Annotated in this window: 42 protein-coding genes, 3 tRNA genes and 2 pseudogenes (2 of these 47 running past the window's edge); 16 read left to right on the plus strand and 31 right to left on the minus strand. The window is 70.5% G+C overall.

Features of this window, described 5'->3' with window-relative positions; translation table 11 throughout:
* Nucleotides 1-430, plus strand: the 3' portion of a protein-coding gene (locus AC1UKG_RS17145) for an SAM-dependent methyltransferase (RefSeq protein ID WP_026271735.1). Its footprint begins 329 nt before the window's first position; only the last 430 of its 759 coding nucleotides appear in the window; the start codon falls outside the window, past its left edge; the stop codon is at nt 428-430.
* A 57-nt stretch (nt 431-487) separates the two neighbouring features.
* Here AC1UKG_RS17145 and AC1UKG_RS17150 read toward each other — a convergent pair whose 3' ends face one another.
* Complete coding sequence (locus AC1UKG_RS17150; RefSeq protein WP_026325525.1) at nt 488-3,241, minus strand: penicillin acylase family protein; 2,754 nt, start codon at nt 3,239-3,241, stop codon at nt 488-490.
* A gap of 105 nt (nt 3,242-3,346) precedes the next feature.
* Between AC1UKG_RS17150 and AC1UKG_RS17155 the strand changes: the two genes are divergently transcribed.
* Entirely contained in the window at nt 3,347-4,012 is a 666-nt protein-coding gene (locus AC1UKG_RS17155) for a hypothetical protein (RefSeq protein ID WP_482642893.1), read from the plus strand.
* Between the two features lie 21 nt (nt 4,013-4,033).
* Here the strand turns inward: AC1UKG_RS17155 and AC1UKG_RS17160 are convergent, their stop codons facing one another.
* A complete protein-coding gene (locus AC1UKG_RS17160) occupies nt 4,034-6,073 on the minus strand; it encodes an ABC transporter ATP-binding protein (RefSeq protein ID WP_482642860.1) in 2,040 nt (679 codons plus the stop codon).
* 177 nt (nt 6,074-6,250) lie between these two features.
* Between AC1UKG_RS17160 and AC1UKG_RS17165 the strand changes: the two genes are divergently transcribed.
* On the plus strand, nt 6,251-6,784 hold the full coding sequence (locus tag AC1UKG_RS17165) for a helix-turn-helix domain-containing protein (RefSeq protein WP_482642859.1): 534 nt from the start codon (nt 6,251-6,253) through the stop codon (nt 6,782-6,784).
* Here AC1UKG_RS17165 and AC1UKG_RS17170 read toward each other — a convergent pair.
* The 9 genes from AC1UKG_RS17170 to AC1UKG_RS17210 form a co-directional block, all read right to left on the minus strand.
* Entirely contained in the window at nt 6,706-8,457 is a 1,752-nt protein-coding gene (locus AC1UKG_RS17170; protein ID WP_482642858.1) for a galactose-binding domain-containing protein, read from the minus strand. The genes AC1UKG_RS17165 and AC1UKG_RS17170 overlap by 79 nt on opposite strands.
* On the minus strand, nt 8,439-9,584 hold the full coding sequence (locus AC1UKG_RS17175; protein WP_482642857.1) for a methyltransferase: 1,146 nt from the start codon (nt 9,582-9,584) through the stop codon (nt 8,439-8,441). The genes AC1UKG_RS17170 and AC1UKG_RS17175 overlap by 19 nt, the downstream gene beginning before the upstream one ends.
* Nucleotides 9,585-9,596: 12 nt before the next feature.
* Nucleotides 9,597-10,976, minus strand: coding sequence for an MFS transporter (locus tag AC1UKG_RS17180; protein WP_018815400.1), 1,380 nt, complete (start codon nt 10,974-10,976; stop codon nt 9,597-9,599).
* Nucleotides 10,969-15,468 (minus strand): non-ribosomal peptide synthetase, encoded by a 4,500-nt coding sequence (locus AC1UKG_RS17185; protein ID WP_482642856.1) that lies wholly within the window; start codon nt 15,466-15,468, stop codon nt 10,969-10,971. The genes AC1UKG_RS17180 and AC1UKG_RS17185 overlap by 8 nt, the downstream gene beginning before the upstream one ends.
* The gene (locus AC1UKG_RS17190; protein ID WP_482642855.1) at nt 15,465-18,779 is read right to left on the minus strand and encodes an amino acid adenylation domain-containing protein; all 3,315 of its coding nucleotides are present in this window, start codon (nt 18,777-18,779) and stop codon (nt 15,465-15,467) included. Before AC1UKG_RS17190 ends, AC1UKG_RS17185 begins: the two co-directional genes overlap by 4 nt.
* On the minus strand, nt 18,776-19,510 hold the full coding sequence (locus AC1UKG_RS17195; RefSeq protein ID WP_018745851.1) for a DUF6875 domain-containing protein: 735 nt from the start codon (nt 19,508-19,510) through the stop codon (nt 18,776-18,778). Before AC1UKG_RS17195 ends, AC1UKG_RS17190 begins: the two co-directional genes overlap by 4 nt.
* 5 nt (nt 19,511-19,515) lie before the next feature.
* On the minus strand, nt 19,516-20,880 hold the full coding sequence (locus tag AC1UKG_RS17200) for an FAD-dependent oxidoreductase (protein WP_482642854.1): 1,365 nt from the start codon (nt 20,878-20,880) through the stop codon (nt 19,516-19,518).
* Nucleotides 20,877-26,132: an amino acid adenylation domain-containing protein gene (locus AC1UKG_RS17205; RefSeq protein WP_482642853.1), complete on the minus strand. Its 5,256-nt coding sequence runs from the start codon at nt 26,130-26,132 to the stop codon at nt 20,877-20,879. Before AC1UKG_RS17205 ends, AC1UKG_RS17200 begins: the two co-directional genes overlap by 4 nt.
* 350 nt (nt 26,133-26,482) lie before the next feature.
* The gene (locus tag AC1UKG_RS17210) at nt 26,483-26,692 is read right to left on the minus strand and encodes an MbtH family NRPS accessory protein (RefSeq protein WP_026271740.1); all 210 of its coding nucleotides are present in this window, start codon (nt 26,690-26,692) and stop codon (nt 26,483-26,485) included.
* Between the two features lie 513 nt (nt 26,693-27,205).
* On the opposite strand from AC1UKG_RS17210, the gene AC1UKG_RS17215 reads away from it, so the two are divergent.
* Nucleotides 27,206-28,447 carry a phosphodiester glycosidase family protein gene (locus AC1UKG_RS17215; RefSeq protein WP_018745846.1) on the plus strand — a complete coding sequence of 414 codons (1,242 nt, stop codon included), beginning with the start codon at nt 27,206-27,208 and terminating at the stop codon, nt 28,445-28,447.
* A gap of 83 nt (nt 28,448-28,530) precedes the next feature.
* Here the strand turns inward: AC1UKG_RS17215 and AC1UKG_RS17220 are convergent, their stop codons facing one another.
* Complete coding sequence (locus AC1UKG_RS17220; protein WP_482642852.1) at nt 28,531-30,081, minus strand: DUF6297 family protein; 1,551 nt, start codon at nt 30,079-30,081, stop codon at nt 28,531-28,533.
* The gene (locus AC1UKG_RS17225; RefSeq protein WP_018815406.1) at nt 30,078-30,713 is read right to left on the minus strand and encodes an ATP-binding cassette domain-containing protein; all 636 of its coding nucleotides are present in this window, start codon (nt 30,711-30,713) and stop codon (nt 30,078-30,080) included. Before AC1UKG_RS17225 ends, AC1UKG_RS17220 begins: the two co-directional genes overlap by 4 nt.
* Before the next feature lie 242 nt (nt 30,714-30,955).
* Between AC1UKG_RS17225 and AC1UKG_RS17230 the strand changes: the two genes are divergently transcribed.
* Nucleotides 30,956-33,097, plus strand: a complete 2,142-nt coding sequence (locus AC1UKG_RS17230) for a GH12 family glycosyl hydrolase domain-containing protein (RefSeq protein ID WP_475890368.1) — start codon at nt 30,956-30,958, stop codon at nt 33,095-33,097.
* A gap of 187 nt (nt 33,098-33,284) precedes the next feature.
* Here AC1UKG_RS17230 and AC1UKG_RS17235 read toward each other — a convergent pair whose 3' ends face one another.
* From AC1UKG_RS17235 to AC1UKG_RS17260, 6 genes and pseudogenes are all read right to left on the minus strand, one after another.
* Nucleotides 33,285-34,211, minus strand: coding sequence for an alpha/beta fold hydrolase (locus tag AC1UKG_RS17235; protein ID WP_029123984.1), 927 nt, complete (start codon nt 34,209-34,211; stop codon nt 33,285-33,287).
* Nucleotides 34,212-35,033: 822 nt separating this feature from the next.
* Nucleotides 35,034-35,858, minus strand: coding sequence for a helix-turn-helix transcriptional regulator (locus tag AC1UKG_RS17240; RefSeq protein ID WP_029123985.1), 825 nt, complete (start codon nt 35,856-35,858; stop codon nt 35,034-35,036).
* 41 nt (nt 35,859-35,899) lie between these two features.
* Nucleotides 35,900-37,048: a cytochrome P450 family protein gene (locus AC1UKG_RS17245; protein ID WP_482642851.1), complete on the minus strand. Its 1,149-nt coding sequence runs from the start codon at nt 37,046-37,048 to the stop codon at nt 35,900-35,902.
* 162 nt (nt 37,049-37,210) lie between these two features.
* Nucleotides 37,211-37,642: an RNHCP domain-containing protein gene (locus AC1UKG_RS17250; protein WP_026271742.1), complete on the minus strand. Its 432-nt coding sequence runs from the start codon at nt 37,640-37,642 to the stop codon at nt 37,211-37,213.
* Nucleotides 37,643-37,662: 20 nt separating this feature from the next.
* Nucleotides 37,663-38,046, minus strand: a complete 384-nt coding sequence (locus AC1UKG_RS17255) for an RNHCP domain-containing protein (RefSeq protein ID WP_018745839.1) — start codon at nt 38,044-38,046, stop codon at nt 37,663-37,665.
* 356 nt (nt 38,047-38,402) lie between these two features.
* A pseudogene (locus AC1UKG_RS17260) lies at nt 38,403-38,548 on the minus strand (decarboxylase); the annotation flags it as partial.
* On the opposite strand from AC1UKG_RS17260, the pseudogene AC1UKG_RS17265 reads away from it, so the two are divergent.
* Nucleotides 38,542-38,745: pseudogene (locus AC1UKG_RS17265) on the plus strand (MFS transporter); the annotation flags it as partial. The pseudogenes AC1UKG_RS17260 and AC1UKG_RS17265 overlap by 7 nt on opposite strands.
* A gap of 142 nt (nt 38,746-38,887) precedes the next feature.
* Nucleotides 38,888-39,385, plus strand: coding sequence for an ArsI/CadI family heavy metal resistance metalloenzyme (locus tag AC1UKG_RS17270; protein WP_018745837.1), 498 nt, complete (start codon nt 38,888-38,890; stop codon nt 39,383-39,385).
* A gap of 110 nt (nt 39,386-39,495) precedes the next feature.
* Here AC1UKG_RS17270 and AC1UKG_RS17275 read toward each other — a convergent pair whose 3' ends face one another.
* Complete coding sequence (locus tag AC1UKG_RS17275) at nt 39,496-40,068, minus strand: N-acetyltransferase (protein ID WP_018745836.1); 573 nt, start codon at nt 40,066-40,068, stop codon at nt 39,496-39,498.
* Between the two features lie 305 nt (nt 40,069-40,373).
* Here AC1UKG_RS17275 and AC1UKG_RS17280 point away from each other — a divergent pair, with 305 nt between their 5' ends.
* Complete coding sequence (locus AC1UKG_RS17280; RefSeq protein ID WP_482642850.1) at nt 40,374-41,666, plus strand: right-handed parallel beta-helix repeat-containing protein; 1,293 nt, start codon at nt 40,374-40,376, stop codon at nt 41,664-41,666.
* A gap of 163 nt (nt 41,667-41,829) precedes the next feature.
* Here AC1UKG_RS17280 and AC1UKG_RS17285 read toward each other — a convergent pair whose 3' ends face one another.
* Nucleotides 41,830-42,603 (minus strand): hypothetical protein, encoded by a 774-nt coding sequence (locus AC1UKG_RS17285; RefSeq protein ID WP_018815514.1) that lies wholly within the window; start codon nt 42,601-42,603, stop codon nt 41,830-41,832.
* A 133-nt stretch (nt 42,604-42,736) separates the two neighbouring features.
* On the opposite strand from AC1UKG_RS17285, the gene AC1UKG_RS17290 reads away from it, so the two are divergent.
* The 3 genes from AC1UKG_RS17290 (at nt 42,737) to AC1UKG_RS17300 (ending at nt 44,879) form a co-directional block, all read left to right on the plus strand.
* The gene (locus tag AC1UKG_RS17290; RefSeq protein WP_080644753.1) at nt 42,737-42,970 is read left to right on the plus strand and encodes a hypothetical protein; all 234 of its coding nucleotides are present in this window, start codon (nt 42,737-42,739) and stop codon (nt 42,968-42,970) included.
* A 9-nt stretch (nt 42,971-42,979) separates the two neighbouring features.
* Nucleotides 42,980-43,201 (plus strand): hypothetical protein, encoded by a 222-nt coding sequence (locus AC1UKG_RS17295; RefSeq protein WP_026273323.1) that lies wholly within the window; start codon nt 42,980-42,982, stop codon nt 43,199-43,201.
* A 388-nt stretch (nt 43,202-43,589) separates the two neighbouring features.
* Nucleotides 43,590-44,879, plus strand: a complete 1,290-nt coding sequence (locus AC1UKG_RS17300) for an autotransporter outer membrane beta-barrel domain-containing protein (protein ID WP_482642849.1) — start codon at nt 43,590-43,592, stop codon at nt 44,877-44,879.
* 190 nt (nt 44,880-45,069) lie between these two features.
* Here AC1UKG_RS17300 and AC1UKG_RS17305 read toward each other — a convergent pair.
* From AC1UKG_RS17305 to AC1UKG_RS17335, 7 genes are all read right to left on the minus strand, one after another.
* Nucleotides 45,070-45,143, minus strand: a tRNA-Phe gene (locus AC1UKG_RS17305).
* Between the two features lie 102 nt (nt 45,144-45,245).
* Nucleotides 45,246-45,319: transfer RNA gene (locus tag AC1UKG_RS17310), tRNA-Asp, on the minus strand.
* 26 nt (nt 45,320-45,345) lie between these two features.
* Nucleotides 45,346-45,418, minus strand: a tRNA-Glu gene (locus tag AC1UKG_RS17315).
* A 218-nt stretch (nt 45,419-45,636) separates the two neighbouring features.
* Complete coding sequence (locus AC1UKG_RS17320; RefSeq protein ID WP_482642848.1) at nt 45,637-46,581, minus strand: MerR family transcriptional regulator; 945 nt, start codon at nt 46,579-46,581, stop codon at nt 45,637-45,639.
* Nucleotides 46,571-47,185, minus strand: a complete 615-nt coding sequence (gene idi / locus AC1UKG_RS17325; RefSeq protein ID WP_018815512.1) for an isopentenyl-diphosphate Delta-isomerase — start codon at nt 47,183-47,185, stop codon at nt 46,571-46,573. The genes AC1UKG_RS17320 and idi overlap by 11 nt, the downstream gene beginning before the upstream one ends.
* A complete protein-coding gene (gene crtI, locus AC1UKG_RS17330; protein WP_018745830.1) occupies nt 47,182-48,660 on the minus strand; it encodes a phytoene desaturase family protein in 1,479 nt (492 codons plus the stop codon). Before crtI ends, idi begins: the two co-directional genes overlap by 4 nt.
* Nucleotides 48,661-48,689: 29 nt before the next feature.
* Nucleotides 48,690-49,844 (minus strand): polyprenyl synthetase family protein, encoded by a 1,155-nt coding sequence (locus AC1UKG_RS17335; protein WP_018745829.1) that lies wholly within the window; start codon nt 49,842-49,844, stop codon nt 48,690-48,692.
* A gap of 64 nt (nt 49,845-49,908) precedes the next feature.
* On the opposite strand from AC1UKG_RS17335, the gene AC1UKG_RS17340 reads away from it, so the two are divergent.
* From AC1UKG_RS17340 to AC1UKG_RS17350, 3 genes are read left to right on the plus strand one after another with little or no spacing between them, the layout of a single operon-like run.
* Nucleotides 49,909-50,841: a phytoene/squalene synthase family protein gene (locus AC1UKG_RS17340; protein WP_482642847.1), complete on the plus strand. Its 933-nt coding sequence runs from the start codon at nt 49,909-49,911 to the stop codon at nt 50,839-50,841.
* A gap of 9 nt (nt 50,842-50,850) precedes the next feature.
* Nucleotides 50,851-52,281: an FAD-dependent oxidoreductase gene (locus AC1UKG_RS17345; protein ID WP_018745827.1), complete on the plus strand. Its 1,431-nt coding sequence runs from the start codon at nt 50,851-50,853 to the stop codon at nt 52,279-52,281.
* A 28-nt stretch (nt 52,282-52,309) separates the two neighbouring features.
* Nucleotides 52,310-53,764, plus strand: a complete 1,455-nt coding sequence (locus tag AC1UKG_RS17350) for an MmgE/PrpD family protein (protein ID WP_482642846.1) — start codon at nt 52,310-52,312, stop codon at nt 53,762-53,764.
* A 37-nt stretch (nt 53,765-53,801) separates the two neighbouring features.
* On the opposite strand, the gene AC1UKG_RS17355 is transcribed toward AC1UKG_RS17350, so the two are convergent.
* Complete coding sequence (locus tag AC1UKG_RS17355; protein ID WP_018745825.1) at nt 53,802-54,563, minus strand: crotonase/enoyl-CoA hydratase family protein; 762 nt, start codon at nt 54,561-54,563, stop codon at nt 53,802-53,804.
* A gap of 125 nt (nt 54,564-54,688) precedes the next feature.
* Between AC1UKG_RS17355 and bluB the strand changes: the two genes are divergently transcribed.
* The gene (gene bluB, locus AC1UKG_RS17360) at nt 54,689-55,318 is read left to right on the plus strand and encodes a 5,6-dimethylbenzimidazole synthase (RefSeq protein ID WP_018745824.1); all 630 of its coding nucleotides are present in this window, start codon (nt 54,689-54,691) and stop codon (nt 55,316-55,318) included.
* Between the two features lie 26 nt (nt 55,319-55,344).
* Here the strand turns inward: bluB and AC1UKG_RS17365 are convergent, their stop codons facing one another.
* Together AC1UKG_RS17365 and AC1UKG_RS17370 are read right to left on the minus strand one after the other, a co-directional pair.
* On the minus strand, nt 55,345-56,508 hold the full coding sequence (locus AC1UKG_RS17365) for a LysM peptidoglycan-binding domain-containing protein (protein WP_482642845.1): 1,164 nt from the start codon (nt 56,506-56,508) through the stop codon (nt 55,345-55,347).
* 14 nt (nt 56,509-56,522) lie between these two features.
* Nucleotides 56,523-56,972 (minus strand): pilus assembly protein TadG-related protein, encoded by a 450-nt coding sequence (locus AC1UKG_RS17370; protein WP_018815508.1) that lies wholly within the window; start codon nt 56,970-56,972, stop codon nt 56,523-56,525.
* Between the two features lie 42 nt (nt 56,973-57,014).
* Here AC1UKG_RS17370 and AC1UKG_RS17375 point away from each other — a divergent pair, with 42 nt between their 5' ends.
* Nucleotides 57,015-57,671, plus strand: partial view of an MOSC domain-containing protein gene (locus AC1UKG_RS17375; protein WP_018745821.1) — the 5' portion only. Its footprint extends 60 nt past the window's final position; only the first 657 of its 717 coding nucleotides appear in the window; its start codon is at nt 57,015-57,017; its stop codon lies beyond the right edge, outside the window.

Below are 57,671 nucleotides of genomic sequence, written 5' to 3' on the forward strand. Positions count from 1 at the left end.
CGCCACCACGCCGGGGGTGGGATACGCCTACTGCGATGCGACAGATCTCGGCACCCTCGATCAGGAAACGATGGAGCGGGTCCTCGACCCCACCGCACCTATCGGCATAGTGATGACCGGGATAACCGTGTCACTCGACGATGACGCCGCCCAGAAGGCACTTTCCCACATCTTTGACTGGGCATCCCGGGGCAGCTACCTGGCAGTGGATTTCGACGGCGAGGCCCTGGCCACCTTCCCGGTCATCAAGGAGAGAATTCTCGACCAGGCCGACAAGCCACTACACCTACGCGGTCCACACCAGATCCATCCGCTGCTCGGGCGCTGGCGGGTGACCGGCGACGGAGTCGGGCCGGTTGACACCTGGCGCAATCCGGGACCACAGCCAGACAAGGTCTTCATGTACGGCTGTGTGGCCCACAAACCGTGAGGCGGTGGCTCCCGAACATCGTCCCCTCCGGCACGTCGGCACCCCCGCCCCAGGCCGTTACGGCTCCAGGGTGAGCGTCCGCGCCGCCTCAGCCTCAATCGTGGCTCGCTCCCAACGCATCGGCAGGGTCTCCCCGGTACGCCACAGCTCCAACTGGTCGTCGTAGTTGCGGTGGAAGGCATGCCCGGAGTTGCCGGTCAGCTGGATCCACCGGGAGGCGTCCAGGTCGGCCAGGTCAACGATCATCCGCATGGACGGGACGGCTTTGACCTCGTACCCGTCGGCGGCGTCCCAGCCGGTGGCGTTGACGATCGCGCTGCCGCCGGAGACGCCGACCGGGTCCGCGTTGAAGAGCCACTCGATGATCCCCACGCCCGAGGTGCCGAAGGACTGGTTCCGCACGGTCAACGTGTGCATCCGGCCCCAGCGCCAGTCGGCTGGCTCGTCGCCCTGCTCGCGGGAGAGTTCGCTCGCCGCCGCTTCGGCGGCCGCGCGCAGCAGGTCGTCGCGACCCTCGACGGCCTCCGACTCCGGCCGGTCCCACCACGGCGAGTCGGGCTGGCTGAGCAGGCCCCGCACCACCTCGTACGACTGGTCGCTACCGTCAAGCCGATAGTCCGCGGGCAGTTCGTCGAAGGTCTCCAGGAGCAGGTGCCGCCAGACGGCGTTGTAGTACGCCGCCGCGGCGGAACGGCGCCCGTCCTCGGTGCCGGGCTCCCCCTCGGCCGGCTGTTGGTAGTCCCACTCCGTCCACAGCTCGGTGGCGGACCGGACCAGATCCGAGGCATCGCCGGCAACAGCCGCCCGGACCGCCGGGACGAGCGTCGGCGCGAAGCCGTTGCGGTTGTCGAACTGCATGGACTGCACATCAGCGACGGTGATCTCTCCGGCGTCCCGGGCCGAGCTGATCAACTCGTGGATGCGCTGGCTGCGGTAGCCGTGGTGCCAGTCGGTGGTGAGCAGGTGCGGGTACGAGGGGCCGATGACGGCCTCGTTGGCGGTGGCCAGGTAGCCGGCGGGTGGGTTGAGGACACTCGGTAACTCCGCGAAGGGAAGGAAACCCTGCCAGTCGTACGCCGAGTCCCACCCGGGCGCCATCCACCGCCCGTCCCCCGTGCCCCGTACCGGAATCTGGCCGGGGGCCTGATAGCCGATGTTGCCGTCGGTGTCGGCGTAGACCAGGTTCTGCGCGGGCACCTCGAACAGCGCCGCCGCGGCGCGGAAGTCGGTCCAGTTCGTGGCGGTGTTCAGCTTGAAGATGGCGTCGGCGGTCCGGCCCGGCGCGAGCGCGGTCCAGCTCAACGCGATGGCGTAGCCGTCGCGTTGCTCGCCGTCGGTGGGCGCTGACTCGTCGGGGCGCAGCTGCGGGGTGGCGGCGACCGATGCCGGCGAACCCGCCGGATCGACCGGCGGGGTAAGACCGATCTCACGTAGTTCGGCCGACGCGTCGGAGAGCAGAGGACCATGCCCGGAGGCCCGGACGGTGATGGACACGTCCGCGCCGCCGGCGACCCTGATTGTCTCGGCGCGGGTCGCCAACGGCTGCCACTCTCCGTCGACCTGCACCCGGTCACCGTCCACCCGCTCCAGGTAGAGGTCGGTGACGTCGGGGTTCAGGTTGGTGAAGCCCCAGGCGATGTGGGCGTTGTGCCCGATGACCACACCCGGTATGCCGGAGAAGCTGAAACCGGAGACGTTGATGTCGCACGCGCAGTGCAGGCCGTTCTGGTACCAGATGCCGGGCATGCTGGGACCGAGGTGCGGGTCGTTGGCGAGGATCGGCTTTCCGGTGTTGGTCAGGTCGCCGGCGATAACCCACGAGTTGGAGCCGATGCCCCGACCGGTGCCCACCATGGTCGGCAGCCGGGAGAGCCCGCCGGCCAGCGCGGTGACCAGCTCCGTGGCAGCCGCACCAGCGATGGGATCGGTCGGTTCCGCGACAGCGGCTGGTGGGGCAGCGGCTGGTGGGGCTGGGTCTGCGGGGAGCACGCCCCCACCCGTTCCGGCAGTCTCGGTCCCGACGGGTGCGAAGCGGTCCCCCGGGTCCGGGGAGGCCGGAGTGGCTTCCTGGTCGAAGACGCCGTCCACGATGCCACCCTCGACGACGATCGGCTGGTGCCGGTCGAAGGGGTAGCCCGGATACAGCTCCTCGACCTGCTGGCGGGTCAGGCCTGCGGCGAGGAGCGCCGCGCGGGCGAGCTCGTCTCTCATGTTGCCGCGTAGGTCCCACGCCATCGCCTTGAGCCAGGCGAGGCTGTCCACCGGGTGCCACGCCTCGATCTCATAGCCCGAGTTCTGCAGGCCGAGTACGGCGTACTCCAGACTCGCCCGACCCCTGTCGTGCTCGTCGAGCCAGGCGTTCACCCCGTCGGCGTACACCTGCAGGTAGCGCTTGGTTTCCGCCCCGAGGAGGCCCCACTCCTGCTCGGCGACCCGACGCCACCCCATCGTCCGGAGGTAGACGTCGGTCTCCACCTGGCTCTCGCCGAAGAGCTCGGCGAGTCGACCCGCGGTGAGATGGCGGCGGAAGTCCATCTCCCAGAACCGATCCTGCGCGTGGAGATAGCCCTGGGCCCGAAACAGGTCCTCGGCGGTCTCCGCGTACACCTGCGGAATGCCGTGCTCGTCGCGGTGCACGGTGACCGGTGCGGTCAGCCCGGGCAGCCGAAGCGCACCGTCGTGTTGCGGGAACGCTCGCCGTACCGTCCACACGGCGGTGAGGGTGAGCACGAGGGCCAATGCGGTGAGGACCGCCACGGCCCAGAGCGCGATCTTACGTATCCGGGGCGAAAGAATACGTGCAGGATTCACACCGAAATCCTAAAGGTTCAGTCGGCTATTGGGTGATCTTGAAGCTTGGGTATCGTATGCCCGGCAGCGGTGGCCATTGACGCGAACGAGTGGTGGAAGAGGCTGATGATTCCGACGATCGCCCTTCTCCCCAGCGCGCTACTCGGACCCGCCGTCTGGCAGCCGGTGCGGGAACAACTCCGCGCCGCCGGTGGGGACGTCATCGTCGCCGGGGCGCCGGGAGCGAGCGGGACCTCCGTGGACGAAGTCCTGCGGTGGTACCTGGACAGCCTGCCCACCGACCACGACTACGTGCTGGTGCCGCAGAGCAACGCCGGCCTGTACGTCCCGGCTATCACCGCGCAGCGCCCGGTGACCGGGCTTGTCTTCGTGGACGCGATCCTCCCGCCCCAGCAGGGCACCATTCCGGTGGCACCGCAGCGCCTCCGGGAAATGCTGCAGACCCTTGCCGAGCCGGACGGCGAGCTGCCGGTCTGGACCAGTTGGTGGCCACCGGAGGAGGTAGCCGCCCTCTTCCCGTCCGATCAGGTCAGGGCGGAGGTGTCCGCGCAGCAACAGCGCTTTCCGCTCAGCTACTTCGCACAGCGGGTGACCGTCGTCCCCGGCTGGTCCGACCGTCCCGCCGGCTATCTCGCCTTCGGCGACGCGTACCACACCGAACGGGTCACGGCGAAGAGTTGGGGCTGGCGCTCGGCCCGGCTCGACGGCGGACACCTGCACATGCTGAACGCGCCGGACGAGGTCACCGCCGCGCTCGCCCGGCTGCTCTGATCAGCCCCGGCGTCCACCGGGTCACGGCGCGCTCCTGGTGGCGGCAGCGGTCTGGCGGGGTAGCGACACGGGAGTGTCGTAGCCGGCGGCTTGCAGGGTGAACAACTCGGCGTACCGACCGCCGGCCGCGAGCAGGTCGTCGTGGGTGCCGGCTTCGACGAGCCGGCCGTGGTGCAGGACGTAGATGCGATCCGCGTGGCGGACGTTGGCCAGCCGGTGGGTGATGAGGATGGTGATCCCGTGGCCCTGCCGGTCGCGGATGGCCTGGAACAGGGCGTCCTCCGCGCGCGGGTCGAGCGCCGAGGAGGGCTCGTCCATGATGAGCAGGTCGGCGTCCCGCAGGAAGCCCCGGGCGGCCGTGATGCGTTGCCACTGCCCACCGGAGAGGTCCTGACCGCCGGCGAAGGTCCGGTCGAGCAGGGTCTCGTAGCCGTGCGGCAGTTCCTTGATCATGTTGTGGGCGACGGCACGGTTGGCGGCGGCCTCGATCCGATCGGACTGCGGGGTGGTGGTGAGGTCACCGATGGCGATGTTCGTGGCGGCGGTGAACGGCCACTTGTGGTATTCCTGCGTCACCACCGCGATCCGGGCGCGTAACGCGTCGGTGTCCCAGTCGTCGGTGGGCCGGCCGTTGTAGCGGATGGTCCCGTCGGTGGGCGTCCGCAGGGTGGCGATCATAGTGGCGAGGGTGGACTTGCCGGAGCCGTTCTCCCCCACGAACGCCACCGTCTGCCCCGCCGCGATACTCAGGCTGACCTGGTCAACGGCGGCGGCCTCCCGGTCGGGGTAACGCAGGCTGACCGCGTCCACCGCGACCGCGCGCAACCGCTGCGGCACCACGCGGTTGGCGGCGCCGGTACGCCGCTCGGGCAGGTGGTCGGCGGCGCCGGTGGTTGGCTCGGGCAGGTAGTCGGCGGCGCGGGCCATGAAGCCGGTGTAGTCGCGGAAGTGCTGGCCCTCGGTGTAGGCGCGGTCCATCTGGAAGGTGACCACCGCCAGGGATCGCTGTGCGGACTGCACGGCGATGACGCCGGTGGCCGCGGCGGCGAGGGGGATGTGCCCCTCGACCAGCAGGAAGCCGAGCAGCACGTAGACCACGGCGGTGGCGATCCCACCGATCATCGCGCCGACGGTGGTGGTCGTGGTGACCCGACGGGCCAGCGCGAGCTGGATCCCGGTCTCGACCCCCATCACCCGGTCGTACTGGTCGAGCAGGAAGGACCGCAGCCCGTAGGTGCGCAGCTCGGGGGCGGAGTCGCGTTCGGCCATCAACCGGTGCAGCAGCCACAACCGACGCCGCCGCACCGACCCCGCCGCGTACGTCTGGTAGCGCAGGTGCCCGGCGCGCAGCGACGCCCACCCGTTCGGCACCGTGGCCACCAGCAGGGCGACCAGCAGCAGCGGGTGGATCACCACGACGGCGACCGCGACGGCGAGCACGCCGGTGAGGCCGGCGAGCAGGTTTGTCGACGCCTGCACCAGGCCGGTGGTGGAGTCCGCGCCACGAGAGGCTCGCTCCATATCGTCGGCGAAGGCGTCCGCGTCAAACGCCTCCAGCCGGACGGCGGTGGTCACCTCGAACAGACCCCGTTCCACCTCCCGATCGACCTTCGGGCTCAGGCCGTTCTGGGCGTACCCCATCGCGGCGGCCATACTGGCGCGCAGCGCGGTCACCGCCGCGAGGGCGACCAGCGCGGGCAGCGCGGCGAGCACCTTGTCGGCGGTCGGACCCCCGGCGAACAACTCCACCAGGACCCGCTGCGCGGCGAGGAGCCCGAAGGCGGCCAGCACTCCGGCGCCCACCGTGGTGCCCGCCACGACCGCGGTGCGGAGGCGGTCGGCCCGCCAGCTGACAGCCAGCGCCGCGCCCACCAGGCGGGGCAGCTCGGAGAAGACGGCGAAGAGGCCGGCCTGCGCCCGCGCGCGCACGCCGGTCTCCCACCACATCTGACGCAGCTCCGGTAAGGCCGAGTCCCGCACCCCCTCGGCGTCGGGGGGCGAGTCTCGCTGGGTCGGCTTCGGCTGATCGGACGGGCGGTCGGGCAGGCTGGCTGTTGGCATGCGGGAAAACGTAGGTCCGGTTGGGGGGACACGCCCGCAGCACCGCGCGCCGACAATGTCGGTAGCCGCGACACCGATTCCGACATCACCCGAACGCGTCGGCGACACCGGGCGGAAGTGTCACCGCCGGCAGCTACGGTGTTCGCTCATCGTGACCGCGACCCGGGGGTGGCAGCGATGCGCGACACCGACGACACCAGGACCGCCCGTCACGCCCTCGGCCGTCGCCTCGCCGAGCTGCGCCGGGCTGCCGGGCAGACCCAGCACGGCCTCGCTCGGCTCGTCCAGTACGGACGCAGCTCCGTGGCGAACACCGAGACCGGTCGCCAGCACCCGGAACGGCCCTTCTGGGCCCGCTGCGACGAGGCGCTGCGCACCGGTGGGGTGCTCACCGCCGAATACGACCGCATCACGCACCGGGAGCACCGCCATCGCGCGGTCCCGGTGCACGGTGGCGGTACCGCCCCGCCAACCGCCGCCGTAGCCCCGGGTCGTCGTACCAACGGCCCCCCAGCCAGGTGGTGGGAGGCCGTGGACGACACCGAAGGCTGCTCACCGGCCGATCTGGTGGACCGGCTCTGTCTCCTGCGCCACGATGTGGACCGCGCGATCGTCGCGCTGACCTGGCTTGGCTACCACCCCACCGCGACGATCAACCACTCCGGGTCGCCCGCGGAGATGAACGAGGACTGGTCCGCGACATCGTCGTAGGGGAAGCCGTAGGAGAGACCGTCGATGGACTGCTCGTGCCAGAACTTCGCGTAGTAGTTCGCCGGTGCCTGCTGGTAGAAGCGGTTCGGGTCCGCCCACTGCGACCGGGGCAGGTGGGCGACGTGCCGGTTCAGCGCGGCACAACCGTCCGGATTACTCGCCAGCGGTCCGGAGCACCCGAAGATCTGGGCGGTGGTGGCGTGGATCCCGACCGACGACGCGTACCCGCTCAGGTAGTCGGCGTATTGACCGCCCGAGCGGAACTGGGGTGTGTTGCCGGGGGACGGCACGCGATACGGCGCCTCGATCGTGGCGAGATGCTGGAACTCGGCCGGCATCGCGGCCGAGAACCGCTGGAACGTCGTGTCGCGGCCCTCGGTGAAGATCGCCTCGGTCTCTCCGACAGCTCGGTCGTATCCGCCACCGGCGCGGAGCCGCATCGCCAGTGGAAGCCCGAACGAGTCCACTCGGGTGGTGTTGCCGTGGAAGCGGTCTGCGGCCACGGTGAACTCGACGAAGTCCCGGTACTGGCTGGTCGGTGAGCCGAGGTGGAAGTACATCCGGCCGGCCGAGTTCGCCGGCATGTCGATGTACGGCTGTTCGGCGATGGAGCGAGTCTGGCCGCCAAAGCTCCAGTACACCTGGCTGTCGGGGCAACGGCCGTTGGTCCGGTTCAGGATCTTGACCGTGAGGACGTTCTGGGCGGGTGGGATCGTGCTGGTGTCACCCCAGAAGTCCTCGCTCGGTGGTGGTGGTTCCGATCCCGTTGTCCGCACGACGAACTCCCAGAGCGAGTAGCCGTACGGGGTGTTGCGGGCGGTGCCGTACATCCGCACGTACCGTCCCGTGCCGGAGACCTCGAGCGTCTGCACGCCACCGGCGCCGGTCGTGGTGGCGTAGCGGGTGGTCCACGGTCCAGCTGGACTGTCTGCGGTCTGGAGCGCGAAGGCCCGCGCGGAGGCCGCCTCCCACCTCAGGACGACCTGGCAGATGGTCCGGACCTCGCCGAGGTCGACCCGGAGCCACTGCGGGTCGGCGAAGGCGCTCGACCAGCGGGTGACGGCGTTGCCGTCCACGGCCGCCGCGGCTGGGGTGGTGGCGGTTTCGACCGAGGAGGCCGTCGCCGCCCGACCGAGCGCGGCATTCCCCGTGCAGGTGGGGGTGCTGGTGCCGTAGACCTCGAACTCCCACAGGGAGTAGCCCCACGCGGTGCCCCGGTCGGTGCCGTAGAGCCGGATGTGGCGTCCGGCGCCGTTGACCGTGAGGTTCTGGGTGCCGCCGGTCCCGGCGGCCGTCTGGTAGATCGTCTGCCAGGGGCCGGCGGGGTTCGCCGAAACCTGGATCTGGAAGGCGCTCCCGTAGGCGGCCTCCCAGCGCAGGGTTACCTGACTGATCGTGGCGGTGCCGCCCAGGTCAACCTGGAGCCACTGCGGATCACTGAACTCGCTCGACCAGCGGGTGTCCGGGTCGCCGTCGGTGGCGGCGGTGGCCGGGGTGTCCGCTAGTTCGGCTGAGGAGGCGGTGGTCGGTTTTCCCTGGGAGAGCAGGACGGCTGCGGCTTGGGCCCGCTGGGCGGGAAGCGTCAGGACGGTGGCGAGCAGGATGAGCGGGACCGCGAACGCCAGCGCACGGCGGTAACGCGGACGGTGGGAGGTCAGGCGAGCTGTCGGCATGATGGGCTCCCGGACGGGTGGTGGTGACTGAGAGCGCTCTCAGCGTCATCGACAGTCTCCACTTCGTCAAGCGGCCTGAGCTGTGCGATCACCAGATGGTCCGTCTCCGAGCCAGCGAGCACCTGCTGCCGTACGTCGGTGAAGCCGGCCTCGCGCAGCAACCCGACGAGTTCGTCGTATCCGTATGCCCGGCCCCCCTGGGTGTGGAAGAGGTTCAGGCTGAACATCCGGACGAACGCCGTACCCAGCCCGGCGGTCGGCTGCTCCGGCGCCGTGGCGAGGGGTTCGAGCAGGGCCACCCGGCCGCCGGGGCGGAGTGCGGCGGCGACCCGACGCAGCAGGGTCAGCGTCTCGGTCGCCTGGTAGCCGTGCACGACATTGAAGAGCAACACGAGATCGTGACCAGTACCGAAGTCGACCTCGAAGAGGTCACCCGCCCGAAGCGTGCACCGGTCGGTCAGGCCGGCCGCGGCGACGGTCTCCGCCCCCTGGGTCAGGGCACCAGCAAGGTCCACCACGGTGGCCCGCAGGTGCGGATGTGCGGTGAGGAAGGCCACCGGATAGCTCGCATGCCCGCCACCGACGTCAAGCAGGCTACGCGCGTCGGCCGGCACCGGCAGCAGCTCGACGATCTCCGCGCTGAGCCCGTCGGCGAGTCGACGCAGCATGGTCTGAAAGTCCGCCAGGACCTCCGGTCGCTGCTCCAGCCAGGCGTAGAAGTCACCGGCCGGGGTGCCGGAGCAGATCGACCACTCCAGGTCGTGCCACCAGCCGGTGAGCAGCGCCGACCAGAAGGCGAGCACCGGCGCGAAGCTGTCCGGGGCGGCCCGCAGGAGCCAGCGGGTCGTGTTGGCGCTGTTGGCGTACCCACCTTCGGCGTGGATCAGGTAGCCGAAGCTGGTCAACGCGTCGAGCAGGAGCCGCAGACCGAGCGGATCGGTTCCGGTACGGACGGCGAGCCGCTCCACCGGGAGCGGTCCGTCGGCCAGTTCCTCGAAGACTCCCAGCCGAAGCGCGGCGCCGGCGCTACGGAAGGAGACCGCGTCGAGCAGGTCGAGAAACGCGGCGGGGGCGGCGTCGGAGGCGTGGAACTGCTGCGCCTCCTCCGGGCTCAACGGCACCGGCATGGCAGGGCTCCTTCAGGTGGCGGGTTGGCGGTCGGCGGAGACGGTCCCGGGACCCGGGCTGTCGTCGGGGAGAACGTCGGGACCCGGGGTGTCGTCGGGGAGCGCGTCGGGGAGATCGTCAGCCCCGCGCAGCACCGGTCGAGTCCAGGCGAACGCGGCGAGGAGCACCATCGCCACCCCGGTGACCGCGAAGAGCAGCGCGATACCGCGACCCTCCCCGGTGCCGATCACCCGGCCGACCGAGTCGGCGAGCGCCCCCTCCGGGCGCAGCAGCGGCGCGAAGAGACCATCGGCGATCGGCCCCGCCAACACGTACGCCAGCGGCACACTGGCGTCACCGATCACCCGGGCGGTGGCGAGCACCCGGCCCAGCACGGAGGGCTCGGTCTTGGTCTGGATCAGAGTCATGGTGGAGCTGTTCACGATCGGCAGGGTGAAGAGGAAGAGTGGGGCGACCACCCCGATCAGCCAGGCGGACGGGGCCGCCGCGTGCAGCGCGAGCGCCACTCCCCCGAGCGCGAGTCCACCGCAGACAGCGGTGACCCGGCGGGCCGGCCCGCCCCACACCCCCATCACCAGGCTGCCGGCGAAGAGACCGGCGCCTCCCGCGGACATCAGCAGGCCGAGGGTGTCCGCCGTGGCGAACGAGAGGATCAGTGGCTGTACCAGGACCCCGGCGATGCCGAAGAGAAAGTTGAAGGCGCCGAAGACCACCATGAGCGCAAGCAGACTGGGCCGTTGCCGCAGATACCGCCAGCCGGCAGCGGCTCCCCGCAGTACCGCCTCGGCAGGACCGGGTCCGGCCGCGCGGGTCACCTCGGCGGGCAGCCGGACCAACAGCAGGGTCGAGGCCGCTACCACGAAGGTACCGAGGTCGATCGCCATCACCCCGCCGATCCCGACGGTCACCACCAGCACCCCGGCGATCAGTGGCGCGGCGATCTGTACCGCCCGGGAGACCTGCATCAGCCCGTTGAACCGGCCCAACTGTCGCTTGCCGACCAACGCCGGGGTCATCGCCTGGTAAGCGACCTGGTGCACGGTGGACGCGGTCGCGGTCACCGCGGTCCCCAGGTAGATGTGCCAGACCTGGAGGGCGTCCGCGACGACCAGCGCGGCGAGCGCCGCCGTCCCGGCCGCTGCCACGGTGTCGGCGACCAGCATCAGGCCGCGACGGTCCCGCCGGTCGGCCAGTGCCCCGGCGAACGGCGCGAACAGTACCGCCGGCAGGGTGGCGGCAAGGAAGATCAGCGAGAACTGGGTGACCGAACCGGTGCGCTGATAGACCCATACCCCGAGGACGAACGCGGTCAGGCTTGACCCGACCAGGGAGACGAGCTGGCCGAGCCAGATCGCGGCCCACCGGGCAGTGGGCACCGTACGCTCAGCCATGGCCCCTCCCGGGCGGTGGGTCGAGAAAACCGGCGGCCACGAACGCCGACAGGTAGGTGTGCAACAGCCCCTCGTCGGCCGGTGGGCAGGTGATCCCGGCCGCCGCGAGCGTCTCCTCGGTGCCGGTGCAGTCGAAGTCGGGCTGCGTCCGCACCGGAGTGTCCGCATCGAAGAGCGGGGCGAGCCGGGCCAGCGCGGCGTCCGGACGCTCCAGCAGCGCCGCCCGCCAGCGCGGGTACGGCACCGAGGTCACCGGGTAGCCGAAGCTGACCAACGCGTCGGCCAGAGCGGCGTACGACATGGTCCGGTTGTTGTAGTAGTGGTGGTCCGTGGTCGCGCCCGCCCGGGTCAGGTGCCCGATGCCGGCCCCGACGTAGTTGACCGGCGCGAGGTCGGCGGGATCGTCGATCTCCGGCACGGCGCCGAGCTGCACGCAGGTCTTCAGCAGCCGGCTGAAGTAGTCGTCGGTGTTGCCGAGGCCGCTGTCGGCGTCCCCGGTGATCCGGGCGGGCCGGTGCACGCTGACCGGCAACCCCTGCTCCCGGGCGGCCCGGACCAACGCGTCGGCCACCCACTTACTCGCGTTGTAGCCGTCGGGGAACCCGTCACGGTCGGCCGGGATGTCGCCCTCGCGCACCAGCGTGCCGCGGTGCGACGGGGTGACGAAGACCCCGAGGGTGGAGACGAGGTGGACCGCGCTGGGGCGGCCGGCGCTGGCCAGCCGGAGCACCTCCACCGTGCCACCGACGTTTGCCGGGCGCAGCGTCGAGTACGGCGCGACGAAGTTGACCACGCCGCCGTTGTGCACGATCGCGTCCAGTCCCTCGCCCAGCTCGGCGAAGTCCGCCCCGCTCAGGCCGAGTCGGGGTGCCCCGAGGTCGCCGGGGACGCCGATCAGGCGGGCGGCGTACTCCGGCCGCCAGAGACCGTACCGACGCAGGTTGCCGCGGACCCGGTCGAGCGCGGCGGTCGCTGTGTCCGCCCGGACCAGACAGTGCACGGTGGCGGAGCTGTGGGCGAGCCAGTCGGCGAGCAGGTACGCCCCGAGGAAACCGGTCGCCCCGGTGCAGAGCACCGCCCGTGCCGGCGCAGTCGACATCCCGGACGGTACGGCCAGGTCGGCGGGGAGCCGGGCCTCGGCACGGAGCAGGTCGACGTCGCCGTCCGGGGTGGGACCGGCGCCGTCGAGAACGGCGGCGAGGCCGGCGAGGTCGGCGGTGGAGAAGAGCGCCCGTAGTGGCAGCTCCGCCCCGAGTGCGGCCCGGATCCGGGTCGCCAGACCCGCCGCGAGTAGGGAGTGTCCACCGAGGTCGAAGAAGTTGTCGTGCCTACCCACCGAGCCGGTGTTGAGCAGCTCGGCCCAGATGCCGGCGAGCGTCTGCTCGGTGGGGGTGGTCGGTGGCTCGTGCCCAGCCCGGCCGATCTCCTCCGGTCGGGGCAGGGCGGCCAGGTCGAGCTTGCCGTGCCGGTTGGTGGGCAGGTCGGGCACCCGGATGATGGCGGTGGGGACGAGGTACTCCGGCAGCCGACGGCGCAGCGCGGTCCGCGCCTGGGGGCCAACCGGGGTCGCGTCGTCGGCGACCAGGTAGGCGACGAGCCGGGGGCCGGCCGGGGCGTGGTCGACGACCACGGCGGCACGGCGCACCCCGGGTAGGGCGGCGCAGGCCGCCTCGACCTCGCCGAGCTCGATCCGATGGCCCCGGATCTTGACCTGCTGGTCGCTCCGGCCGAGGAATTCGAGGCTGCCGTCGGCACGGTGCCGGGCGAGGTCGCCGGTGCGGTAGAGCCGCGACCCGGCGGGGCCGTACGGGTTCGGGACGAAGCGGTCCGCGGTTTCCCCGGGATTGTCGAGGTATCCGCGGGCGGGCGCCGTGCCGCCGATCCAGACCTCACCGGCGAGGCCGATCGGCACCGGCCGCAGGTCGGGATCGAGGACGTGCACCTGGACGTTGGGCACCGGGCGGCCGATCGGCAGCCGGGTCAGGCCGGGCAGTTCGGCGCCGTCCACGGTGGCGTAGGTGGTGGCGCAGACGGTCGCCTCGGTCGGGCCGTAGTGGTTGTGCAGCGTGACCCGGCCAGCGGTGAGTCCCGCCCAACGACGAACTGTCCCCAGGTCCACGGGTTCCCCACCGACCATCATGGCCCGCAACGCGCCGACATCGAGCGCACCGGGCCGCGCGGCGAGGTCGGCGACCCAGCGGGCCCAGAGCGGTGCGGCGGTGTCGACCAGGGTGAGGCCGTGGGTCCGGCACAGCGCGACCAGGCCCGCTCCGGTGATCGCGGCCGGCTGCCGGTGCACCACGATCATGGCCCCGCCGACCAGGGCCGGGAAGAGGTCACCGACGGCGGCGTCGAAGCTCAGTGGGGGCAGCATGAGCAGCCGGTCACCAGGACCGATGCGGTGCAGGTCGACGAAGGCCAGGGCCAGGTTGACGGCCGTGCGGTGGCTGACCATCACCCCCTTCGGCGTGCCGGTGGAGCCGGAGGTGTGAATGACGTAGGCGAGCTGGTCCGGGTGGACCGGCCGGGGGGCAGCAGGGGGCGGCTTCCCGGTCGGGCCCGCGTCGGCCGGTTGACCATCAGGACCAACCGCGAGCACGGTACCGGCGTACGGCGGGTCGTCGTGCGGGTCCGGCCCGGCGGCCAGGGTGACGGCGAGCTCGACGTCGGCCAGGCAGACCGGGGCGCCGGCGGCGGTGAGCAGGGCCCGCAGCCGGGCCGGGGGGTGGCTGGGGTCGACCGGAAGATAGCCGGCGCCGGCCTTGAGGATCGCCAGGATGCCGGTGACGGCGGCGCGGCCGGCGGCCAACGCGAGCCCCACCGGCTGGTCGGGGCGGACCCCACAGCGGCGCAGGTGCGCGGCGAGCCGGTCGGCGTCGGCGTCCAGCCGGCCGTAGGTCAGGGCCGGTCGGTCCGGCTCACCCGGGCTGATGTCCAGCAGGGCGGGTGCGTCCGGGTCGGCCGCCGCCCGTGCGCGGACCAGCTCGTGCAGCCCCAACCCACCCGGGTACGCCCGGTCGGTGTTGTTCCAGGAGGTCAGGTCGCGGCGCTCGGCGGGGCCGACCACCTCCAGCGCGGAGAGGCGCAGTTGCGGCCGGGTGGCCAACGCCCACAGCACGGACCGGAACCGGTCGACGAACCGGGCGATGGTCACCTGGTCGAAGAGGTCGGTGTTGTAGTCGACCAGGGCGTTGAGGCCGGCCGGGGACTCGTACACCGCCACGGTGAGCTCCAGCCGGGCGGTCTCCCGCAGCACCGGCACCGGGCGCACGGCGAGACCCGCCCGCGGACCGGCGGCGCTGGCCTGGTTCAGGACCAGCATCACCTGGAAGAGTGGGTTGCGGCTCGGGTCGCGGGGCAACCGCACGGTCTCGACGATCCGCTCGAAGGGCAACTCGGCGTGCGCCAGGGCCTCCACACAGGTACGCCGGACCCGGGCCAGCGCCTCGGCCAGCGTCGGGTCTCCGGACAGGTCGGTACGCAGCGGCAGGCTGTTGACGAGCAGGCCCACCATCTCCTGCTGCTGCGGGGTCGCGCGCAACGTCACCGGGGCGGCGACGCAGACGTCGTCCGTGCCGGCGAGGCGGGCCAGCAGCACCTGGAGACCGGCGAGCAGAATCATGAAGCGGGTGCAGCCGGTCCGCTGCGCCACGCCGTCGAGCGCCGCGATCAAGTCGTCGGTGAAGGCGAAGCCGTGGGTGCTGCCGGCGAAGGTCAGGGCGGCGGGTCGCGGCCGGTCGGTTGGTAGGTCGAGCACGCCGGAGCAGCCCGCCAGCCGGTCGGTCCAGAACTCCCGCGCCCGGTCGGCGGCGGCGCTGGCCAACCAGTCCCGCTGCCAGAGCACATGGTCGGGGAAGTGTGTGGCCGGCGGAGCGGTCGAGGCGACCGCCCCGGTGAGTCGGCGGTGGTGACCGTCGAGCAGTCCGGTGAGCACGATGTCGAGGGACCGGTCGTCGGCGATGATGTGGTGCAGGGCAACCACCACCAGGTGCTCGGCACCGTCCAGCCGCCCCACCCGGACCCGCAGCAGGGGTGCCTGGCCCAGGTCGAACGGCGTTTCACTCTCCCGACTGACGACGGCAGCCACGGCGGCCTCACGGGCGGCGGGCGCCACCGCGGTCAGCTCCTCCACGACGAGCTGGCACCGAGCTGCCGGGTCGGTGGCGGGCAGGACGACCTGCTCCACCTTTCCGTCCCGCTGCACGAACCTGGTCCGGAGGGCATCGTGCGCGGCGACGACCTCGTCGAGCGCGGACTGCAGCGCGACGGGGTCCAACCGGCCGGTGACCCGTACGGCCTGGCTGAGCACGTACGCGGCGCTTCCGGGCTGGAGTTGGTCAAGGAACCACATGCCCTCCTGCATCGGGGAGAGCGGCACCCGGGCAGCCGGGTCCCGCGGTGGAATCCCGGCCGCCTGCGTCCGGCGGGCCAGTCCCCGGCGGGCCATCAGTTCCCGGATCAGCTGTTCACGGTCGGGCCCGGAGGCGCTCATTCCGAGCCACCCAGCAGGGCCTTCAGCTCCTCGTCGGAGAGGTCGGCCACCTCCACCCGAAGGGCGGCGACGGCGTCGACCTGGCCGGCTACCTCCTCCCCGCGGCGCAGCGCGCGGGCCATCGCGTCGATCGTCGGCGCCTCGAAGAGAATCCGGATCGGCACCTCCGTCTCCAGTGCGGCGCCGATCCGACTCAACGCCTGCGCACCGAGGAGGGAGTGCCCGCCGAGGCGGAAGAAGTCGTCGTGCACACCGATCCGCTCGACCTGCAGTACCTCCTGCCAGATCCCGGCGAGTAACTGCTCGAGGGGGTCGCGGGGGGCGACCCGCTCCACCCGCGGGTCGGTCCAGGTGGGGATGGGCAGGGCGTTCCGGTCGACCTTGCCGTTGTCGTTGAGCGGCAACGCGGTCATCGGCACCAGGGCCGCGGGAAGCATGTACTCCGGCAGCCGGCCGGCCAGGTCGGAACGGACCTGGTCGGCGAGGGAGTTCGGGTCAGCGCCGGGCGCCGGCACGGCGTACGCCACCAGGCGGGTGTCGCCGTCGCGCCCGGCCCAGGTGTGGACGACCGCGTCCGTGACCAGATCGTGCTCCCGGAGCAGGGACTCGATCTCACCCAGCTCGATCCGGAACCCGCGCACCTTGACCTGATGGTCGGTGCGGCCAAGGAACTCCAGCCGCCCGTCGGCGCGCTGCCGGGCCAGGTCACCGGTGGCGTAGAGCCGGGCGCCGGGGTGGTCGGCGAACGGGTCGGGCACGAACCGATCGGCGGTCAGGCCGGGTCGGCCGTGGTATCCGCGCACCACACCGGAACCGCCGATGTGGATTTCTCCCACCACGCCCACCGGCACCGGCTGGTACGCCTCGTCGAGCAGGTAGATCCGGGTGTTGGCGATCGGTGCACCGAGGTCCACCGCGGCCGGAGTCGGTGCCACGGGGGCCGCCGCGGACCAGACGGTGGTTTCGGTGGGCCCATAGCAGTTCCACAGGGTCCCGCCGTCGGCCTGCAGGGCATCGGCGAGGTCCCGGGGAAGGGCCTCACCGCCGCAGAGGCGCAGCCGCAGCGCCGGCGGCACCCCGCCGGAGGCCAGCAGCAGTCGCCAGGTCGCCGGGGTCGCCTGCATGGCGGTGATCCCGGCTTCGGTGAGCCGACGGCGCAGGGCCGGCCCGTCGCCGACCTCGTCGGCGCCCACGACCAGCAGCGGGACGTCCAGCAGCAGCGGCACCAGCAGTTCCAGCACCGAAATGTCGAACGACAGGGTGGTGACCGCGGCGAACCGGTCCTCGGGCGTCAGCTCCAGGTCGTCGTGGAAGGAGGCAACGAGGTTGGTCACGCTGCGGTGCGGGACCGCCACCCCTTTCGGCCGACCGGTCGAACCCGAGGTGTAGATCAGGTATGCCAGTCCGTCCGGATGCGCTGGGACCGCCGGCAGTGGCTCAGCTGGTCCGGGGACATCGGTGGCGTCGTCGAGCAGCACCGTTACCGAGTCCGCCAGCACCGGGCCGAGCCGCGCGACGACCGCCCGGTGGGTCAGCACGACCCGGGTGCCGGAGTCGGCGAGCAGGTGGCGCAGCCGCTCCGGGGGCAGGGTGGGGTCGAGCGGCAGGTAGCCGGCCCCGGCCCGCCACACGCCGAGCACCGCGGCGACCAGGTCGACCCCCCGATCCAGGCAGATGCCGACCGGGGTGTCCGGGGCGACGCCGGCGGCGAGCAGTCGCCGGGCGATCTGTCCGGCCCGCCGGTGCAGCCCCGCCCGGTCCAGGTATCCGTCCGGACCGGTGACCGCGGGCGGAGCGCCGGACTCGGCGGGGTCGGTGGGAAGCAGGTCCAGGAGGGTGTCAACCGGCAACGCGCCCCGGTCGGTCTGATTCCACTCGACCACGGCACGCCACCGCTCCACTCCGCTGAGCAGCGGAAGTCGCGTCAGGGGCCGATCCGGCTCGGCGACCGCCGCGTCCAGCAGGGTGCACAGGTGCCGGGCCAGCCGGTCGACCGTGCCGACCTCGAACAGATCGGTGTCGTACTCGAAGGCCAACCGCAGGGCGCCCTCGGCGGTCAGCTCACCGGCGAGGGTGAGGTCGAACTTGGCGGTGCCGCTGTCGACCGGCAGGGAGGTGGTCGTGCAGCCGGCGAGCCGAAAGGCGTTCTGCGGTGCGTTCTGCAGGATCAGCTGGGCCTGGAATATCGGTGCGTGGGCGAGGCTGCGTTCCGGCTGCAGCTCCTCAACCACCTTCTCGAACGGCACCTCGGCGTTGCCGAGACCGACGAGGGTCACCTCCCGTACCCGGTCGACGAGTTGCCGTAGCGAGGGGGAGCCAGCGGAGGACACCCGCAGGGCAAGCGTGTTGACGAAGAAGCCGACCAGCCGCTCCAGGTCGGGGTGCTCCCGACCGGCAACCGGAGCGCCGATCACGATGTCGTCCTGCCCGCTGTGTCGGGACAACACCGCCTGGAACACGGCGAGCAGGGTCATGAACAGGGTGACCCCGGCGCCCTGGTTGAACTCCTCGACCCGCCGAACGGCCGCTGCCGGAACGGTGACGTAGTGGCAGGCGCCCCGATACGAGCGATTGGCCGGGCGGGGTCGATCGGTGGGGAGGCTGAGCAGGGCCGGCGCCCCCCGCAGGTGCGAAACCCAGTGGTCGAGCTGTCGGCGCAGCGCCTCACCGGCGAGCCGCTCCCGCTGCCAGACGGTGAAGTCGGCGTACTGGGTGGGCAGGTCGGGCAGGTGGACCGGGGCACCCGCCAACGCCGCCGCGTACGCGGTCTCCAACTCCTGGAAGAGCACCCCGATCGACCAGGCATCGAAGACGATGTGGTGCACGCAGAACGCCACGTGGTGCCGATCCGGGTCGGTCCGGATCACCGTCACCCGCAATAGCGGGCCTCCGGACAGGTCAAATGGTTTCCCGGAGTGCGCTCGGACGAGCGTGGTGGCCTCGGCCTCACGCTGCTCCGCCGGCAGCCCGGTCAGGTCTGTCTCGGTGAGATCCACCTCGCCGGTCGGCCGCACCACCTGCACTGGTTCGCCGCCGGAGTCGCTGAACGTGGTACGCAGCGCCGGATGCCGGTTGACGAGCGTGGTCAGTGCGGTACGCAGCGCCGCGACGTCCAGTGGCCCGTGCACCCGGAAGGCGACCGGGATGTTGTAGACCGGGATGCCCCCGGTGAAGCGGTCCAGGAACCACAGCCGCTGTTGGCCGAAGGAGACCGGGTAGCTGCGGGGTGCCTGGGCCCGTTCGGCGAGGAGGCGGGCCAGCAGGGCACGCTTGCCACCGCTGCCGGGTGCGGTGGAGTCGGTGGTCGTCATCGAACCCCCTGGTTCGTGTTCGGGTGCAGGATGCCGATGTCGGTGCTGGGTTCGGGCAGTGGCAGGCCGTGCCGTTGGGCGGCTGCCTGGACCTGCCCGCGCAGCGACGCGGGGCCGCCGCGCCCGAAGTACCGCAGATAGCTGGCGAGGGTCACCGGGTCGTCGGCGAGGAACGGCAGATCACTGGCAACCATGTACCGGACCACCAGCATCGGAACCGGGCTGCGCAGTGGCCGGAAGTCCAGGTTCCACAGGCCGCCCTTGGCCGGCGGACCGTCGTGGAACTCACCGAGCATCAACCCCTGGTCGGTGTAGCTCGGCTTGAGCCGCAGCTGGGTCCGATCCACGACCTGCCGGGCAACGTCGCCGGGCAGGTCCGGAAGGGTGAGCAAGATCGTCTTGAACTGGGCGGACGGCCCGGTGAGCGGGTCCAGGTGGTGGAACCAGTCCTGGTAGCCGGCCAGCACCTCGTCCAACTCGGCCTCGTTGACGGTCTCCCCGCGCTGCACGGCCAGGTAGAAGATGCCCCGGTCCAGGGAGCCCTGGGCGTACGGACAGACCGGGCCCTTACGGCCCAGCTCCGGATGGGGTGCACAGAGGTACTGCCGGGCCCAGGCGACCACGGCCCGCACCTGGTCCACCGCCCCGGCCAACAGCGGATGCAGTGGGTCGGCATCCAGATCGGCCTCGGTGAGCAGAATCTGTTCGGGGTTGCCCGGAGCCGTCAGCACCGCCCTCACCGCCGGGCCGCGCGGCGACGACGGCCGACGCCTCGGGCGGCGGCGGTGGCGGCAAGACCGGTGGCCAGGACGAGCCCGGCACCGGCCCGGCGCAGAATACGGTCCTGACGGTTGGCGCGGGCCAGCGCGTCGGCGTACGGGATGGTGGTGTGCGCGACCATCGCGTACAACGGCACCCAGCGTTGCGGCAACAGCCGGGCGAGCACTCGGTCGGCGGCAGCGGAGGCGCTGTAGCCGAACCGGTGCACCCGATCCCGCAGGTCCTCGAAGTTGGTGGTGGACAGGTCCGCGAGCACATCGGTGTGCGGCTTTCGGGCCGCCTCGTAGGCGGCCAGCGCGGTGGCCCGGTTGGGGTGGGCGGTAAGACATTCGTCGAGGACCACGCAGTCCTCGAAAGCCGAGTTCATGCCCTGGCCGTAGAACGGGTAGACAGCATGCGCGGCATCACCGATCAGCACCACCCGGTCGGCATACCGCCAGGGGGCGGTCCGGACGGTGACCAGGTGCCCGACCGGGTGCTCGGCGATCTCCCGGACCAGGTCGGGCATCAGCTCCTCGGCGTCGGGAAATCGCTGGCGGAAGAAGTCCCGGATCGCCGCTGGGGTGTCGAGGGCGGCGAAGCTCACCGGGCCCTCGTACGCCATGAAGAGCGTGCAGGTCAGCGAGGCATCCCGGTTGGGGTGAGCGACCATCATCGCCTCGTGACCGGGCCAGACGTGCAGCGCCTCCAAGCGGACCCGGGGCTGGCCGTCGACACCGACCGGGATGGTCAGCTCCTTGTATCCCCAGGGCAGGAACTCCTGGGCGTGGTTGGCACGCAGCCCGTGCTGCAGCTGCTGCCGGACGGTGGAGAAAGCCCCGTCGGCACCGACGATCAGGTCCGCGGTGACTGTTCTCGGCTCGCCGCCGGTGATGGGCGTGACCTGTACGGTGCCGACCTCCCGGTCCAGGCTCGCCACAACGTGGTCGAAGTGGAACCGCACCCCCGGTTCGGCTTCGGCGGCGGTCACCACCAGGGAAATCAGCTCCTCGCGGAGTACCGAGTGGAGGATCTCGTGCGCGCGCACCCCGTAGGGCTGGGCCCGCACCCCGCCATCCGGCGAGTGCACCACCCGATCGCGCATCGGCACACTGTGCTTGAGAACGTCAGCGAGAAGCCCCACCCCGTCCAGCGCCCGCATCCCCCGGGCGGAGAGCCCGAGGTTGATCGACCGGCCCTCCGGTCGGGCCAGCGCGGAACGGGGGTCCGGGCGTCGCTCGAAGACGTCCACCTCGTGGCCTTGCCGGGCGAGGTACAGCGCGGCGAGTGAACCGGCCAGGCCGGCCCCGACGACGACCACACGTTCTCTGCGCCTGTTCATGCGCCCTCCTCGGCGATCAGACTGTCCAGGAGCTCGTCAACCTCGCGGTCGGAGAGATCGTCGAGCGAGGCGAGCAGGTACTTGGGACTGGTGTCGGCACTACCGATCCGGTGCGGTCTGCCGGGGGAGCCCGCAGCGGTGATCTCGACCGCGAGTTCGGCGACTGTGGGGGCGGCGAAGAGGCTCCGCAGCGCCAACTCGACACCGAAGGTGGTGCGGATGCGGGCGATCAGCCGAGTCGCGGTGAGGGAGTGTCCACCCAGGGCGAAGAAGTTGTCGTGCACACCGACCTCGGTACGGCCGAGCACGTCCTGCCAGAGCGTGCCGAGCCGCGCCTCGACCGGGGTACGGGGGGCGGTCGGGCCGCTCGCGGTGGTCTCCCGCCAGGTCGGCTCGGCCAGCGCCCGCCGATCCAGTTTGCCGCTCGCGGTACGGGGCAGCGCGTCGAGCAGGACCAGCGTGGCTGGCACCATGTGTGCCGGCAGCCGCCGGGCCAGACCGGCGCGGATCGCCGGCCAGATCGACGCCGGGTCAACGGCGGCGGCTTCGGCGACCGCGTACGCGGCGAGCCGGACGTCGGCGTCCCCGCCCCAGGTGGTCACCACGGCGTCCCGGATGCCGGGCTGGTCGCGCAGCGCTGACTCGATCTCGCCGAGTTCGATCCGGAATCCCCGCACCTTGACCTGCTGGTCGGCGCGGCCGTGGTAGACAAGGCGCCCGTTCGGGAGCCGACGGGCCAGGTCGCCGGTGGCGTAGAGCCGCCCGCCGGGGTGCGGGCTGAACGGGTCGGGGCGAAACCGGGCCGCGGTACGGCCCGGGTCGCCGTGGTATCCCCGCGCCACTCCCGTACCGCCGATGTGGAGCTCTCCGACCACACCGTCCGGTACTGGCTGGCCGGCGGTGTCGAGCAGCAGAATCCGGGTGTTGGCGAGGGGACGCCCCAGGTCGACCGGGCCGGTTTCGCCCACCAACCCCGCCGAGGAGTAGACGGTGGTCTCCGACGGCCCGTACCCGTTGAGGACGCGGGCACCGTCGGCACGCAGCGCGTCGGCCAGGTCGCGGGCCAGCGCCTCGCCGCCGCTGATCCGCAACCGCACCCCGGCTGGTACGCCGGCTGCGGTGACCAGCATCCGCCAGGTCGCCGGGGTGGCCTGCAGGACGGTGACACCCCGCTGCCCACAGGCGGCCCGTAGCGCGCTGGGATCTCGGGCGGTCGCCGCGTCAAGGATCTCGACGCGCGCCCCGGCCAACAGCGGCAGCACCAGCTCGACCAGGGAGATGTCGAAGGCCGGGGTGGTGATCGCCGCGACTCGGTCGGCAGCGGTGAGCCCGAACACCTGATGGCAGCCGACCAGATGGTTGATCACCGCACGGTGCGTGACCACGACGCCCTTGGGTGCGCCGGTGGAGCCGGAGGTGTAGAGCAGGTAGGCGAGGCCGTCCAGGTGGCCGACGACCGGCGGCGGGTCCGTCGGCAGATCCGGGTCGAGCTGGTCAACCCGGAGCACCACCGGGGTGGTGCCGGCAGCGGCGGTGGCATCGCTGATGAGGGGCGTCCCGGCGGGATCGGTGAGCAGCACCGGCGGGGTCGCGTCGGCCAGCATGGTGGCCAGCCGGCCGACGGGCAGTGCCGGGTCGAGCGGCAGGTACCCACCGCCGGCCCGCCAGACGGCGAGGAGCGCGACCACCAGGTCGGTGCCCCGGCCGAGGCAGAGCCCGACCGGGACATCCGGACCGACACCGTGGGCGCGGAGCAGATGGGCGAGGCGATTGACGCGAGTGGCGAGGTCCCGGTGGCGCAGGGCACCATCCGGGCCGGTGACCGCGACCGCGCCCGGGTCGGCCGGTGGGAACCGGTCGAGTAGTTCACCGACGCTGGCCACGTCCGGCAGGGGCAGTGCGGTGTCGTTGCCGGCCCGCAGGATCTGCGCCCGTTCGGCCGAGTCGAGCAGGGGTAGCTCACGGACGGGGGTGCTGGGCCGGTCAAGGGCGGCGGCGAGCAGAGTGAGATACCGCTGCGCGATACGGCGGATCCGGTTCGCCTCGTAGCGATCGGTGCGGTAGGTGAGGCGACCACGCAGCCCTTCGGGGCGGTCCTCCACGGTGAGGGTCAGGTCGAACTTGACGGTGCCGTTCTCCCAGAGCCGAGGGGCGATCCGCAGCCCCGCCACCGTGGCCTCCGGCGGCGGCTCGTCGAGGGCGAACATCACCTGCACCAGCGGGCTGTGGGCGAGGCTGCGGGCCGGGGCGAGTCGGTCCACGACCCGGTCGAAGGGCACGTCCTGCCGCGTCTGTGCGGCGATGCCCGAGGCTCGGGCCTGGGCGAGGAGATCGGTGAAGTCGGACCGGTCGGCGAAGCGGGCCCGCAGGGCGATGGTGTTGGCGAAGAAGCCCACCACATCCCGGGTCTCTGGCCGGGTGCGTCCGGCCACCGGGACCGCTACCAGCAGATCGTCGGCCCCGGTGAGCCGATGCAGGAGGGTCTGGAAGCCGGCCAGGAGCCGGGTGAACAGGGTGCCGTCCCGGCTCGCCCGCAGCCGGGTGGTCAATTCGTCGGGGATCTCGAAGACCACCTCGCCGCCGGTGTCGGACTGCTCACCCGGACCGGGCGATGAGCCCGGTGACGTCGGCGTTGTCGACCAGGCCGGTGCGGTGGTCCGGTCGGCGGGGAGGTCGAGCAGGGTCGGGGCCCCGGCCAACTCCGCGTGCCAGAAGTTGATGTCGGCCGCGAAGGCGCCACGGTCGGCCTGCTCCCGCTGCCAGACCGCGAAGTCCCCGTACCGCACCTGCGGAGCGGGCAGGTCGGGCTGGGCACCCGCGACTGCCGCCGCGTACCCGGCGGCCAGCTCGCGGAAGAGGATGTCGAACGACCAACCATCGGCGAGACTGTGGTGCACCACGACGGTGAGAACATGCTTCTCGTGGCTCCGCCGAATGAGCCCGAACCGGGCCAACGGGCCGGTCGCCAGGTCGAAGGGCTCCCGGGCTGCCGCGTCCACCAGCTCCCGGACCGCGGCGTCTACCAGCTCCCGGCCGGAGTCGTCGGAGACGGCGTCAACCAACTCCCGACCAGCGTCGCCGGGGCCGCCGTCCACCAACTCCCGACCGGCGTCGACGACCGACAGCCGGACCGGTGTGGCAGGCCCGACCAGCTGGGCGGGTTCTCCGTCGACCGCGGTGAAGTGAGTCCGGAGGGTTTCGTGCCGGTCAACCAGCCAGCTCAGGGTCGACTCCAACGCGGCCACGTCGAGCGGACCGGTCAGCTCGACCACCCAGGCGATGTGGTATGTCGCCGTCCCCGGCGTCAGCTGATCGAGCATCCACAACCGACGCTGCCCGAGCGAGGCCGGCAGGAGGTGGGACTCGGTGCTCGTTCCCGCGCCGGGCCGCGTTGCCGTCGGTCCATCCGCCAGTCGGCGTACCCCGGTGTTGGCCGGCTGCGCTCCGGCGTACGCGCCGAGGATGCCGGCCAGCCGGGCGAGGGTTGGGTGCTCGTGGACGACGCGTACCGGCAGGTGCACCCCGAACCGGTCGGCGACGACGAAGGTCAGCCGGGTGGCGAGCAGGGAGTTTCCGCCCAGCGCGAAGAAGTCGTCGTCTGGGGCGGAGGGGCTGGCGCCGAGGAGATCGGCCCAGAGGGCCGCCAGGCGTACCTGGACCGGATCGGTCACTTCGGTGCCGAGCCCCGCCGCGGGCGGCTCGGCTCGGGGCAGCGCCCGCCGGTCGATTTTGCCGCTGCGGGTCAGGGGCAGCGTGGGAAGGACCAGGTAGGCCCCCGGTCGAAGGTGGACCGGGAGCCGGTCGGCCGCGTACTCGGCCAGCTCCTGGGAGGTCGGGGCCGACGTGCCGGGACGGGGCGTCAGATACGCCAGCAACCGGCGCCGTTCCCCCTCCCCGTCCGCAAGGACAGCGGCGTCCCCCACGGCGGGGTGCGCCCGCAGCGCCGCCGCGACCTCGCCCGGCTCGACCCGGAACCCGCGGATCTTCACCTGTTCGTCGATTCGGCCGAGAAAGTCGAGGGTGCCGTCCGGCCGCCAGCGGACCCGGTCCCCGGTGCGGTACATCCGGGACCCGGGGCGGGGGTCGAACGGGTCGGGAAGGAAGGCCGCCGCCGTGGTCCCCGGGCGACCGAGGTATCCCCGGGCGACCCCGGCACCGCCGGTGTACAACTCACCGGGAACCCCGACGGGCACCTGCCGTCCCGCCGGATCGAGAACGTACACGGTGCTCCCGGGCACCGGCCGGCCGATCGGCACCGGGTCCGGCACGGCCTCCGGGTCGGTCATCGGGTGCACGCAGGTGAAGGTGGTGTTCTCTGTTGGCCCGTACCCGTTGATCAGGACTGCCCCATCGCGCGCTCGCAGTGCCCGGCGGACCGCCTCCGGAGCGAGCACGTCCCCGCCCGCGAGGAGCTGCCCGACCCCGGCGAGGCAGTCCGGGTCAAACTCCACCAGTTGGTGAAAGAGACCGGCGGTCAGCCACAGGACTGTGATCCGTTCCCGGCGCAGCAGCCGTGCCAGCTCGGTGAGCTCCAGCGCACCGGGTGGGGCCAACACGAGCCGGGCCCCGCTGGAGAGCGCGCCCCAGATCTCCAGGGTCGCCGCGTCGAAGGCGACCGGGGCGAGTTGAAGGACTGTCTCGGTGGGCCCCAGGCGCAGGTAGCCAGGCTGGTGGACCAGGCGAACCACGGCGGAGTGGGCAACGGCGACCCCCTTCGGCGTGCCGGTGGAGCCGGAGGTGAAGTTGACGTAGGCGAGGCCAGCGGGGTGAGGTCGGCGCGGCGCGACGTCGCTCGACGCGGCCGGGCTGGTCGACGCGGCCACGCTGGGCTGGTCCGGGCGGAACAGCCGCCTGGCACCCGGCACCTCGGCGGTGGCCAGCACCGGTGGGTCCCCGGCAACGGCGAGCAAGCGCCGGATCCGCGCCGGCGGGTCGATCGGGTCAAGCGGCAGATACGCACCGCCGGCCTTGAGTATGGCGAGCAGGGTGACGACGAGCTCCACCGAGCGGGGGAGGAGCACCGCCACCGGCTCGTCCGGCCGGATACCCGCAGCGACGAGCCGGTGGGCCAGGGTATTGGACCGCTCGGTCAGCTCACGGTAGGTAAGCATCTCCCCGTCACCACCGACCACCGCGACCGCGTCCGGCTGCCGCCGTGCCACGGCGTCCACGAGGTCCGGCACGGTGTCGCCGACTGTGGTGGTGGGCGTCGGGTCCGGGTCGTTAGGGGCATCGGGGGGCCCTGCCCACACTGTGCACTCCTTCGCGTCGCAACACCGAAAGACAGCTACAGAACAGTGGAACGGAGAACTGCAAATTCCACCGACCCCGCGTCGAGCGGCACTCACGGGCCGGAGATGAAAAGAAACTACGAGCAATATTCAAGACCTGTCAACCAACCGACAAGCCTGACCTGAGCCGCTTAACGGTTAGCCGACAGCCGGCGGGCGATCCAGCTATTTTCGGGACAATGTGAACCATCTCCCGACGCGTCACACGGGAGTAGCCGACGGCGAAGAAAGTGACCCGCGGGCCGAAAAAATAGCCGCGGGCGCTCCGGGTATCCGGAGCGCCCACGGCGGTAGGCGGGGTACGGCGTGGGTCAGCCTCGGGCTTCCAGCCACTCCCGTAGCCCACGCGGGCGCAGGTCGGTCCAGACCTTGTCGATGTGCGCCAGGCAGCTGGCACGATCGCCGCTGAAGCCCACCGTGCGCCATCCGGCCGGAAGTTCCGACCCGTCCGGCCAGATCGAGTACTGCTCTTCGTCGTTCATCACGACGTGGTAAGGGCGCGGATCCTCGGATTCTTCCATCGACACTCTCCACGGGAGACAGCCACAGGTTAGCCGGAAACTATACCGCCCTATTCGGGTGGCCCGGGTTGACCGATCGTCGCCAATTCAGTCGTCCGATCGCCCATGGAAATCAGGCCGAGAATGCGAACGCCATCGGTTAAGCGGCAAGACCCGGAAAACGTAACCATGTGCCCACTTCAGGTAATTCGAGCAATTTAGCAGTCAGTTGCTTTTTGTCAGACCACGTGGGTGGCGCGCACGGAAGTGTCACCGCCGCCAGCTACCCGTGCTCGCTCACCGTGACCGCACCCTGGGTGGCAGCGCTGCACGGCACCGACGGCACCCGGACCGGCCCTGCTGGACCCGGCGGCAGCGACGTTGGTGGCACGGGCTCACCCACCACCCACCGCTAACCAACTATTGGCGCACCTTTCGCACCACTGCTCTGGTGAGTTCCCCGGAGCTGGACAGCATGTAGGGATGGCAAAGATGAGAAACAGGTTTCCGCACCCGCGCCGCGGCGCGGCCACGGTGGCGACAGCCCTGCTTGGCGCAGCCCTGCTTGGACTCACCACCACCCCCACGCCGGTTTCGGCGGACGAGGCCACCCTGCCCATCGGCGACTCCGACCTGGCCGAGAGCCGCAGCACCGAGACCCTCGCCCAGGGGGTAACGCTGACCCGGATAGTCCGAGGCACCGAACCGGCACCGATCGACCAGATCGGCGACACCCCCCGTGGCCCGTGGGTGGTCAATGTCCTGACCATCGACCCCAGGCAGAGCCGGGGGCACCTCGCCGCGACCTACGGATCCGACCTGGCCGGAGTCGAAAAGACCACCGACCTCGTCCGCGGGTCCGACGCGCTGGCCGGAGTCAACGCCTCCTTCTTCACCTTCACCGCCAGCGCCGAGTATCCCGGCGACCCCGTTGGCCTCGGGGTGTACGGCGGGCAGTTGCTCAGCGAGCCCACCGGCGACGCCGCGGAGGTGGCTCTGGTCCTCGACGCCAAGCACCACGAGGTGCTCATGGGCCAACTGCAGTGGACCGGTGACGTCCGCAACGCCCAGACCAAGGTCAGCCTTCCGCTGGAGTACCTCAACCACCCACCGGTTGTCCCCGACGCCTGCACCGAGCTTCCAGACCCGACCCAGTGTGCCGACTCCGGCGACACGGTGCGATTCACGCCGGAGTTCGCCGCCAGCACGCCGTCCGGGCCGGGCGTCGAGGTCGTCCTCGACAGTAAGGGCTGTGTGGACCGGACCACGACCACCCGCGGCACGACTCTCACCCCGGACCAGACCTCCCTCCAGGCGACCGGGCGGGAAACGACGGATCTGCTCGCCGTGGCGCAGGGCTGCGTGAAGTACTCCAGTTCCCTGCGGGACGAGGCCGGCAAGAAGGTTCCGCTGCGCCCCGGGACGTTCGCCGTGAATGGCCGCTACCGGCTGATTAAGGACGGGCAGGTCGTCGCACCCACCGACTCGGACGGCTTTTTCGCGCGCCACCCGCGTACCATCGCCGGAACCACCCTCGACGGCAACATCATGCTCGTGACCATCGATGGTCGACAGACCACCAGCGTGGGCACCACCATGACCGAGACCGCCACGGTCGCCGCCGCGCTCGGTATGCACAACGCGGTCAACCTGGATGGCGGTGGATCAACCACCATGTCTGTCGATGGCGCTTTGGTCAATCAGCCGAGCGGTAGCGACGAGCGCCCCGTCGGCGATGCCCTCATCTACATCGACCGCAAGTTCCGCGACGGCTGACGGCCAGGTAGTCCGGCTGACTGCAGCAGCAGTAACTTCGAGTCAGCCGGACTCCGCCGCTCCAGCCCGTACCAGTGGCGGGGTCAGAGTGAACCAGCGGTGCGGGCGGAGAGCCGCACCAGTAACGCGCACCCCAGCACCGAACTGACCGCCTGCGCGAGCAGCCACGGCCAGCCGAGCACCTCCGGCGCCGGCAGCAGCACCAGACCGACCGAGACCGGCAGCGTCAGCACGGCCAGCACATCGACCCCGTTGACCAGCCAGAGCAGCACCCCGGCCGGAAACGCCCCGAGCGGCGTGTCGACCAGGATGGTGCCGAGCGAGGCGGCACTCGCCTTCGCCCGCTGGTAGGCGCCCGCCGCCACAGCCGGCCCCGCCAGCAGACCGAGCACCCACCACGGCCCGGCGAGCGCCCCGAGGCCCTGCAACACGGCCAGGGTGATCGCGAGCCAACCACCAGCGATGACGGCGGGCACCACGAGTCGCGCGGCGGCCACTCGACGGCCTGTGAGACCGAGCAGGCGCAATATCGCCGGGTTCGCGGCGTCACTGTGCGTGGACTCCCCGGTAAAGCCGGCGGCGCCCAGCGCGCCGATCAGGACCACGCCGAGCAGCAGCCAGACCGGACCCTCGGCGAGGTAGACGGGGACGGCCACCGCGCCAACCGGCCACCAGAGCCGCGGCGCCTTCCGGCGCAAAATGATCAGATCCTGGGCGATGAGCGGAGAGAGCCAGCGGGTCGGCAGCAGCCGCGTCGTCCGGACCCGGGTCCGGCTGCGCCAGAACCGGCGGGCACTCATCTCGGCGAGGTAGGAGGGTTCGACCGCGTACGCGACATCGGCGTACGCGCCCGCATTGATCGACGCCTCGGCGATCGGCGCGGCCGGCCAACTCTCCACCGTCCGCAACGTCAACCCGACCAGGAACAGCCCCGTGACCAAGGCGGTGACACCGGCGGCGAGCACCGCCACGGGTGGTATCGGCAGGGTGGGCAGGCCCGGCCCGCCGACCGCGCTCAGCCCGGCGGCCAGGACGAGGCTGCCCGCGCCGACCGCGACACCGCCGCCGTCCGCGAGGCGGGCCGCGGCGGGCCGGGGCTGGCCGGCGATGGCGAGCAACGCCACGAAGACCGCGGCAGCCGCGCCGGTGGTGCCGCCGGCCCACAGCGCCAGGAGCTCGGCCGGGCGGGCGACGATCCGCCCGGTCACCGCGATCCCGATGGCAGCGCCGACGACGAGCGCGGCGACGGTGGTGAGGGCGAGCGCCGGCGTGAGCAGGGTACGCCGGGGTATCGGCGCGAGCAGCAGCCAGGTGGCATCGCTGCGGCTGACCGAGAGCGGGCCGAGCTGGCGCAGCACGACGAAGAAGGCGGCGAGGACCGCCACCGCTCCGACAAACGGGGTCACCGCCGGCTCGCCGGATGCCTCCGGCGGCCAGACCACCCGCGCCACCGGCTGCCCGACCAGCGCGGCGGCCATCAGCACCGTGAGGGCCACGACGTAGACAGCACCGATGTCGACGCGACCCTCGGCGGCGATCCTGCGGCGGCGTACCCAGCGGCGGGCATGAACCGTGGCCGGGGCCGCCGGCCGGACCGGGGCCGCGGTCGGGGTCGGGGTCGGGGTCGGGGTCACTCCGCCTCCGGCCGGATGAGCACGACCGCGCTGGCGCCGACGCCGACCCGAAACCCGTCGTCGTGGCTGGCCATGACGAGCGTGCCGCCGGCCGCCACGTACGCGCGCAGGTGTGCGGCGACCGCACCCTTGATCCGGGTGTCGAGGCGTTGCTCGGGCTCGTCCAGGACGAGGAGCCGGCTGGGCCGCACAAGGGTCGCGGCGAGCAGGAAGCGCTGCCGCTGCCCCGAGGAGAGGGTGTTGGGCAGGCTGTCGGAGAGCCCGGCCAGGCCGAGGGTGACGCAGAGCTCGGCGATGTGTCCATCATCGGGGTCCCCGCCGTTGACCACCCGAACCAGGTCGAGGTGTTCCCGCACGGTGAGGCCCTGGTACCAGCTCGGCGACTCCACTGTAGTGGCGACCTGCCGCCAGAAGTCCGCACCGCGACCCGGCACCGCCGTGAAGACGGAGATGTCACCGTCGCTTGGCTCCTGCAGGCCGGTGACGCACCGCAGCAAAGTGGACTTTCCGACCCCGTTCTCGCCGACCAGTGCGACGGCGCTGCCCTCGGGGACCTGGAGATCGATCCGATCCAGCACCAGCGTCGAGCCGTACCGGACCGTCACCTGCCGAACGTCAACCACCACGGTCATCGGCGCGTTCCCACCGTCATACCTCTGCCCCCCCCGTCGCGCGAGCTCGCGCACTTTGCCGGACATCATGACAGAAGTCCGGTGACCGGAACAGATCAGAGTTGATGACGGCCGGACCCGCACAACACGTGCCTGAAACAGGTTTTCATCAACTCTTCTCGATCTCGAAGCGACATGGTTACATCGGTACGTGCCGTTGGTTGGAGCGCTCCCAGAGGCACACCGAGACAAGGAGGTAAGGCATGAGACGCCTGTTCCAGGCGCTGACCGTACTGGCGGTCGCTGCCACCGCCGCGCTGGTCGCCGCAGCGCCGGCACAAGCCGCGACGATCTGCGAGCAGTACGGCACCACCACAATCCAGGACAAGTACATCGTCCAGAACAACCGTTGGGGCAGCGCCGCCGAGCAGTGCATCGACACCACCAACGGTGGCTTCCAGATCACCTCACAGCAGGGATCCACCTCCACCTCCGGGCCGCCGCTCTCCTACCCGTCGATGGTGCTCGGCTGTCACTACCAGAACTGCTCACCCGGGACCAACCTGCCGGCGCAGCTCAGCCAGGTCAGCAGCGTCCCGTCCACGATCAGTTACGGGTACGCGGGCGGCACCTACAACGCCACCTACGACATCTGGATGGACCCGACTCCGAAGACTGACGGGGTGAGCCAGATGGAGATCATGATCTGGTTCCACCGCCAGGGCTCGATCCAACCGATCGGCGGTCCGGTCGGCAACACCACGGTGGGGGGTCGTAGCTGGGAGGTCTGGCAGGGTAACAACGGCGGCAACGACGTCGTCTCCTACCTCGCACCGGCGACCATCAACAGCTGGTCGTTCAACGTCAAGGACTTCATCGACGATGTCGTCGCGCGGACCCAGGTCACCAACGACTGGTACCTGACCAGCCTGCAGGCGGGCTTCGAACCGTGGAACGGCGGCGTCGGGCTGGCCGTCAACAACTTCTCCGCTGATGTGAACATCGGAACGAGCCCCCCGCCCCCACCCCCGCCGGGGGACGGCGGCACGATCGTCGGCCAGGCCAGCGGACGGTGCCTGGACATCCTGGACCTCGGCACCGCCGACAGCACCCCGATCCAGCTCTGGGACTGCACCGCAAACTGGAACCAGCTCTGGAGCCGTACCGGCAACACGTTCGTCAACCCACAGACCGGTAAGTGCCTGGATGTCTCCGGCGGCTCCACCGCCAACGGCGCCCGGGTGCAGCTCTACACCTGCAACGGCACCGGAGCCCAGAGCTGGCAGGTCAACGGCGACGGCACCATCACCAACCCGCAGTCGGGCAAGTGCCTTGACGCGGTGGAGCAGGGCACCGGCAACGGCACCCGGCTCCAGATCTGGGACTGCTTCGGCGGTGGCGGCACCCAGCCCAACCAGGTCTGGACGGTCGGCGGCGGCAACACGCCCCCACCCCCGGGCGACGACCAGACCCCGTTGGCGATCAACGGCCAGCTGTACGTCTGTGGCGTGACCCTGTGCAACCAGTACAACCAGCCGATCCAGCTGCGTGGCATGAGCACCCATGGCCTGCAGTGGTTCAACAACTGCTACAACGACGCCTCGCTGAACGTGTTGGCCGACGAGTGGCGCGCTGACCTGTTCCGGATCGCCATGTACGTGCAGGAGGGGGGCTACGAGACCAACCCGCCGTGGTTCACCAACCGGGTCAACGAACTGGTGGACGAGGCCGAGGAGCGCGGCCTCTACGCGATGATCGATTTCCACACGCTGACGCCGGGCGACCCGATGTACAACCTCTCCCGGGCGAAGACCTTCTTCGCCGCCGTCGCTTCTCGCAACGCCGACAAGAAGAACGTCATCTACGAGATCGCCAACGAGCCCAACGGGGTCGGCTGGGGCACCATCAAGAGCTACGCCGAGCAGGTCATCCCGGTGATCCGGGCCAATGACCCGGACGCCGTGATCATCGTCGGCACCCGTGGCTGGTCCTCGCTCGGCGTCTCCGAGGGTTCCAACGCCGACGAGATCATCAACAATCCGGTCAACGCCAGCAACATCATGTACGCGTTCCACTTCTACGCCGCGTCGCACAAGGACTTCTACCGCGCCGAGGTACAGCGTGCCGCGGCGACACTCCCGCTGTTCGTCACCGAGTTCGGCACCGTCGACTACACCGGCGATGGCGGGGTCGACGTGGGCAGCACCAACGCCTGGATCAACCTGCTCGACCAGCTGAAGATCGGCTACGCGAACTGGACCTACTCCGACGCCAACGAGGGCAGTGGAGCATTCACTCCCGGAACCTGCAACAGCGGCAACTTCTCCGGGACATCCAACCTGACCGCCTCCGGCAATCTCCTTCGCGGCCGGATCAGCACTCCCGACAACTTCCCGACGAGCTGACCTCGGCCTGACTCCGACTGGCTCGTGGCCGGCGGCGGGAGGCTTTCCTCAACCTCACCCGCTGCCGGCCACGGCCACCGCCGCAGGCGCGCCGGCGCCCGCAGGCGTACGGGCGCAACCTACCGCTGCCACGGCGGCTGGTTACCCGCGCACGGTGCGGCTGACTACCCGCGCATGGTCCGGCTGGCTACCCGCGCTTGGTCCGGTCCGGGCTGACTCTCCCTGAGCCGGGGTGGGGCGCGGCCAGCGTGGGCGTCAGCGCGGCGGCTACTTCTTCGGGGAACTCCTCGTGGACGAAGAGTTTGCCCCGCCGAACTTCGTGCAGGCGAACCTCACCCCGGAAACCGGACATCATCATGCGGGTCCAGGCCACCGGGAAGTAGGGGTCGTCGGCGCCCCAGACCAGCTGGACGGGGACGTTGATGCGGGAATGCAGGCCAGCGAGAGCGTCGAAAGCCGAGAAGTCGAAGTTTCGGGGAAACTGGCCGAAGGCCCAACGCAGATCAGCGTTTTCCTTGAGGGGCCGCAGGAAAAATTCCGCGAAGTCTCCGTCCAGCAGGTGTCGGTCATGAAAGGCATCACCGAGAACGAAGCGGTTTCGCCGCAGTAGTCTGATGTTCAACGCCGTCGTGAGCAAACGCTCGAATCCGGGTAGGTGGCGGGTGGCGAACAGCAGCGAGAGGCGCCAGTGGGCCCCCTGCGGCTGCTCGGTGTCGATCATGCCCCAGGAGCGGACGCGAGGATCCCCCGCCAGGGCGCATCGGGCGATGAGCCCACCGCTGTCATGGCCGACAACCCCCACATCGTCCAGGGCAAGGGTGTCTACGACGCGCCGGACTGCCGCCGAGTGCGTGGCGACATCGATGCGAGCGGTTCGGTCGAAGCGACTGTCCCCTGCCCCGACGAGATCAATGATGTGACATCGAAAGTGCGGAACGAAAAACGGCAACAGGCTCCGGAACGTTGCCCCACTAACTGGCCATCCATGCACGAAGAGCACGTCTGGCCCTTCGCCAATACTGCGAACCGCAACCTGGCCTTGACCCACGTCAATGAGGCGATCCGGCCGAGCGCGGAAGAGGTTGCCGGCCTGCACGACGGTAAAATCAGACATCGAATCACTCCTGTCGACATCACGCGGCTTGGCGAAGCCACCGGAGGAGAGCACGTACCGCTACTCTCGCCGGCAGTACGCTCGCCATTACTCGACAGTGACAGCCCAATAACGCCCTGTCGATTACCTGCAAGGTAGCGAACCCTTTTCAGCGGGAGAGGCCGTCGCGCGGGAACAGCGTCGTCGCTCCTCACCCCACCTCACCCCACCTCACCTCGCCTCGCCTCAACCACCTCGCCGCCGACGCCCATCACGAATCCGCTCGAGCGGCGGCCGCGCCACCCCACACCACGACCGCGCCACACCACGGCCGGCCGACCGGCGTCACCGACACCACGACCGACCGGCGTCATGACCGACCGACACCATCGCCGCGCCACACTGTCGAGCTGCCCCGCCCATGCGACCACGCCACTACAACAGGCGCAGGCACAGGTACAGGCACCATCAGCACCACAGGCAGGCGCAGGCACAGGCACCATCAGCAGGCACAGGCACAGGCAACCACCGGCAACACGGCACCACCAGCCCGTATGTTTCCACGCCCCATCCATGAGGACAGCTCGACAGCACGCCGAACGCCACCTTGCCTGCGACGCCGGGGGAAGGCGGCGGCCAACTCCTCCACCATCACCTCACCCACGGAGCCGATGCAGCCGGACACCCGAAGCACCGCGTAAGGGACTGCCCAACCAACACGGATCGCGGCGACGTCGTAGGGAACCACTCGCTCGCCAGCCGTCCGCACCGGCGGCGACGAGCCGGAACCACAGGGCCAGTCTTCAGCCGGCGGCCGAGTGGTCCAGCCGACAGCCGAGTGGTTCAGCCAGCGGCCGAGCGCCGGTCTCTCAGTTCTCGTGCGGTCTCCTCGTCGGCGGGATAGAACGACTCGATCGACAGCTCGGAGAGGGTTACGTCCAACGGCGTACCAAAGGTCGCCACCGTGGTGAAGAGGTTGAGCACTCGGCCGCCTCGTCGTAGCCGCACCGGCACCACGATGCCGTTGGCCTCACCCGCATAGGTTTCGCCGCCGGGGTAGCCACGCAGCTCCTCCTCAAGGTCAGCCAAATCGGGGTCGCCACTGAACTCCACCTGCCGGCTCAGCCGATGCAGTAGGTGCCACCGCCACTCACCCAGGTTCACGATGTGTGGGGCCAGCCCCTCCGGATGCAGACTCGCCCGAAGGACGTTCGCCGGTGGTACGAGCAACTCGGGTGCCACCAGCTCGGTGAGCACCGACAGGCTCTCGTTGGCCGCTACCAGGTTCCAGCCCCGGTCAACGACGACGGCGGGATATGGTTCGTGCCCGTCGAGCACCTGCCGGATGGCGGAGCGGATGACACTCATGGGCGGAGCGTCCAGCGAGTTCTCCGAATAGACCGGCGCAAATCCGGCAGCCAACAGTAACCGGTTCCGCTCCCGCAACGCCAGGTCCAGCCGGTCCGCCAGCTGCAACACCATCTCCCGGCTCGGTGCGGAACGGCCGGTCTCCAGGAAGCTGAGGTGCCGGGTGGAGATGTCGGCCCGGATAGAGAGCTCCAGCTGGCTGAGTCGGCGCCGACGACGCCAGTCCCGCAGCATCACCCCAACGGCCGGTCTCGTGACGGTCATCCAAGCATCGTCCGTCGCCGACTTCTCACTGTCCATTACCTGCGAGGTAGGGCCCGCACGGGCCAACCCGGGCCCGACTACCAGGTGACCAGGAGTTCGGCCGGGCCATGCGTGCGGAACGTCGGCCGCCACCGGACCGGCGCCCCGGGTACGGCGAGTGCCAGGCTGGGCAGCCGCCGGGCCAGTACGGTGATCGCCTCCTCAGCCTCGACCCGGGCCAGGGCCGCACCGAGGCAGAAGTGGGGGCCGTTGCCGAAGGCGAGCCGCGCGGAGTGTTCGTCCGTCCCCCGGGTGGCGGCGGCGATGCTCAGCAGCACGGTGTCACCGGCCGGAATCGTGGCGCCCCCGATGGTCATCTCCTCGGTGGGGAAGCGACGGATGGCGGCGGGTGCGGGCGGTTCGAGGCGCAGCGTCTCCTCGATCTCCTCGGAAGCCCGCACCCCACGGAGGCTGCCATGGTCAAGTAGGCGCAGCACGGTCGAGGCGATCAGGTTGGCGGTGTTCTCGTACCCGGCGAACAGAATCAGGAAGGCCAGTGAGGTCAGTTCGTCCCGGGTTAACCGGTCCCCCTCCTGCTCGGTGGCGACCAAGGCGCTAAGCAGGTCGTCGCCGGGTCGCTGTTGCTTCGCCTCGATCAGGTTGACGACGTAGCCGTGCAGTTCGACGACCGCCTGCCGGATGGCGTCCCGGTCCGGTGGGTAGCTGGTGAGCATCGTGTCGGTCCAGGCCCGCAGGTCGGTGCGCCCAGCTTCCGGTACGCCCAGCAGGTCGGCGATGACCTGGACAGACAGCGGCGTGCAGTAGCCGGTAACCAGGTCGACGGGGCTGCCCGTGGCGACCACCGTGTCCGCGAGTTCTTCGGCGACTCGTTGGATCCGGGGACGCAGTGCGGCGACCCGCTGTGGGCTGAAGGCCGGGCCGACCAGGCGGCGCAGTCGGGTGTGATCGGGTGCGTCCAGGTTGAGCAGGTTCGCGTCGAGGGCTGGCGGCAGCGCGAATCCGGACCAGCCGCCCCGGCTGTGCTTTCGGTTGAGGGCCAGGCGGGGGTCGGCCAGCGCCCGGGAGACCAGTTCCGGGCTGGTGACCAGCCAAGCCAATGAGGTATCCGGCAGCAGCACCTGATGCACGTCGCCGGTCTCTCGAAGCTGGTCGTACTCCTGCCCCAGTCGCGCGCCGGAACGGGGAATCGGGGCCGGTTCTGCCCGCATCGGTTGGTCTTGGGACATCATGCCAGAGTAGCGGCGATCCACGGACAGTCCGAAGTGGCATGAAGCCGGTCGGCGAGTCGACGCGGGGTGGGGTGGAAGCTCGGCGAGTCGAACTGGTCAGCTCAGCTCGCCGAGCCCACTCCGCCGGCAGACCTCAGCGGTCAGGTGCCGATCGGTCGATCACGGTACGAGAAACATGCGCCGGGCGATGCCGGGATCCCGCAACGGCTTCACCGCCAACCGTACGAGGATCAGAGCGTTGTCGTCGCCGGCGATCCGGTTGGCGCTGAGCTCACCGCAGGAGCGGCACTGGTGAATGATCATCCATTCGCCGTCGGGCCGCACCGACATGCTCAACGCTTCCATCCGACCACGGCAGCTCGCCGCTCGGTCGCCGGGTATTCGCCGGTCCACGTGCAGACTGGCCAGGCAGTTCGGGCAGTGATTGCGGTGCGTGGTGCCGGGCGCGTCGGACGACACGTCCAGCCGGCAGCCCACGCATCGGAAGTCGTTCGCCCGATGCCCACCCTGACGGTGGAGAACATCCTTGTGTCGCTGTGGCCGCCGGTTGGCTCGTGCCCGCTCGTGGGCGCTTCTGCTCCGCCTTGGCATCGTCGATACCTCCAGTCGATTCAGAGGTCGCCGAAGGTTTCGAGCGGGAACGGGGGCTGCGCCAGTGGGCGCACGGCGATACGCATCAGGATGAGCTGGTTGTCGTCGGCGCAGATGGGGCTGGAGGTCAGCTCATCGCAGCGTACGCAGCGGTGGATGAGCATCCAGTCGCCAGTGCGGAGCACGGCGATGGCGATCGGCGACATCCTGCTCTGACAGTCACTGGGACCGCCCTCGACGTGATCGTGAACGTGCTGGGAGTGCAGACAGGACGGGCAGTGATTGCGCCGGATGCCGTCTCCGGCGGCGGCGGACACGGTGAGGCCGCACCGGATGCAGGAGAACGTGTCGATCTTCAGGATGTTCTGCGACGTACGCGAGAGAGTCTTCTTGGTGTTGGACACCCGGGGTGCTCCTTGCTGAGATGTCGTTAGGGACAGCAAGAGCAGGCCGAGCAAGCCTCGCACCGACCCGTCGTGGCATACGCGGGCCGAGCATGGGTGGCTGAGTCAGGCACCGGAAGAGTCCGGTCACGTACCGCTCGGAAGGAGCGGCATCGGGAGCTGCGGACTACTGGACGGTGCAGCGAGGCGCGCTCGGCGCGGGCTGGATCATAAACTCTCTCTTCCAGGGCGGCGGCCCAGAGCAGGGGAAACGGAACTTTCGTCAGGGTAGGCAGCCCACACCGCCGCTGTCACCCGGATTAACGAGCACCCAGCGCATCCCCACGAGCTGGGCCCGCGGGAGACCGGCTCACAGATCACACCTGGCATACGGCGACACCGAGGCTGCCAGGGCGTCCACCTCCTCGTCCGGGGCGTCGTCAGTCGTCACGACGGCGTGCAGCGCAGCGGCGGGAGCGACCAGGGCGAGGGCGGTACGGGAGAGGTTGGCCGCCCGGCGGACCCGCCGTCATCGGGCCGCTCACCCAGCTGATGCCCCTGAACTACACGTTCGTCCTGCCCGCGATCCTCTGCCTGGTCGCCGCGCTCGCGGCCCCCGTCCTTCACCCCCGGGAGGGAGAGCCCCGGCTCGACATCGAGGTTCCGCAGCCGGCCACCGCCCGATCAACAGCGCATGGGCCCGGGGCGCAGCGGAGCTGAGGCTGTTTAGATAAGCCTCTAGGTTGACAGTCTTCAAATCAGGGAGCAGACTGGAGCTTGCTTCGAGAAGCATCTAGACAGCCAAGCCGGCGTCGTACCACCACGCCGACAAGCAGATGATCGAACCCACCAGGAGGAAACCATGTCCCGGGTACAGCTCGCGCTCCGCGTCTCCGACCTCGAAGGCTCGATCGCCTTCTACTCGAAGCTGTTCGACACCGAGCCGGCCAAGCGCCGCCCCGGCTACGCCAACTTCGCCGTGGCGAACCCGCCGCTGAAGCTCGTACTCCTGGAAGGCGAGCCGGACCAGGCCACCGCGCTGGACCACCTGGGGGTCGAGGTGCCCAGCACCGCCGAGGTAGCCGCCGCGACCAGGCGACTCGCCGACTCCGGTCTCACCACTCTGGAGGAGCAGGACACCGAGTGTTGCTACGCGCTCCAGGACAAGGTCTGGGTACACGGCCCCGGCAAGGAGCCGTGGGAGGTCTACACCGTCAAGGCCGACTCGGACCAACTCCAGAAGGCGACCGAGAACGATTGCTGCACCCCGACCGGAGCGAAGGCGACCGAGGGCGCGTGTTGCGCCCCGACCGCGGCGAAGGAAACGGCGGGCAGCGGCACCCGGTCGAGCTGCTGCTGACGCCGATGCGCATCGAGGCAGTCACCGCCGGCGCCTCGCTCAACGACCGCGCCGGCGGTCCTGCCTCGCTCAATGCCGCCGGTCCTGCCGAGGTGGTGGGGGCCGGTAACTCAGTGCGTCGACTGCCGCATGATCCAGGTGGGCAGGGGCTCCTCGAAGGTGCTCGCCACCTCCCAGCCGGCACGCCGGTACATCTCGACGTTGTCGGGGTTGCTGGTTTCCAGGACCGCCGGAAGACCCGCCGCGGCGGCGTGTCGCAGCCCCGTCGCCATGACCGCGTGGCCCCATCGACGACCCATACTTTCGGGATGGGTGCCCAGGACACTGAGGTACCAGAAAGGTTCCGCCGGCAGCGCCGCGTCCATCGCCTTATGGAAGGCATCGAAGCGGCTCAGCGCGTCGGCGGGGAGGTGAGTGGCGAGAACGCCGTCCAGCTCCTCGTCCCCCGCCCCAGGCGCCTGCCAGATCGCGACCGACGCTCCGCGCTCGATCGTCCAGATCGTTTGCCGATGCACCTGCTTGTCGAAGAGGTACCCGAAGAAGACCGTGGCGTACTCAGGATAGGTCGCCTGGTCGGGGAAATAACATCGCAGAAGGGGGTCCTTCTCGAAGGCGGCGACAAGTGAGCCGACGACGCGCTCACGGTCTCCCGGGCTGGCAACGTTGATCTCAGGTGCTGTCACGGGATGCAAAGCTACCGCAGCTCAAGGCGCCTACCCGGCGCATGTAAGCAGGCTCGCATCTCGTTTGGGGGTCTTTATTCGCATATCCACCCCTTAAGCGCCCTATGACGGATTTTACTCGGGTTGGTTGCCACCTACTGGGTAGCCCGAGGAGCGCCACCCCCCGGACCGCACTGGGCGGCTCCTCGTCCGTGAACGGGGAAGGACACCGGAGCGCGATGAACCATCAGCACCACCAACACCAACCGAGCGGGCCACGTCAACGCCGCCCAAAGCCACGATGGTGGGCGCTCGGACTGGCCGGGATGACTGGCTTGGCCCTCACCACCGTCGGGGTTGCCGCCGCCCCCGCGGACGCCGCCCGGCCTTTCCCGACCAGCGCCGAGGACCGCCCCGGCAAGACCGCGGACCGCCCCGGGACGCCGGAGACGCCCGCGACCGGCGGGCACCGCGGCACATCCGACGAAAAGAGCAAGGGCAAGAAGGAGCCCAAGGGCATTCCCATCCCCTGCGACACCGACAAGCTGATCGCCGCGATCACCCTCGCCAACGCCCGCGGCGGCGCCACCCTCGACCTCGCCAACACGTGCACCTACCTACTCACCGCCCTCATCGACGATGCCGGCCTCCCCGCCATCACCACCCCCATCACCCTCAACGGCGGCACACACACCACCATCGAACGCGCCGCCGCCGTCGAACAATTCAGAATCCTCACCGTCGACACCGGCGGCGACCTCACCCTCAACCACCTCACCATCACCGGCGGACACACCGACAGCGACGGCGGCGCAATCCTCGTCAACACCGGCGGGGCGCTCACCACCAACCACAGCACCATCACCCGCAACATCTCCGGGGACAGCGGTGGCGGCATCCGCAACAACGGCGTGGCCACCCTCAACCACTCCACCGTCAGCCGCAACACTGCCGTGTTCGGCGGCGGGATCTTCAACTCCGGCCTGCTCAAGTTGATCAAATCTCAGGTCGAGTCGAACAACGGAAGTGAGGCGGGCGGCATCTTCAGCCTTGGCAACATGAGCGCCACGCACAGCGTCATCGCTCACAACCAGGCCAGCGACGCCGGCGGCGGGCTGCTGCTGGGTTCGGGAACGCACACCCTGACGCACACCCGAATCGTGAACAACACCGCACCCCAGGGCGGCGGTTTCCTGCTCAACTCCCCCGGCCAGGTCACCCTCGAGAAGGTGCTCCTCGCGGACAACACCGCGACGAGCCAGTCTGGGGGCGGGGCGGTGGTCTCCAATGGCGCATTCCTCGTCGTCCGGCACAGCACCATCAAGAACAACACCGCCGCCACCGCCAACGGGGGCGGGATCACCAACTCCGGAGAGACCGTCCTCCAGCAGACGGAGGTCATCGGTAACCAGGCGGGCAACCAGGGCGGCGGCATCAACAACGAAGCCACCGGCATCCTCGATCTCATCGCGACAAAGATCATCAAGAATGTCGCCGTCGTCGACGGCGGGGGCATCTACAACGACAACGGCACGGTGACCCTGAACACCGCCACCGGCACGATCGTGATCAAGAACCGACCCAACAACTGCGTCAACGTCCCCGGCTGCGCCGGCTAGCAACCAAACGAATCGGCCCACAGCGGCCCCGCTCCCGCCGCACTCCGGCAGGGGCGGGGCCCGGTCCGTTCAACGCGGGTGGCGAGCCAGGGTGCCGGCGCCCATCGCGCCGGGATGCCCTCAGCGCGCCGGGATGCCCTCAGCGCCCCGGGGAGACCGCGCGCTACTCGGGAAGGTCCTGGGGCAGGGTGTTGTACCGGTCCAGAGTGGCCTTGCTGGTCGAGTTGTCCTGGAACACCAGCTCCCATGGGCCAGTGTTGATATCCATGGCTTTACCGAAGCCGACCCACTTACCGGTCATACGTCTGCCGGTCGGTTCGACGAGTAGCTGAATCGCTCCGTGATAGCGGGCGCCTCGGTAGTAGCCCTCCTCGGCCGTCTGCTCGGTCCACGTCCCGGTGATGACGCTGCCATCCACGGTGAGATCCAGCGCCAGCGACGACGAGGCGGAGCTCGGGAGGCTACGTACGGTCAGCCGGTCACTGTGCTGCAACAGCACCACGTAGTGCCGCCCGGCGTAAGACTCACCGCGGCCGCTCGAGTAGAACTGATAGCGACTGAGCCACACGCCCACGTAAGTGCCGTGCGGGGTGCCGGGGCGGGCCGCTGGCTCCGGCGTAGCCAGATCCGACATCGACGATGTCAGATCGTGGCCCCCCTCGCGATCAGCCTTGACCTGAGCGCCCGGCAACGCGGCGAAACCAAGCAACTCGATAGGGAGGCCGGTAACCACCTCCAGCGCACGGAGGTAGACGGGCCTGGGAGCAGCGATCGCGCCGGACTCCCACCGCTGGACCAGCCGCTTGTTGGCGTCATTCGGTTCTCCGGCCCGGTGGCCGGCTGCCTGCAGCGCGCGGGCGAAGTCGTCCTGGCTCATCCGCATCCCGGCACGGACAGCCCGAAGCGCGGTGTTGGGGGTAGTCATGGTCATCACCATAGCTATCTGTCGCCTGAATGTCGCCGCCAAAGTGGGTGGTTTGCCATGTGCTGTGCCGCCGTGCTCGGCGACACAGCAGCGACATCATGACGGGAGCCAACCGCTGTAGCAGTACCGAGGGAGGGCAATCCTCATGCGAAACATCCGTAATGCCTGGCGGCGACTCATCGACCAGTCCGCACCCATACGGACTTGCGCCAAGCACCGCTTCGGCCGTCAGCCCGCGCGTGTGGATACGACCGGACCGGCGACTCGGTACGCGGCACGGGCAGGTGCTTACCACCCACTCCGCAACCAATCAACGGTGATCTTTGATACCCGGCCGTTGATGACCCCGCTGGCCCGGCAGCGGGCCGACTCCCGGTGACGGCCACCGATGCCCGATCGCGCCCATGGTCAGCTGTCGGCAGCCCAGTTGCGCAACCGGATGCTCCTGTCCGCTCGGCGAATCATCACCGAACACTGGCCACGCGTGGACCGGTGCCCGGTCTGCGGCTGCGGGTGGCCGTGCCCACCCACCGAAACCGCCTACGACTACCTCGCCTCGATGGGGCAGGGCTGCTGGGCGCCCCCAAAGGGTGTGCGGGGCTTGCGGTGACACCAACCCCCGCAGATCCGTCCTGGTGGCTGGACCGGACTGCTCCGCTGTGACCTGATCCGAGCACCACCAAGCGTTCGGGTTGGCCCTGTCCGCACGGATCGGTCGGGAGGTCCGGCCGTTGGCCTGATTGGCACCGCATCCATGTCCCTTTTAAGCGTTTTTCTCGTGTTCATGTCAATGTGGGGCCAGTGTCGGGGTTAGCTGAAGGTGGTCGCTATCGCCTCCCCGGTAGCCGGGGAACGGCCACCACAGGTGGTGCGTTGCTCGCCATTCACGGAGAAAGGAGACCAGGACTGTGAGGGCCCCACCGCACCACGACCACGAACCAGACACGCCCCGGGCACGCCGAGCCAGAAACCGGTGGTGGGCCGTCGGGTTGGCCGGCATGACCGGTTTGACCCTCAGCACCGGCGGCGCGGTCGCCACCCCAGCCGCCAGCGCGATCAAACACGACGTCGCTGCCGCCGGTGACGCTCCCTCCGTTGACGAGCGCCGCGGTACCCGCGACGACGGCAGGGGCACGCACTACGGCAAGGGCACCGGGATGAAAGGGAAGCAGCCCAAGGGCACCCCGGTGCCCTGCGACTCCGACGCCCTCATCGCCGCGATCACCCTCGCCAACGCCCGCGGCGGCGCCACCCTCGACCTCGCCAAGGACTGCACCTACCTGCTCACCACCAACCTCGACGGCGCCGGCCTGCCCGCCATCACCACCCCCATCACCCTCAACGGCGACAAACACACCACCCTCGAACGCGCCGCCGCCGCCGACCAGTTCCGCATTCTCACCATCGGCGTCGGCGGCGACCTCACCCTCAACAACCTGAAGGTCACCGGCGGACAGACCATCGGCGACGGCGGCGCGATCCTCGTCAACACCGGCGGCAGACTCACTGCCAACAACAGCGCTATCACCCGCAACATCGCCGACGGTAACGGCGGGGGCATCGCCAACAACGGCATTACCCACATAAACCACTCGTCCGTTGATAACAATCGCTCCGCCGTTTTCGGTGGCGGGGTCCTCAGCTTTGGCGTACTCGAGATCCGCAAGACTCACGTACGCGCCAACACCGCTTTCATCGGAGCTGGGGTCTTCGGCGCGGTGGAAGTCCAGATCGACAGCAGTACCATCAACGCCAATCACGCCTCATTCGGCACCGGCGGCCTTGTCATGTTTATCGGAATCGGCACCGTGACGGACACCGACATCACGAACAACACCGCGATGGAGGTCGGCGGCATCCTCGTCAACCTCAACACACAACTCACTCTCAAATCGGTCACCGTTTCCGAAAATGTCGCCACCACAAGCCTCGTGGGCGGCCTCGGAATGAACCCGGGCTCCTCCGTTGTGGTCGAGAACAGCAACATCAAAAACAACACGGCCGCCACCGACGCTGGCGGCATCTACAACACCGGCTCCCTGGTGTTGCGGCGAACAAAGGTCGCCGGAAACCAGGCAGGCGACGAAGGCGGCGGCATATTCAACACGTTCGGGGGCGCCGCCAGTCTCTTCGACACGAAAGTGGTCAAGAATATCGCCACCACCGACGGCGGGGGCATCGTCAACGTGGTCAATGGAACGGTCGAGTTGAATACCGCCACCGGCACCATCGTGATCAAGAATCGGCCGAACAACTGCTCTGGCGACGTACCTGGTTGCGCCGGCTAGCAATCCGTGCGGTTCGCGGGGAGGCTGCCCGACGGGCGGCGGCCTCCCTGTGCGTGGCGGGCCAGGGCGGGGAAAACTCCGGCCCAGCACCTGACCGGACGGGTAGTCGTCGATACCGGGAGGCCATACAGCAAGATCCCCACCGACGTTTCCGCTGGTGGGGACCGCAATAGCCCGGCGAAAGGCTATGTGGCCAGGGGCGGGGTCGAACCGCCGACCTTCCGATTTTCAGTCGGACGCTCGTACCAACTGAGCTACCTGGCCGTGCCTCGGGTCATGATACCTGCCCGCCGAGCTCGCCGACGTGCCGGGTCATCTGCCCGATATGTCGAAGGCCGCGCGTGCTGGCGCGGCCTTCGACGTTTGCGGTCCTGACGGGACTTGAACCCGCGACCTCCGCCTTGACAGGGCGGCGAGCACTCCAACTGCTCCACAGGACCTAGCTCATCCGACCGAGGTCGGACCGTGCCCCCAACGGGATTCGAACCCGTGCTACCGCCTTGAAAGGGCGGCGTCCTGGGCCGCTAGACGATGAGGGCGGCCCCGCCATCATTGCACACTCACAACTTCTGACGGTCTTGCTCCCATCCGGCCCCGCCGGAGGCTTCAAAAGCATACGTGATGGCGCGTCGCTCAGCCAAACCGACCCCGGGGCGTTCCCCGCGGAGACGGAACCCGCAGGTGAATCCGGTACTCCGACCGTCTTGGTCCCGCCGCCGGCCCACCCCGCGCGCGGCCCACCCCGCGGGCGGGCCGCCTAGCCTGCGGCCGACTGGTCCAACGAGTCGCGTACGGCTGCCGCGAGCGAGAGCGCCTCGGCGAGGTCGACCGGGCGCACCACCCCGGTGGGAAGGCTGTCGGCCCGCCACCCCGGTCCGGCCGCGAAGACCAGCAGCGGCCGATGGGGGCCCGTGAGCAGGGCGGTGAGCTGTGCGGGATCCGCGGTGCTCCGAGTCTGCGACCACAGCACGACCGCAGCTGGCCCGGTCCGGTTGACCGCCTCCAGTAGCGCCCGCACCGGCACTCGGGCCCCGAGCAGCCGGTGGGCGATCCCGGCTTCGGCCAGCGCCGCGCCAAGGGCCTCCAGCGGCAGACTGTGCTGCTCCTCGTCGGCGCAGGAGAGCAGGAGGCGAGGGGGCCCATCGGGCGCATGCGCGCGGACCACCGCGGCGAACGCCTCCGACACGCAGCGGGACACCAGGTGTTCGACCTCGATCAGCGCCGCTGTGGCGACGTGCCGTTCACCGATCCCGGCGAGTACTGGTCGCAGCAGGGTGTCCCAGGTGGTGACCACGCCGTCGGTGCGGATGGCCCGGTCGATCACCTCGTTGATGGCGTTCGAGTCAAGTCGCATGGCGGACCGGGCCAGGCCCCGAGCGGCCGGGCCGGACCGACCCACCGGAATTGTCGCGCCGCCGCCGTCGCGGGCGCCCCGCTTCCGGGCCCGGAGACCGGGCCCGGGGGGCCCGGTGTCGGGAGCCTGAACGGCCCAGCGGGCGGCCTCGGCCGGGACGACGCCGTTGGCGGTGAGCCGCCGCATGGTCTCGAGGCGGGCGAGGTCGGCCGGGGTGTAGCGGCGGTGGTGCCCGGGAACGTGCTCGCTGGGCCCGAGCCCGTAGCGCTGATGCCAGGTGCGCAGGGTCGTCACCGCGACGCCCAGCCGGCGGGCGACGGCGCCAGCGCTCAGTGCCTCATCCGCCACCTGGCCGCTCCGGAGCGTCCTCGGCCGCCAGCGTGGGCTGACGCAGGTCTGGCTGACGCAGGGTGGGCTCGCCCGGGTGAAGTAACCGGTTGAGCACCCCAGCCAACCACGGGGCGTACGCGTGCGGGTCGACGTCGAGCTCCGCTGCCAGCTCGGCCGGGGGCACCCAACGCAGCTCGGCGACCTCCTCCGGGTCCGGGCGCAGCGGAGCGCGGTCGGGCAGATCGCCCCGGAGGACGTGGTCGTACTCGAACTCGACCCTGCCGGTGGTCGGATCCTCGGCCCGGTAGACGTAGATGCCGACCTCGGTCAGCTCGACCGGGGCGACGCCCAACTCCTCGCCGAGCCGGCGGTTGGCGGCGATCATCAACGACTCGCCGGGCAACGGGTGGCCGCAGCAGGCGTTGGCCCAGCGCAGCGGAAAGCGGGTCTTCACCGCGGCCCGACGCTGGAGCAGGACCCGGCCGACGGGGTCAACGAGCAGCACCGAGAAGGCGCGGTGCAACCGCCCCGGCGGTTGGTGCGCGGCGCGCACCGTGGTCTGGCCTGTCACCACACCGGCCTCGTCCACCAGCTCGACCAGGTGGGCTTCCCGGCCGGTCACGAAGGGTCTCCTGTCACCCGCGCGGCGGCGAGCTTGCCGGAGATCAGCACCATCGGCACCCCAACTCCGGGCTGGGTGCCCGAACCGACGAAGACCACGTTCGCGAGTCCGCGGTGCAGGGTGGGCGGGCGGAACGGCCCGGTCTGGAAGAGGCTGTGCGCGGAGGCGAACGGCGTGCCGGCGGCCATGCCCTGCTCCGCCCACTCGGCGGGGGTGACCGTCCGCAGCACCTCGATGCCGTCTCCGAAGCCCACGTAGCCCCGCTCCTCCAGCGTTCGCACCAGCCGGTCGGCGTAGCGGTCGGCCAGACCGCCCCGCCAGTCGAACGGAGCCCGGTCGAGGTTCGGCACCGGCGCCAGCACGTAGTAGGCGTGCCGGTCGGCGGGGGCCACCGACGGGTCGGTCCGACTCGGGTTGGTGACCAGCAGCGACGGGTCGCTCATCAGTTCGCCCCGACGGATGACCTCGTCAAAGGTCCCTCGCCACGCCCGCCCGAAGTGGATATTGTGGTGAGCGATCTTCGCATAGCCCTGCGTCGACCCGACATGCAGGACCACGCAGGAGGGGGAGTAGGTCAAGCGGCGGTGCCGGGTCTGGAGCAGTTCCCGGTGTGCCACCGGCAGGTCCGGGTTGAGCACCACCACGTCGGCGGGGACGAACTCCCCGCTGGCGGTGCGGACACCGGTCGCCCGGTCGGCAGCGGTCTCCACCTGGGTCACGGTGGTGTCGTACCGGAGTTGCACCCCGTGTTTCTCGGCGGCGCCGGCCATGGCCTGTGCGACGGCGTGGATCCCGCCGCGCGGAAAGTGCACCCCGGCGACGGAGTCGAGGTACGCGATAACCGCGTAGATGGCGAGCGCGTCGTGCGGCGCGAGCCCGGCATACATCGCCTGGAAGGAGAAGACGCGCTGGGTGCGCGGATCCCGGAAGAACTGGTTGATCTTCGTTTGGAGCCGCCGGAAGGCACCGCCGGCGAGTAGCTTCAACAGGTTCCCGGTGAGCAGGTCGGTGGGGGCATCCAGGTTGCGTTCGATGAAGTCAGCCCGCTCGAGGCGCCACAGCTCACGGGCGTAGTCGACGAAGCGGAGGTAGCCGTCGGCCTCCCGCGGGCCGCAGACCTTCGCGATCTCGGCGGCCATCCGGGGCGTGTCGGTGATCACGTCCAGGGTGGAGCCGTCCGGATAGTACGCCCGGTAGGCGGGGTCGAGTGGGCTCAGTTCGAGCCAGTCGTCGAGCTCCTCACCGACGGCGTGCAGTGCCTCGGCGATCAGATCCGGCATGGTCAGCACCGTGGGACCGGTGTCAAAGTCGTACCCGTTGACGCTGAGTCGACCGGCCCGACCACCCGGCACCGGCTCGCGTTCCAGCACCGTCACCTGGCGACCGCTGCCGGCCAGGTGCAGCGCGCAAGCCAGCCCGCCGAGCCCGGCACCGACGATCACCACCCGGTCCGTCCGCCCGCGTACCGTGCGCACCTGACCACCTCCTCGGGAAGACGCGCCCATCATGCTCGCCGCTGGGTGGCGACGGTCGCGAGACCGGCGAGCGCGGTCCGCGCGGTGTCATCGATCGCTGGAGCAGCGAGGGCGTCGAGCGCCTCGGCAACCCGGTCGGAGATCATCTGCTCGACCTGGGCGACGGCGCCGGTCTCCGCGACCACCTCCGCCAGTCGGGTGACCTCCCGGTCGTCCGCGCCCACGCCGATCTGGTCGAGGGCCCGGCGCTGTGTGTGGTCGGCCCGGCTGCGGGCCAGCATGAGCAGTGCGGTCGGCTTGCCGGTACGCAGATCGTCGCCGGCGGGCTTACCGGTGGTGGCCGGGTCGCCGTAGGCGCCGAGCAGGTCGTCGCAGAGTTGGAACGCCTCGCCGACGGCCTGGCCGTAGCGGGTGTACGCCGCGATCAGTGGGGAGCCGGCGCCGATGCCGGCCAGGTGGGCACCGAAGAGCAGCGGCCACCGCACCGTGTAGCTGGCGGTCTTGTAGCGGGCGACCTGCAGGGCCCGCTCCACCGACCAGCTCGTCGGGTCGCTCTCGCCGAGGACGTCGAGGTATTGCCCGGCGACGGTCTCCACCCGCATCTGGTCGTAGCAGCGCCGGACCTCCAGCAGCCGGGGCGGCGGCAGGACGGCCTGCGCGAGGAGCCGGTCGGCCCAGACCAGGCAGAGGTCACCGACGAGGATGGCGACGTTCTCGCCGAACTTGCCGGAGTCGCCGCACCGCCCGGCCGCGGCGTGCTGGGCGGCGACCGCGACGTGTGCGGTGGGCCGGCCACGGCGGGTGGCGGAGGAGTCCATCACGTCGTCATGGGTGAGGGCGAAGGCGTGCAGCAGCTCCAGCGCGGCGAGCGCCGGCAGCACGGGGGGCAGCGGCTCGGCCCCGCCGACCACGCCCCGCCACCCCCAGTAGGCGAAGGTCGGGCGGAGCCGCTTCCCGCCGGCCAACACGCTGTCGCGGGCGATGGTGGCGAACTCGCCGACACTCGGGTCGATCGCGGCCAGTGCGTCGATCTCGGTGTCGAGGAAGTCGACGAGGGTGTCGTCAACCGCGGCGACGACCTCTTCGGTGTAGGCGGCCAAGCGGGCGCGCACCGGGTCGGTTTCGCCACCACGGCGGGCCGGGATGGCCCGGGGGGCTTTACCCACAACTGCGTCGTTGGCCATGCGCGGGAGCATACCCTAGGGTTACGAGTTGCGTCGATTCATGCGTCGAATTGAGGGAGGGCCGGTGGATACGGATCTCACCGCCGCCTACGACCGATGCCGTGAGTTACACCGTCACCACGGCCGCACCTACTATCTCGCCACCCGACTGCTTCCCGCCTGGAAACGGCGACATGTACATGCTTTATACGGTTTCACCCGCTATGCGGATGAGATTGTTGACCGAACCGAGGAGTTGCCCGCGGCGCAGCGGGCCGCTCAGCTGGACGACTGGGCCGCGCGGTTCCTCGCCGGCCTGCACGGTGAGTCGGTCACCGACCCGCTGCTCCCCGCCGTGCTGCACACCATCGCCGTCTTCAACCTTGACCGAGACGACTTCGCGTTGTTTCTGCGCAGCATGGCGATGGACCTGACCGTCAGCTCCTACCCCACCTACGCCGACCTGCTCCACTATATGGAGGGCTCCGCCGCCGTCATCGGCACGATGATGCTGCCGATCCTCGGCAGCGCCGACCCGGTCGCCGCCCGTGAGCCCGCCCGCCAGCTCGGCTTCGCCTTCCAGCTGACGAACTTCATCCGGGACGTCGCCGAAGACCTCGACCGTGGCCGGACGTACCTGCCGGACGCGGACCTGACCCGCTTCAGCGTCACCCGCGACGACCTCCTGGCCGCCCGCGCCACCGGCCGGACCAGCGAACCGATTCGGGAACTGATCCGCTACGAGGTGGCCCGGGCCCAGGCGCACTACGCTGCCGCCGCGCCCGGTGTCACCCTGCTCGCCCCCGCCTCGCAGGCCTGTATCCGCACCGCGTACACGCTCTACGGGGGCATCCTCGACAAGGTCGCGGCGCAGGACTTCGATGTCTTCGCCCAACGGGCCCGGGTGCCGCAGCACCACCGGCTGGCGGAGACCGCCCGTGCCCTGCTCACCCGAACCGGCACTCCCGTCCGGGTGCCCGGCCCACCCTTGATGACACTCACCCGGCCCCTTCCCTAGGCTGACAGGATGGAACCGGAGTTGGTGGACGTGGTCGTCGTCGGGCTCGGGGTCGGCGGCGAGGAGGTGGCCGGCCGGCTCGCCGAGGCCGGGCTCAGCGTCGTCGGGATCGAGCGGGACCTGGTCGGTGGCGAGTGCCCGTACTGGGGATGCGTGCCGAGCAAAATGATGATCCGGGCGGCGAACACCCTCGCCGAGGCACACCGGGTGCACGAATTCGCCGGGTCGGCGCGGGTGTCACCCGACTGGGCACCCGTGGCGGAACGGATCCGCGCGGAGGCCACCGACACCTGGGACGACCGGGTCGCGGTGGAACGGTTCGGCAACCAGGGTGGGCGCTTCATCCGGGGCAGCGGACGGCTCGACGGACCGGGTCGGGTCCGCGTCAACGACCAGGTCTTCCAGGCCCGACACGGAATCGTGCTGAGCACCGGCACCCGCCCTGCCGCGCCCCCCATCACCGGGCTGGCCGAGACTCCGTACTGGACGAACCACCAGGCGATCGAGGTAGCTCGGCTACCGGAATCGCTACTGGTACTCGGCGGCGGCGCGATCGGGCTGGAGCTGACACAGGTCTTCGCACGATTCGGCGTCCGGGTCACCGTGGTCGAGGCGCTGGACCGGGTGCTGGCGACCGAGGAGCCGGAGTCGTCCGAGGTGGTCGCCACCGCGCTCCGCGCCGACGGCGTCGATATCCACACCGGAGTGCTGGCGGACCGGGTCGACCACGACGGGCAGCAGTTCACCCTGCGGGCGAACGACGTGCGGTACACCGCTGATCGGCTGCTGGTGGTGACCGGCCGCCGGGCGCACCTGGACGAACTGGGCCTGGACACTGTCGGCATCCGCGCCGACCAGCGCTTCCTGCCGGTTGACGACCGACTGCGCGTCACCGAGGGAATCTGGGCGGTCGGCGACGTGACCGGTGCCGGCGCCTTCACCCACGTCGCGACCTACCAGGCGGGCATTGTCGTCGCCGACCTGCTCGACCGCGTCCGTCGATCCGATGGTGTCGAAGGCCTCGAGCGGGGTCGATCCGACGCGGGAGCGGGGGCAGACCCGAACGGCACGGCCGTCCCCCGAGCCGACTACCGGGCGCTGCCCCGGGTCACCTTCACCGACCCGGAGGTCGGGGCGGTCGGGCTCACCGAGTCGCAGGCCCGCCAGCGGGGGATCAACGTCCAGGTCGGCTCCGTGTCGCTGGGCTCCTCGGCCCGCGGTTGGATCCACCGTGCCGATGGTCTGATCAAACTCGTCGCGGACGCCGACCGGGGAGTGCTGGTCGGTGGAACGTCGGTCGGGCCAGCCGGCGGCGAGGTGCTCTCCGGGCTGGCGGTCGCCGTGCACGCGGCGGTGCCGCTGACCGAACTCCGCAGCATGATCTACGCGTACCCGACCTTCTACCGGGCCATCTCCGACGCCCTGCGGGACCTGGGCTGATCCGCCCGGTCGAGGAACGGTGACAAAAATGGCCGGTGCGACACCGACTGACCCGGACGGGCCGGCCGGCTCGGAAGGACCGACCGACCCGGACGGGCCAACCGACCCGGACGGGCCAACGGGTCGGCTCGTCACCTGGCTCGCGGAGACCTCGATCGACGCCATCCCCGCCGATGTCACCACCCGGGCCCGGCACCTGATCCTGGACGGCATCGGCTGCCTCCTGGTCGGTGCCCGGCTGCCCTGGTCCCAGATCGCCGTACGGAGCCTGACCGTCGAACCCGGCTCCAGCCTGGTCGCCGGGTGGGACCGCACCACCGACGCGTCCACGGCGGCGCTGCTGAACAGCAGTTTCATCCAGGGCTTCGAGCTCGACGACGTGTCGTACCGGACCCCCTGGCACGCGAACGCGGTGTTGCTGCCGGTGCTGCTGGCCGTGGCTGGCCGGCGGGCGACGGTCACCGGGGCCGACCTCCTCCGGGCCGAGGTGTTGGGCTTCGAGGCCGGCGTCCGGGTCGGTCGCGCGCTGGGCGGACCGGAGCTACTTACCCGAGGCTGGCACTCCGGCGCGGTCTTCGGCGGGCTGGGGGCGGCAGCAGCCGGCGGGGTGCTGTACGACCTGACCCCCGCCCGGTTCGAAGACGCGCTGGGCATCGCCGCGACCCAGGCGGGCGGGTTGATGGCCGCGCAGTACGAGTCGATGGTCAAACGCATGCAGCACGGCTTCGCGGCCCGCAACGGCCTGGTCGCGGCGACCCTGGCGGCCGACGACTACATCGGGATCAAGCGGGTCTTCGAACGCGGCTACGGCGGGTACCTCGCGGCCTTCACCGCGCGGCACGACACCGATCCGTCGGCGATCGGCGATGCGCTGGGCGAACACTGGTATCTGCCAGAACAGACGATCAAGCCGTACGCGGCGATGGCGTACACCCACCCGGCGATCGACGCGGCGCTGGCGCTGCGGGCGACGGACGGTGTCGACCCCACCGCCATCGAACGAATCGAGATCGAGGTCGCCGAGTCCGTCTTCGACCACGCGGTCTTCCCGCTCCACCGGCCGATCGAGAGCGTCGCGGCGCAGATGTCCGTCTGCTACACGACGGCGGCGGCGCTCCTCGACGGCGCGGTCTCGGTGGAGCAGTTCCGACCGGACCGGCTGGACCAGGACGACGTGTGGCGGCTGATCGACCGGACGACCGTTACCCGGGTGTCCGGACCGGCCGCTGCCGGGCGGGTATGCCTGACCACCGATACTGGTCAGACCCACGAGCAACGCACCGAGACGCCGCTCGGCTCGGTGCGGCGGCCACTCAGCGACGCCGACATCGTGGACAAGTATCGGGACCTGACCGGGCGGATCCTGGACCGGCACCGACAGCAGGCGATCGAGGACCTGGTGCTGCACCTGGACGAGCGCCGGGACGCCCCGGCGGCGCTACTCGCGCTGCTCGCCCCGGCGGTCGGCGGCGCGCTGGACTGACCCGTCAGGCCCCCGGCGCCGTCAGGCCCCGGCCCCGTCAGGCCCCGGCGCCGTGCCGGCCGGCACCCGCGGCGAACCGAGCCGCCCCGGCCACCGCGTCGGCGGCCAACGACTCCACTCCGTAGGTCAGCTCGGTCGCCAGCGCCGCCGGCTCCGGCAGCGCCGCCGTGGCCAGCACCGCGGCCCGATCGTTGCGCAGACAGGTCTGCGGGTGCCCGGCGAGCTCCGCGGCCAGTTGCTCGGCTGCGGTCCGAGCCGTACCGGGGGCGACCAGCCGGTTCACCAGACCCATCGCGTACGCCTCGGGCGCCGGCACCGGACGGCCGGTGAGGATCAGGTCCATCGCCCGGCTCTCGCCGATCAGTCGGGGCAGCCGGAACGTCCCACCGTCGATCAGCGGTACGCCCCAACGCCGGCAGAAGACGCCGAGCACCGCGTCCTCCTCGGCGACCCGGAGGTCGCACCAGAGCGCCAGCTCCAGCCCGCCCGCCACCGCGTACCCGGAGATCGCCGCGATCACCGGCTTGGACAGCGTCATCCGGGTCGGACCCATCGGGCCGTCCCCGTCCGGTGCGACCCGGTTGCCGGTGGGGGCGCCGATCGCCTTCAGGTCGGCACCGGAGCAGAACGTTCCGCCCGCACCACAGAGCACCGCCACCGCCGCGTCCGGGTCGGCCTCGAAGGCGCGGAAGGCGTCGGCCAGCGCCCGCGCGGTCGGACCGTCCACGGCGTTCCGCGCCTGCGGCCGATCCAGGATCACTGTGGTCACCGTCGCGGACCGTTCGACGCGTACGCCCATCGGGACAGCATGACGCCGGCGGTGTCCGGCGCGCCAGAGCCGGCGCCCGACCTCGGCGCGCGTTCTGGCATCGTCCCTGGTGTTCGATTTAGAGTGCTCGGCGATGTGATCATGCGAGGTACCCGATGGACCTGTACGACGTCATCCACCGCCGCCGGGACGTGCGGGCGCAGTTCACCGGGGCGCCGGTGTCCGCCGAGACCCTGAACCGGGTGCTCGCCGCCGCCCACGCGGCCCCGAGCGTCGGATACTCGCAGCCGTGGGACTTCATCCTGGTCCGCGACCCGGAGCTGCGCCGCGCCTTTCACGAGCACGTCAGCACCGAACGGGAGGTCTTCGCCGCGACCCTGACCGGGGAGGCGGCCGAGAGGTTCGCCCGCATCAAGATCGATGGGGTGTTGGAGTCCAGCCTGTCGATCGTCGTCACCTACGACCCGTCCCGGGGCGGCCCGGCGGTCCTCGGCCGGCACGCTATCGCCGACACCGGGCTCTACTCGGCCTGCCTGGCCATCCAGAACCTCTGGCTCGCCGCGACCGCCGAGCAGCTCGGCGTCGGCTGGGTGTCGTTCTACCGGGAGCAGTGGCTCGCCGAACTGCTCCGGATCCCGGCCGGGATCCGTCCGGTGGCCTGGCTCTGCCTCGGCCCGGTCACCCACTTCGAGGCGGTACCCGACCTGGCCCGGCACGGCTGGCGGAGCAAGCGCCCGTTAACCGAGGCCGTGCACACCGATGGCTGGGGCGACCCGCCGGCGTAGGGGCCGGGGACAGTCGTCGGCCGGAGTCAATCCCGCCGGTGCCGGCCAGCCGGCAGTTCCCACTGCCGTTGACCGCTCGGCAACGCCCGACGGTCGGTCCCGCCACGAGCCGTGGCCGGGCGTCGGCGCAGGCCGAGCAGGGCGCCGATCTGCGCGCCGACGATACTCGACACGGCGAGGACCGCCGAGACGGCGAGCGGCCGATTCACCCGGTTCGGCTCGGCGGGACCGGCTGCACCCACGGCCACAATCGGCACCTCCGCCGCCGGATCCGGAGCGGTCTCGTCCGAGGCTGCCGTATCCGTCGGGGACGCGTCCGAAACCGCCGTCCCCGACACAGCCGACTCCGCAGGTGACGGCGGCGTTGCCTGCTCGGCCGGCGCCGGTGCGGGCGGCTGGGGCGGGGTCGGTCGGGCGACCAGCCGTCCGGTGGCGTGGGGGCCGGGACCACGGTCGTGGGCCTCGGCGGGCAGCCGCAGGAGCTGACCCGGGTGGATGCGGTCGGGGTCGGCCAGCCGGTTCAGCGTGGCGAGGCTCCGGTAGTCCTCAAACCCGTCCAGGTACCGCGCGGCGATCGATCCGAGGTAGTCGCCCCTGGCCACCCGATAGACCGGTGCCCGCTCGGGCGCGACGGTCGGCGCGGCGGTTGAGGCAATAGATGCGGCGGTCGGCGCGGCGGTCGAGGCAGCGGATGCGGCAGTCGGTGCGGCCGCGGCCCTGGGTGCTGTCGGGCCTGCCGCCGCTTGGGCTGTTGGGTCCGCTACCACCGTCACCGTGGATGCTGGCGGGCCTGCCGCCACCGCCGCCGCGCTGGCCGCCACGGGACTCGCCACCACGATCAATGCGACTGAACCGACCAGTGCGGCGGCGGCCCGCTGTTGCCGGCCCATCCCCGGCAACCGGGGTGCGGGGCGACGGACGGCGAGGGCTCCCACCTCGACCAGCACCGAGAGGGCGAACGTGGCCCAGCCCACCCAGCCCGCCACCGCCAGCACCCGGATGAAGAGCTGGCCGTCGTCGCGGCTGGTCAACACCGTGCCGATCTCACCGAGGGTCGGCACCTGCGCCGGCAGGGGGTTACCGGCGAACGCGAGCAGCGCCACCGGGGCGCCGACCAGCAGCACACCGAGTAGGGCGAGGGCACCGAACCCGGTGAGCACCCGGCCAAGGAGACGAGCCGATGTGGACATGGCGGCTTTCCTTCCTACAGTCCACCGGTCAGCGCCCGAGCGGTCGCCTCCCCGGTGACGTTGACGGTGTCGTCGAAGCCGACGAGGCCGAGCAGCGACCTCTCGTAGGTGACGGTGACCCGCACCCGAACCACGGTCTCCCCGTCAACCACCGGGAAGCTGACGGTGTGGGCGCTGGCACCGGCGGCGGCGAGATACTCGGCCACCGCCCGCCGCGCCTGCGGCTCGTCGATCCGCTTCGGCCCTCCCTCGATCGCGGTGGCCAGGTCGATCGACTGGCCCCCGGCGCGGGCGGCTTCGCTGGCGAGGTTGTCAGCTCGCTGCAGCGCGCGTAGCTGCCCAGCCCCGTCGAAGGCGAGCGCCACCACGGTGAGAATGCCCAGGGCGGCGATGGCCAGGAAGACACTGACCCGGCCCGAATCGTCCCGGCCCGAGGCGGTGCGGCGCGTCGGGCCGGCGGTCATCGGGGACACCACCGGTACGGCGCCCCCGCTAACGTGACTTCGATGAAGGTGGCTGAGATCCGTAGATACCCGATCAAGTCACTGCTCGGCGAGCGGCTCGACGACGTCGAGATCGAGCAGCGAGGACTCATCGGCGACCGGCTCTGGGCGGTCCGCGATGTTGCGGGCAAACTCGGCAGCGGCAAGAACACCCGCCGGTTCCGGCGCATGCCCGGCCTGCTCCACTTTCGTGGCCGCTTCGGCGAGCGCGTGCCTACTGTGGAGCTGCCGGACGGAGAGGTGTTCGCCGCCGATGACCCGGCCGGACACACCGCAGTCAGCCACGCCATCGGCAGGAACGTCACCATTGCCCGCGAGGCGGGAGTCCAGCACCACGACGAGGGACCCGTCAGCCTGATCACCACGGCTGGGCTGCGCCAACTCGCCGCGATGATCGGAGAACCCGTTGACCCGGCGAGGTTCCGCGCCAACCTCGTCATCGACCTCCCCGGCACCGGCTTCCCCGACGACAGCTGGCTCGGCCACGACCTACAGGTCGGGCCGACCGTCATCCTGCGGCCACAGGAGTTACAGACCCGCTGCATCATGATTGACATGGTGCAGGGTGACCTACCCGAGGATGGCCGGCTCCTCAAGGCCCTCGCCGAGCGGCCGGACCTGACCTTCGGCGTCTGGGGGACCGTCGTCCGCCCCGGCCGC

Source organism: Salinispora sp. CH2A1_6 (assembly GCF_056820975.1).

What these genes read in the sequence shown, in the direction of transcription:
- AC1UKG_RS17300 (WP_482642849.1), top strand. Translation starts at nt 43,590, where the DNA reads ATGACCGGTTTGACCCTCAGCACCGGCGGCGCGGTCGCCACCCCAGCC.
- AC1UKG_RS17200 (WP_482642854.1), bottom strand. Translation starts at nt 20,880, where the DNA reads ATGAACAGGCGCAGAGAACGTGTGGTCGTCGTCGGGGCCGGCCTGGCC.
- AC1UKG_RS17190 (WP_482642855.1), bottom strand. Translation starts at nt 18,779, where the DNA reads ATGACGACCACCGACTCCACCGCACCCGGCAGCGGTGGCAAGCGTGCC.
- AC1UKG_RS17285 (WP_018815514.1), bottom strand. Translation starts at nt 42,603, where the DNA reads ATGGTGATGACCATGACTACCCCCAACACCGCGCTTCGGGCTGTCCGT.
- AC1UKG_RS17365 (WP_482642845.1), bottom strand. Translation starts at nt 56,508, where the DNA reads ATGTCCACATCGGCTCGTCTCCTTGGCCGGGTGCTCACCGGGTTCGGT.
- AC1UKG_RS17160 (WP_482642860.1), bottom strand. Translation starts at nt 6,073, where the DNA reads ATGCCAACAGCCAGCCTGCCCGACCGCCCGTCCGATCAGCCGAAGCCG.
- AC1UKG_RS17350 (WP_482642846.1), top strand. Translation starts at nt 52,310, where the DNA reads ATGGCCGGTGCGACACCGACTGACCCGGACGGGCCGGCCGGCTCGGAA.
- AC1UKG_RS17185 (WP_482642856.1), bottom strand. Translation starts at nt 15,468, where the DNA reads ATGAGCGCCTCCGGGCCCGACCGTGAACAGCTGATCCGGGAACTGATG.
- AC1UKG_RS17290 (WP_080644753.1), top strand. Translation starts at nt 42,737, where the DNA reads ATGCGAAACATCCGTAATGCCTGGCGGCGACTCATCGACCAGTCCGCA.
- AC1UKG_RS17240 (WP_029123985.1), bottom strand. Translation starts at nt 35,858, where the DNA reads ATGGACAGTGAGAAGTCGGCGACGGACGATGCTTGGATGACCGTCACG.
- AC1UKG_RS17280 (WP_482642850.1), top strand. Translation starts at nt 40,374, where the DNA reads ATGACTGGCTTGGCCCTCACCACCGTCGGGGTTGCCGCCGCCCCCGCG.
- AC1UKG_RS17295 (WP_026273323.1), top strand. Translation starts at nt 42,980, where the DNA reads ATGCCCGATCGCGCCCATGGTCAGCTGTCGGCAGCCCAGTTGCGCAAC.
- AC1UKG_RS17175 (WP_482642857.1), bottom strand. Translation starts at nt 9,584, where the DNA reads ATGCCGGTGCCGTTGAGCCCGGAGGAGGCGCAGCAGTTCCACGCCTCC.
- AC1UKG_RS17180 (WP_018815400.1), bottom strand. Translation starts at nt 10,976, where the DNA reads ATGGCTGAGCGTACGGTGCCCACTGCCCGGTGGGCCGCGATCTGGCTC.
- AC1UKG_RS17165 (WP_482642859.1), top strand. Translation starts at nt 6,251, where the DNA reads ATGCGCGACACCGACGACACCAGGACCGCCCGTCACGCCCTCGGCCGT.
- AC1UKG_RS17235 (WP_029123984.1), bottom strand. Translation starts at nt 34,211, where the DNA reads ATGTCTGATTTTACCGTCGTGCAGGCCGGCAACCTCTTCCGCGCTCGG.
- AC1UKG_RS17250 (WP_026271742.1), bottom strand. Translation starts at nt 37,642, where the DNA reads ATGCCAAGGCGGAGCAGAAGCGCCCACGAGCGGGCACGAGCCAACCGG.
- AC1UKG_RS17230 (WP_475890368.1), top strand. Translation starts at nt 30,956, where the DNA reads ATGAGACGCCTGTTCCAGGCGCTGACCGTACTGGCGGTCGCTGCCACC.
- AC1UKG_RS17245 (WP_482642851.1), bottom strand. Translation starts at nt 37,048, where the DNA reads ATGTCCCAAGACCAACCGATGCGGGCAGAACCGGCCCCGATTCCCCGT.
- AC1UKG_RS17335 (WP_018745829.1), bottom strand. Translation starts at nt 49,844, where the DNA reads ATGGCCAACGACGCAGTTGTGGGTAAAGCCCCCCGGGCCATCCCGGCC.
- AC1UKG_RS17355 (WP_018745825.1), bottom strand. Translation starts at nt 54,563, where the DNA reads ATGGGCGTACGCGTCGAACGGTCCGCGACGGTGACCACAGTGATCCTG.
- AC1UKG_RS17370 (WP_018815508.1), bottom strand. Translation starts at nt 56,972, where the DNA reads ATGACCGCCGGCCCGACGCGCCGCACCGCCTCGGGCCGGGACGATTCG.
- AC1UKG_RS17170 (WP_482642858.1), bottom strand. Translation starts at nt 8,457, where the DNA reads ATGCCGACAGCTCGCCTGACCTCCCACCGTCCGCGTTACCGCCGTGCG.
- AC1UKG_RS17225 (WP_018815406.1), bottom strand. Translation starts at nt 30,713, where the DNA reads ATGACCGTGGTGGTTGACGTTCGGCAGGTGACGGTCCGGTACGGCTCG.
- bluB (WP_018745824.1), top strand. Translation starts at nt 54,689, where the DNA reads ATGGACCTGTACGACGTCATCCACCGCCGCCGGGACGTGCGGGCGCAG.
- AC1UKG_RS17345 (WP_018745827.1), top strand. Translation starts at nt 50,851, where the DNA reads ATGGAACCGGAGTTGGTGGACGTGGTCGTCGTCGGGCTCGGGGTCGGC.
- AC1UKG_RS17270 (WP_018745837.1), top strand. Translation starts at nt 38,888, where the DNA reads ATGTCCCGGGTACAGCTCGCGCTCCGCGTCTCCGACCTCGAAGGCTCG.
- AC1UKG_RS17210 (WP_026271740.1), bottom strand. Translation starts at nt 26,692, where the DNA reads ATGGAAGAATCCGAGGATCCGCGCCCTTACCACGTCGTGATGAACGAC.
- AC1UKG_RS17155 (WP_482642893.1), top strand. Translation starts at nt 3,347, where the DNA reads ATGATTCCGACGATCGCCCTTCTCCCCAGCGCGCTACTCGGACCCGCC.